General features: G+C 70.8%; 47 protein-coding genes, 1 tRNA gene, 1 pseudogene and 1 riboswitch (2 of these 50 only partly in view). Of the genes and pseudogenes, 14 read left to right on the forward strand and 35 right to left on the reverse strand.

Translation table 11 applies throughout. From position 1 onward, the window contains the following. From ACFPCY_RS29150 to ACFPCY_RS29160, 3 genes are all read right to left on the reverse strand, one after another. Positions 1 to 3,198, reverse strand: partial view of a DNA polymerase III subunit alpha gene (locus ACFPCY_RS29150; protein ID WP_378260279.1) — the 5' portion only. Its footprint begins 147 nt before the window's first position; 3,198 of the gene's 3,345 nt are visible here — the first part of the coding sequence; its start codon is at positions 3,196 to 3,198; its stop codon lies off the left edge, out of view. 9 nt (positions 3,199 to 3,207) lie between these two features. Continuing rightward, positions 3,208 to 3,483 (reverse strand): DUF6504 family protein, encoded by a 276-nt coding sequence (locus ACFPCY_RS29155; protein WP_378260281.1) that lies wholly within the window; start codon positions 3,481 to 3,483, stop codon positions 3,208 to 3,210. Positions 3,484 to 3,709: 226 nt separating this feature from the next. Next, positions 3,710 to 3,982 carry a hypothetical protein gene (locus ACFPCY_RS29160; protein WP_378260283.1) on the reverse strand — a complete coding sequence of 91 codons (273 nt, stop codon included), beginning with the start codon at positions 3,980 to 3,982 and terminating at the stop codon, positions 3,710 to 3,712. Positions 3,983 to 4,367: 385 nt separating this feature from the next. Here ACFPCY_RS29160 and ACFPCY_RS29165 point away from each other — a divergent pair, with 385 nt between their 5' ends. Together ACFPCY_RS29165 and ACFPCY_RS29170 are read left to right on the forward strand one after the other, a co-directional pair. Beyond that, a complete protein-coding gene (locus ACFPCY_RS29165; RefSeq protein WP_378260285.1) occupies positions 4,368 to 5,090 on the forward strand; it encodes a TetR family transcriptional regulator in 723 nt (240 codons plus the stop codon). 186 nt (positions 5,091 to 5,276) lie between these two features. Then, complete coding sequence (locus tag ACFPCY_RS29170) at positions 5,277 to 7,088, forward strand: serine/threonine-protein kinase (protein ID WP_378260287.1); 1,812 nt, start codon at positions 5,277 to 5,279, stop codon at positions 7,086 to 7,088. Here the strand turns inward: ACFPCY_RS29170 and ACFPCY_RS29175 are convergent. After that, the gene (locus ACFPCY_RS29175; protein WP_378260291.1) at positions 7,078 to 8,121 is read right to left on the reverse strand and encodes an alpha/beta hydrolase; all 1,044 of its coding nucleotides are present in this window, start codon (positions 8,119 to 8,121) and stop codon (positions 7,078 to 7,080) included. The two genes, ACFPCY_RS29170 and ACFPCY_RS29175, sit on opposite strands and share 11 nt — an antisense overlap. 59 nt (positions 8,122 to 8,180) lie before the next feature. Between ACFPCY_RS29175 and ACFPCY_RS29180 the strand changes: the two genes are divergently transcribed. Together ACFPCY_RS29180 and ACFPCY_RS29185 are read left to right on the forward strand one after the other, a co-directional pair. Then, positions 8,181 to 10,220 carry a serine/threonine-protein kinase gene (locus ACFPCY_RS29180; RefSeq protein ID WP_378260293.1) on the forward strand — a complete coding sequence of 680 codons (2,040 nt, stop codon included), beginning with the start codon at positions 8,181 to 8,183 and terminating at the stop codon, positions 10,218 to 10,220. 175 nt (positions 10,221 to 10,395) lie between these two features. After that, the gene (locus ACFPCY_RS29185; protein ID WP_378260295.1) at positions 10,396 to 11,796 is read left to right on the forward strand and encodes an amino acid permease; all 1,401 of its coding nucleotides are present in this window, start codon (positions 10,396 to 10,398) and stop codon (positions 11,794 to 11,796) included. Positions 11,797 to 11,846: 50 nt separating this feature from the next. Here ACFPCY_RS29185 and ACFPCY_RS29190 read toward each other — a convergent pair whose 3' ends face one another. After that, positions 11,847 to 12,134, reverse strand: a complete 288-nt coding sequence (locus ACFPCY_RS29190) for a hypothetical protein (protein WP_378260297.1) — start codon at positions 12,132 to 12,134, stop codon at positions 11,847 to 11,849. A 390-nt stretch (positions 12,135 to 12,524) separates the two neighbouring features. Here ACFPCY_RS29190 and ACFPCY_RS29195 point away from each other — a divergent pair, with 390 nt between their 5' ends. Beyond that, on the forward strand, positions 12,525 to 13,415 hold the full coding sequence (locus ACFPCY_RS29195; protein ID WP_378260299.1) for a TIGR03621 family F420-dependent LLM class oxidoreductase: 891 nt from the start codon (positions 12,525 to 12,527) through the stop codon (positions 13,413 to 13,415). A 164-nt stretch (positions 13,416 to 13,579) separates the two neighbouring features. Here the strand turns inward: ACFPCY_RS29195 and cobN are convergent, their stop codons facing one another. Next, positions 13,580 to 17,215, reverse strand: a complete 3,636-nt coding sequence (gene cobN, locus ACFPCY_RS29200) for a cobaltochelatase subunit CobN (protein WP_378260301.1) — start codon at positions 17,213 to 17,215, stop codon at positions 13,580 to 13,582. Positions 17,216 to 17,273: 58 nt separating this feature from the next. Beyond that, positions 17,274 to 17,398: riboswitch (cobalamin riboswitch) on the reverse strand. A 315-nt stretch (positions 17,399 to 17,713) separates the two neighbouring features. On the opposite strand from cobN, the gene ACFPCY_RS29205 reads away from it, so the two are divergent. Further along, complete coding sequence (locus ACFPCY_RS29205; protein ID WP_378260303.1) at positions 17,714 to 18,040, forward strand: YciI family protein; 327 nt, start codon at positions 17,714 to 17,716, stop codon at positions 18,038 to 18,040. Continuing rightward, positions 18,037 to 19,272 (forward strand): RNA polymerase sigma factor, encoded by a 1,236-nt coding sequence (locus ACFPCY_RS29210; protein WP_378260306.1) that lies wholly within the window; start codon positions 18,037 to 18,039, stop codon positions 19,270 to 19,272. Before ACFPCY_RS29205 ends, ACFPCY_RS29210 begins: the two co-directional genes overlap by 4 nt. An 8-nt stretch (positions 19,273 to 19,280) precedes the next feature. Here ACFPCY_RS29210 and ACFPCY_RS29215 read toward each other — a convergent pair whose 3' ends face one another. Continuing rightward, entirely contained in the window at positions 19,281 to 19,538 is a 258-nt protein-coding gene (locus ACFPCY_RS29215; RefSeq protein ID WP_378260308.1) for an ArsR/SmtB family transcription factor, read from the reverse strand. Positions 19,539 to 19,609: 71 nt separating this feature from the next. On the opposite strand from ACFPCY_RS29215, the gene ACFPCY_RS29220 reads away from it, so the two are divergent. Together ACFPCY_RS29220 and ACFPCY_RS29225 are read left to right on the forward strand one after the other, a co-directional pair. After that, positions 19,610 to 19,885 (forward strand): Scr1 family TA system antitoxin-like transcriptional regulator, encoded by a 276-nt coding sequence (locus ACFPCY_RS29220; RefSeq protein ID WP_378260310.1) that lies wholly within the window; start codon positions 19,610 to 19,612, stop codon positions 19,883 to 19,885. Between the two features lie 70 nt (positions 19,886 to 19,955). After that, positions 19,956 to 20,147: a DUF397 domain-containing protein gene (locus ACFPCY_RS29225; RefSeq protein WP_378260312.1), complete on the forward strand. Its 192-nt coding sequence runs from the start codon at positions 19,956 to 19,958 to the stop codon at positions 20,145 to 20,147. A 101-nt stretch (positions 20,148 to 20,248) separates the two neighbouring features. Here the strand turns inward: ACFPCY_RS29225 and ACFPCY_RS29230 are convergent, their stop codons facing one another. The 4 genes from ACFPCY_RS29230 to ACFPCY_RS29245 all read right to left on the reverse strand — a co-directional run bounded on the left by ACFPCY_RS29230 (position 20,249) and on the right by ACFPCY_RS29245 (position 22,397). Next, entirely contained in the window at positions 20,249 to 20,731 is a 483-nt protein-coding gene (locus ACFPCY_RS29230) for a hypothetical protein (protein WP_378260314.1), read from the reverse strand. A gap of 31 nt (positions 20,732 to 20,762) precedes the next feature. Next, complete coding sequence (locus ACFPCY_RS29235; RefSeq protein WP_378260316.1) at positions 20,763 to 21,311, reverse strand: hypothetical protein; 549 nt, start codon at positions 21,309 to 21,311, stop codon at positions 20,763 to 20,765. Positions 21,312 to 21,356: 45 nt separating this feature from the next. Beyond that, on the reverse strand, positions 21,357 to 21,734 hold the full coding sequence (locus ACFPCY_RS29240; RefSeq protein ID WP_378260318.1) for a hypothetical protein: 378 nt from the start codon (positions 21,732 to 21,734) through the stop codon (positions 21,357 to 21,359). Positions 21,735 to 22,070: 336 nt separating this feature from the next. Then, a complete protein-coding gene (locus ACFPCY_RS29245; protein WP_378260320.1) occupies positions 22,071 to 22,397 on the reverse strand; it encodes an ArsR/SmtB family transcription factor in 327 nt (108 codons plus the stop codon). Between the two features lie 90 nt (positions 22,398 to 22,487). Between ACFPCY_RS29245 and ACFPCY_RS29250 the strand changes: the two genes are divergently transcribed. Further along, a complete protein-coding gene (locus ACFPCY_RS29250; protein WP_378260322.1) occupies positions 22,488 to 23,504 on the forward strand; it encodes a zinc-dependent alcohol dehydrogenase family protein in 1,017 nt (338 codons plus the stop codon). On the opposite strand, the gene ACFPCY_RS29255 is transcribed toward ACFPCY_RS29250, so the two are convergent. Further along, a complete protein-coding gene (locus ACFPCY_RS29255; RefSeq protein ID WP_378260324.1) occupies positions 23,476 to 24,429 on the reverse strand; it encodes an Lrp/AsnC family transcriptional regulator in 954 nt (317 codons plus the stop codon). The genes ACFPCY_RS29250 and ACFPCY_RS29255 overlap by 29 nt on opposite strands. Positions 24,430 to 24,541: 112 nt before the next feature. Here ACFPCY_RS29255 and ACFPCY_RS29260 point away from each other — a divergent pair, with 112 nt between their 5' ends. Further along, positions 24,542 to 25,984 carry an MFS transporter gene (locus ACFPCY_RS29260; RefSeq protein WP_378260326.1) on the forward strand — a complete coding sequence of 481 codons (1,443 nt, stop codon included), beginning with the start codon at positions 24,542 to 24,544 and terminating at the stop codon, positions 25,982 to 25,984. Here ACFPCY_RS29260 and ACFPCY_RS29265 read toward each other — a convergent pair. From ACFPCY_RS29265 to ACFPCY_RS29280, 4 genes are all read right to left on the reverse strand, one after another. Beyond that, entirely contained in the window at positions 25,966 to 26,529 is a 564-nt protein-coding gene (locus ACFPCY_RS29265) for a dihydrofolate reductase family protein (RefSeq protein ID WP_378260328.1), read from the reverse strand. The genes ACFPCY_RS29260 and ACFPCY_RS29265 overlap by 19 nt on opposite strands. Positions 26,530 to 26,634: 105 nt before the next feature. Next, complete coding sequence (locus ACFPCY_RS29270; protein ID WP_378260330.1) at positions 26,635 to 27,273, reverse strand: LysE family translocator; 639 nt, start codon at positions 27,271 to 27,273, stop codon at positions 26,635 to 26,637. 151 nt (positions 27,274 to 27,424) lie between these two features. Then, on the reverse strand, positions 27,425 to 28,618 hold the full coding sequence (locus ACFPCY_RS29275) for a polysaccharide deacetylase family protein (RefSeq protein ID WP_378260332.1): 1,194 nt from the start codon (positions 28,616 to 28,618) through the stop codon (positions 27,425 to 27,427). A gap of 123 nt (positions 28,619 to 28,741) precedes the next feature. Further along, positions 28,742 to 29,968 (reverse strand): MFS transporter, encoded by a 1,227-nt coding sequence (locus tag ACFPCY_RS29280; RefSeq protein ID WP_378260334.1) that lies wholly within the window; start codon positions 29,966 to 29,968, stop codon positions 28,742 to 28,744. Between the two features lie 134 nt (positions 29,969 to 30,102). Here ACFPCY_RS29280 and ACFPCY_RS29285 point away from each other — a divergent pair, with 134 nt between their 5' ends. After that, positions 30,103 to 30,543, forward strand: a complete 441-nt coding sequence (locus ACFPCY_RS29285; RefSeq protein ID WP_378260336.1) for a MarR family winged helix-turn-helix transcriptional regulator — start codon at positions 30,103 to 30,105, stop codon at positions 30,541 to 30,543. A gap of 364 nt (positions 30,544 to 30,907) precedes the next feature. Here the strand turns inward: ACFPCY_RS29285 and ACFPCY_RS29290 are convergent, their stop codons facing one another. The 9 genes from ACFPCY_RS29290 to ACFPCY_RS29330 all read right to left on the reverse strand — a co-directional run bounded on the left by ACFPCY_RS29290 (position 30,908) and on the right by ACFPCY_RS29330 (position 42,782). Continuing rightward, complete coding sequence (locus ACFPCY_RS29290; RefSeq protein WP_378260338.1) at positions 30,908 to 32,623, reverse strand: ABC transporter ATP-binding protein; 1,716 nt, start codon at positions 32,621 to 32,623, stop codon at positions 30,908 to 30,910. After that, entirely contained in the window at positions 32,620 to 33,675 is a 1,056-nt protein-coding gene (locus ACFPCY_RS29295) for an ABC transporter permease (protein ID WP_378260340.1), read from the reverse strand. Before ACFPCY_RS29295 ends, ACFPCY_RS29290 begins: the two co-directional genes overlap by 4 nt. Continuing rightward, entirely contained in the window at positions 33,665 to 34,663 is a 999-nt protein-coding gene (locus ACFPCY_RS29300) for an ABC transporter permease (protein ID WP_378260342.1), read from the reverse strand. Before ACFPCY_RS29300 ends, ACFPCY_RS29295 begins: the two co-directional genes overlap by 11 nt. Positions 34,664 to 34,680: 17 nt before the next feature. Then, positions 34,681 to 36,249 carry an ABC transporter substrate-binding protein gene (locus ACFPCY_RS29305; protein ID WP_378260344.1) on the reverse strand — a complete coding sequence of 523 codons (1,569 nt, stop codon included), beginning with the start codon at positions 36,247 to 36,249 and terminating at the stop codon, positions 34,681 to 34,683. 218 nt (positions 36,250 to 36,467) lie between these two features. Further along, complete coding sequence (locus ACFPCY_RS29310; protein ID WP_378260346.1) at positions 36,468 to 37,949, reverse strand: AMP-binding protein; 1,482 nt, start codon at positions 37,947 to 37,949, stop codon at positions 36,468 to 36,470. Between the two features lie 633 nt (positions 37,950 to 38,582). After that, on the reverse strand, positions 38,583 to 39,254 hold the full coding sequence (locus tag ACFPCY_RS29315) for a DUF1444 domain-containing protein (protein WP_378260348.1): 672 nt from the start codon (positions 39,252 to 39,254) through the stop codon (positions 38,583 to 38,585). Between the two features lie 51 nt (positions 39,255 to 39,305). Then, entirely contained in the window at positions 39,306 to 41,066 is a 1,761-nt protein-coding gene (locus tag ACFPCY_RS29320) for a cobyric acid synthase (RefSeq protein WP_378260350.1), read from the reverse strand. Next, complete coding sequence (locus ACFPCY_RS29325; RefSeq protein ID WP_378260352.1) at positions 41,063 to 42,007, reverse strand: cobalamin biosynthesis protein; 945 nt, start codon at positions 42,005 to 42,007, stop codon at positions 41,063 to 41,065. The genes ACFPCY_RS29320 and ACFPCY_RS29325 overlap by 4 nt, the downstream gene beginning before the upstream one ends. After that, positions 41,991 to 42,782, reverse strand: coding sequence for a phosphotransferase (locus ACFPCY_RS29330; protein WP_378260354.1), 792 nt, complete (start codon positions 42,780 to 42,782; stop codon positions 41,991 to 41,993). Before ACFPCY_RS29330 ends, ACFPCY_RS29325 begins: the two co-directional genes overlap by 17 nt. Positions 42,783 to 42,908: 126 nt before the next feature. Here ACFPCY_RS29330 and ACFPCY_RS29335 point away from each other — a divergent pair. Continuing rightward, positions 42,909 to 42,985 (forward strand) — tRNA-Arg (locus tag ACFPCY_RS29335). 293 nt (positions 42,986 to 43,278) lie between these two features. Here ACFPCY_RS29335 and ACFPCY_RS29340 read toward each other — a convergent pair. The 10 genes and pseudogenes from ACFPCY_RS29340 to ACFPCY_RS29385 form a co-directional block, all read right to left on the reverse strand. Continuing rightward, the gene (locus tag ACFPCY_RS29340; RefSeq protein ID WP_378260356.1) at positions 43,279 to 44,328 is read right to left on the reverse strand and encodes a transposase; all 1,050 of its coding nucleotides are present in this window, start codon (positions 44,326 to 44,328) and stop codon (positions 43,279 to 43,281) included. Positions 44,329 to 44,821: 493 nt separating this feature from the next. Continuing rightward, on the reverse strand, positions 44,822 to 44,980 hold the full coding sequence (locus ACFPCY_RS29345; protein ID WP_378260358.1) for a hypothetical protein: 159 nt from the start codon (positions 44,978 to 44,980) through the stop codon (positions 44,822 to 44,824). Between the two features lie 16 nt (positions 44,981 to 44,996). After that, complete coding sequence (locus ACFPCY_RS29350; protein ID WP_378260360.1) at positions 44,997 to 45,194, reverse strand: hypothetical protein; 198 nt, start codon at positions 45,192 to 45,194, stop codon at positions 44,997 to 44,999. 191 nt (positions 45,195 to 45,385) lie between these two features. Further along, on the reverse strand, positions 45,386 to 45,745 hold the full coding sequence (locus ACFPCY_RS29355) for an SCO4225 family membrane protein (RefSeq protein WP_378260362.1): 360 nt from the start codon (positions 45,743 to 45,745) through the stop codon (positions 45,386 to 45,388). A gap of 36 nt (positions 45,746 to 45,781) precedes the next feature. Next, on the reverse strand, positions 45,782 to 48,496 hold the full coding sequence (locus ACFPCY_RS29360; protein ID WP_378260364.1) for a phospholipase A2: 2,715 nt from the start codon (positions 48,494 to 48,496) through the stop codon (positions 45,782 to 45,784). Positions 48,497 to 48,804: 308 nt separating this feature from the next. After that, entirely contained in the window at positions 48,805 to 48,957 is a 153-nt protein-coding gene (locus ACFPCY_RS29365) for a hypothetical protein (protein ID WP_378260366.1), read from the reverse strand. Positions 48,958 to 49,010: 53 nt separating this feature from the next. Next, positions 49,011 to 49,829, reverse strand: a pseudogene (locus ACFPCY_RS29370) (IS3 family transposase); the annotation flags it as partial. A gap of 187 nt (positions 49,830 to 50,016) precedes the next feature. Further along, entirely contained in the window at positions 50,017 to 51,525 is a 1,509-nt protein-coding gene (locus ACFPCY_RS29375; RefSeq protein WP_378260368.1) for a class I SAM-dependent DNA methyltransferase, read from the reverse strand. Continuing rightward, complete coding sequence (locus tag ACFPCY_RS29380) at positions 51,522 to 52,871, reverse strand: restriction endonuclease subunit S (protein ID WP_378260370.1); 1,350 nt, start codon at positions 52,869 to 52,871, stop codon at positions 51,522 to 51,524. The genes ACFPCY_RS29375 and ACFPCY_RS29380 overlap by 4 nt, the downstream gene beginning before the upstream one ends. Then, entirely contained in the window at positions 52,868 to 56,374 is a 3,507-nt protein-coding gene (locus ACFPCY_RS29385; RefSeq protein ID WP_378260372.1) for a DEAD/DEAH box helicase family protein, read from the reverse strand. The genes ACFPCY_RS29380 and ACFPCY_RS29385 overlap by 4 nt, the downstream gene beginning before the upstream one ends. 981 nt (positions 56,375 to 57,355) lie before the next feature. Between ACFPCY_RS29385 and ACFPCY_RS29390 the strand changes: the two genes are divergently transcribed. Then, positions 57,356 to 57,671, forward strand: partial view of an SMI1/KNR4 family protein gene (locus tag ACFPCY_RS29390; protein ID WP_378260374.1) — the 5' portion only. 233 nt of this gene lie beyond the right edge of the window; 316 of the gene's 549 nt are visible here — the first part of the coding sequence; its start codon is at positions 57,356 to 57,358; its stop codon lies beyond the right edge, outside the window.

Here is a 57,671-nt window from a genome sequence, read left to right on the forward strand (position 1 = left end):
ACGGTTCCGGGACGGCCCCGGCGCCGCCATGATCCGCCGGACGGCCCGGAGTCCGCCCTCGCGCCACGCCTCGTCCAGGACGTTGAGGTCCCAGCATTCCGAGGCGGTCAGGGACGCCGCGCGGAACCCCGGCTTGTGGACGCGCCCGCGCGCGAGCAGCAGCCAGGACCCGAACAGCGTGGCGGCGCAGCGGTCCTGGACGGACTCGAAGAAGGTCAGGTCCACCGGGCCGGTCGCGTCGTCCAGGGTCGCGAAGATCACCCGCTGCCCGGACCGGACGGCCGGGGTCTGCGTCGCCACCTTCACGCCCGCGACCAGCACCTCCTCGCCCTTCTCGCGGTCGGGGAGATCGCGCGCCCGGACCGCGCCGAGCGCGCGCAGCAGCTCCCCGTAGAAGCTGATCACGTGCCGGCTGACGTCCATGCCGAGGATGTCGAGCTCGGCCTCCACGATCTCCGACGGCGCCATCGGCGGCAGCTCGCCGAGCGGGACGTCCTCCAGCATCCCCGGCTCGGGCGTCGCGAGGTCGTCGCCGAGCGGGATCTGCCCCGCGACGAGCCCGGCGGACGGCCGCACGGGCGACGCCCGGTCGAGCGCGCCGACGCGGCAGAGCAGGTCGCGGCGCCCGACCGGGGTGTCCCGGTACAGCGCGTCGAACCCGCCCGCCAGGACGAGCCGCTCGACGGTCGGCCGGGACACGTGCGCCCGCCGCCAGAAGTCGCCGAGCGAGGCGTAGGGGCGGCGCTCGGCGATCCGCGCGACCTCGACCTCGCTGATCCCGCGCACCTCGGTGAGCGCGACCCGGATGCCGCCGTCCTCGACGTGCCAGAGCGCCCCCGAGCGGTTCACGTCCAGCGGCAGGATCGGGACGCCGAAATGCCGCGCGTCGTCCAGGATGACCCGCTTCGGGTACATGCCGGGATCGTGGGTGAGGACCCCGGCGAAGAACGCGGCCGTGTGGTGCCGCTTCAGCCAGGCCGACTGGTAGGTCGGCAGCGCGAACGAGGCGGCGTGCGCCTTGCAGAACCCGAACGCGCCGAACGCGGCGAGCGTCCGCCACACGCGCTCCACGGTGGCGTCGTCGTAGCCGCGCGCGGACGCCCGCTCCCGGAACCACGTCCCGACCGCTCGCAGCCCCTCGTCGTCGGACATGCGGCGGCGCATCCCCTCGGCGTCGGAGAGGCCGCAGCCGGTCATGACGTCCAGGACGCGGAGCACCTGCTCGTGCCAGACGACGACGCCCCGGCTCTCGCGCAGCACCGGCTCCAGGTCGGGATGCGGGTAGACGGCCTCGCGCCGCCCGTGCCGCGCGTCCAGGTACGGGCTGACCATGTCCGAGCCGACCGGGCCGGGCCGGAACAGCGAGATGTCCACGACCAGGTCGGCGAGCGTGCGCGGCAGCAGCTTGGCGACCAGCTCGCGCTGGCCGGGCGACTCGATCTGGAAGCAGCCGAGCGTCCGCGCGCCGCGGATCATCTCGAACGTCGGCCCGTCGTCGCGCGGGACGGCCTCCAGATCGACGCGCTCGCCGGTCGTCCGCTCGATCTCGGCGACCGCGTGCGCGAGCGTGGACTGCATCCGGACGCCGATGACGTCCAGCTTCAGCAGCCCCATCGCCTCGACGTCCACCTTGTCGAACTGGCTCATCGGGAACCCGGCGGCGCTCGGCTCCACGGGCGTCCGGTCGCGCAGCGCCGGGTTCGAGAGGATCACTCCGCACGGGTGCAGGGCGATGTGCCGGGGCAGGCCGTCCAGCCGCTCGGCGATCCTGAAGACCACGTTGAGCTGGGCGTTGTTCAGGTTCGACCGGCGCAGCTCCGGCAGGTCGGTCAGCGCCGCCCGGATCTGCCGCGCCCGGATGTGCGGGAACGCCTTCGCGATCGCGTCGACCTCCTGCGGCGGCAGGCCCATCGCGCCGCCCACGTCCCGGATCGCGCTGCGCGCCCGGTAGGTCTCCATCATCGACACGCACGCGGTCGCGTCCGTCCCGAAGCGGCGGAACAGCGCCTCGTACGCCTCCGGCCGCCGCGCCGACTCCACGTCCAGGTCGATGTCGGGCAGGCCGGGACGGCTGTCGGCGAGGAACCGCTCCATCACCAGGTCGTGCCGGAGCGGGTCCAGGTCGCCGATGCCGAGCAGGAAGGTGACCAGGCTGCCCGCGCCGGAGCCGCGGATCGCGCACCGGATGCCGAGGCCGCGGATGAGCGCGGCGGCGTCCGCGACGGTCAGGAAGTACGGCGCGAACCCCCGGCGTCCGATGATCTCCAGCTCGTGCGCGAGGCGGGCCTCGTACTCGCTCCGGTGCTCCAGATCGCGCCCGCGCAGGCCTCGCAGGCAGCGGGCGAGGAGCTGCCCGTGCGGCTCGGGGCCGGTGTCGGGCAGGTGCGCCCGGCCCATGCCGAGATCGCGCGCCGGGTCGAGGACGCACCGCTCGGACAGCCGCTCGGTGGCCCTGACCAGGGCGTCCGCCTCGTCCGGGCCGCAGGCGAGCGCGGCCGTCCGGCGCATCTGCGCGGCCGACTTCAGGTAGGCGTGGCCGGTCCGGTCGTCCAGGTGGCGGCGGTGCAGCGGGACGAGCTTGCGCGCCGCGTCCAGCACCTGCGCCACCGGGTGGTCGGCGGCCTCCAGGTACCGGACGCCGTTCCCGAGGACGGCCGTGACGCCCGCCTCCCGCGCGAGCGCCAGCATCCGTGCGGCGCGCGGTCCGTCGCCCTGGCCGTGCTGGTTGACGATCTCGACCGCGATCTCGGCGCCGGTGCCGCGCCAGGCGTCGAGCAGCGCCGCCGCCCGGACGCGGTCGCGGTCGGCGACGGCCTCCCCGACGTCCGAGGCGGGACCGAGCAGGACGACCAGCCCGGCGGCGTGCTCGGCGACCAGGCCGGGATCGATCCGCGGCTCACCGCGCTTCCCCGCGGCGTGCGCGGCCGTGACCAGGCGGCACAGGGAGGCCCAGCCCGCCTTCCCCTTCGCCAGCACCACGACGCGCCGCCGCCCGCCGGAGAGGGCGAGGTCGGCGCCGACGACGGGCCCGAGGCCCGCCTTCTCGCACGCCCGGACGTGCCGGACGGCCCCGTACAGGCCGTCCCGGTCGGTGAGGGCGAGGGTGCGCAGGCCGAGCTCGGCGGCCCGGTCGGCGAGCGCCTCCGGCGAGGCCGCGCCGTACCGCGTCGAGTAGGCGGACGCGACGTGCAGGTGCATGGCGGCCCGTCAGTCCCACAGCCGCGACAGCGTCCAGCCGCCGGTCGACGTGTCGTGCCGCAGCTCGTAGACTCCGGGCTCGCCGGCCGCCGCGGCCTCGACCCGCCAGTACTCCCGCTCGCCCGGATCCTCGGCGTCCGGCTCCCGCTCGCGCCACCAGTCGCGGGTGGTCACCCAGTGCTCCAGCAGCCGCCGCACCGCGTACCGCCGCCCCCGCCAGGCGAATCCGGCCGGCCGCCCGTCGACCACCTCGACCTCGACCGGATCGCCGAACACGCGTGTCATCCGCCTCCCCCTCACGCTCACCGCACGGGGGAAGGCATGCGGCCTCTGTCTCGAACATACGTTCGGTTAAGAGTCTAGGGAAGAGCCACCGGCCCAGCAAGGCGGGGCCGGCCCGAATCCCGGAAAGGCGCACGTCGGCCGCAGGTCAACGGGCGGACGGCGCGGCGGAACGGCGCGGCGGAACGGCGCGGCTGACGGCAGGGGCCGCGGGGGTCCGGGGCGGCCGTCAGGTCAGCAGGCGGGCGAGCTGGTCGGCCACGCCGGACACGCGGGCCACGTCGGCCATGCCGCCGCCGGACCACAGGTAGGACCAGCCCGACCCCACCGGCGTCGCGACGACCATGATCTGGCGGCGGGTGACGGGGCCGACGACGCCGAGGACCGTCTCGTCCGGCCCGGCGAGGCGGCAGCGCAGGCCGCGCGCCTCCACCTCGTAGGCCAGGGCGGCCAGGTGGTGCCGGCGCACCTCCGCGATTTCCCGCTCCCCGACTACAGACACCGCGATCAGCCGCCTCAATCTGGATGGATCACTGCCGTCCACAGGATGGCCCGCGGCAAATGATCACCGCAGCCGAATCCGGTGGACTGGGTCTACCCATTCGGTTCCCTAGGTACGCCGGGCCGCCTCGGAACGGAGGGTAACGCCATGCTTACGTCGCCGGATCACGGATCGCCCGCGCGGCGCCACCAGGTGACCGGTACGGCACCCCGGATGGCCGGTCACGGCGCCGCCGGGTGGCCGGTCACGGCACCCCGGATGGCCGGGCACGGCGCCGCCGGATGGCCGGTCGCGGCGCCGAAACGGACGGGACGGCGGCGGCCGTGATAAACCGGCTCCTGGAGCATCCGGCCGTGCTCCCCGTCCCCGCCGCCAAGGAGCCCCGATGCCCTCCCCCGCCCCGGAAGCCGCCCCGAACCGCCCGGACGGCGCGCCGCGCGACGACGCGCCGTCCGACGCGCCGTCCGGCGAGCCGTCCTCCGCGGACGCGCGGTCCGGCGGGGGGCTGCGGGAACGCAAGAAGCGGCAGACCCGCACGGCGCTCATCGACGCGGCGCTGGAACTGTTCCTCGCGCAGGGGTACGACGCGACGACGGTGGACGAGATCGTCGCGGCCGTGCACGTGTCGCAGCGGACGTTCTTCCGGTACTTCGCGACCAAGGAGGACGTGGTCACCGGCTTCTTCGGCGACCACGACCGGCGGTTCGCGGCGGCGCTGGCGGCGCGTCCGGCCGGCGAGCGGCCGTTCACCGCGCTGTTCGAGGCGCTCCGGACCGTCCTGAAGGACATCGCCGAGGGCGATCCCGAGGACACCGAGCGCTTCCGCCGCATCCGCCGCGTCCTGGAGGCCGAACCCGCGCTGACCACGGCGCAGATGGCCCGCTACAAGCGCACCGAGGGCCTGCTCGCGCAGATCATCGCCGACCGGGAGGGCGTCGACCCCGGCACCGACCCGCGTCCCGAGATCGTGGTCGCCTTCTACAGCGGCGCGACGCGCGTCGCGTTCGAGCGCTGCGCCCGCGCCGACATCTGGGACCCCCGCGAGATCGCCGCCCGCGTCGAAGCCGTCGTCGCCCTGGCCGGCGAGACCATGGGCGACTGGATCTGACCCCGGCGCGGGGCGGCGCAGCGGGGCACGGCGGGGCGGTCGAATCGGCGGAGGGCGGGGGGACGCCTCGGTAGGGTGGGGCATCCGGTGAAGATCACACCGAATGGTACGGATCACACCGGAACGGTCAGGCGCCTTCGATGCGTCGAACCTCTCCGCAAGGCCACTCCCGACCCCAGGATCGAGATGACCACCGACGCTGCCGCGAACGTCCCGCCCCTCGGCCCGGAAGACCCCCGCCGGCTCGGGCCCTACCGGCTGCTCGGCCGCCTCGGGCGCGGCGGGATGGGCACGGTGTTCCTCGGCGAGGACGCGTCCGGGCGCCGGGTCGCGGTCAAGGTGATCAACCGCGAGCTGGCCAGCGAGGCGCCGTTCCGGGACCGGTTCCGGCGCGAGGTGACCGCGGCGCGGCAGGTCCGCCGGTTCTGCACCGCGCCGGTGCTGGACGCCGAGCTGGAGCACGACCCGCTGTACGTCGTCACCGAGTACATCGAGGGGCCGAGCCTGGAGCGCGCGGTCGCCGAGCGCGGCCCGCTGCCCGGCTCGGACCTGGAGGGGCTCGCGGTCGGCGTGGCCACCGCGCTCGCCGCCGTCCACGGCGCGGGCCTCGTGCACCGCGACCTCAAGCCCGCCAACGTGCTGCTGTCCGGCACCGGCCCGCGCGTGATCGACTTCGGCATCGCGCGGGCGCTGGACGCCGCCGACGGCCCGACCCGCACCGGCCAGTTCGTCGGCACCCCCAACTACCTGCCGCCGGAGCTGCTGCGCGGCGAGCCCGTCACGCCCGCGTCCGACGTGTTCTCGTGGGGCTGCGTCGTCGCCTACGCCGGCACGGGCAGCGCCCCGTTCGCGGGCGGCACCGTCCCGGAGATCTTCTACCGCGTCGCGCACGAGCCCCCGGTGCTGGACGGCCTGGACCCCGACCTCCGCGACGTCGTCACCGCCGCGCTCGACAAGGACCCGCGCAACCGGCCGTCCGTGCAGGAGCTGCTGTCCCGCCTGGTCGGCCACGCGCAGGCGGACCCGGCCCGCATCGCCGAGACCATCCAGTCGTCCTGGACGCCGCCGACCGCGCCGCCGACCACGCCGTCGGCCCCGCAGCCGGCCGCGCAGCCGGCCCCGAACGCGCAGACGGCCCCGACCGTCGCGCAGCACGCTCCGACCGTGGCGCAGCCGGCTCCGACCGTGGCGCAGCCCGCGCCGACCGCGCTGCTCGGACCCGCACCGACCCGCCGCGACCCGCTGACCCCGCCGCCGTCGTCGCCGGCGTCCGGACGCGGTGGCGGCGGCGGCGCGCTGCCGCGCAAGCCGCTGGTGATCGGCGCCGCGGCGGTCGCCGTCCTGCTGGCGGTCGGGCTCGGGGCCTGGGCGCTGCTCTCCCCGGACGGTCCGCCGTCCAACACCGCGAGCGTGTACAGCGACGACTTCTCCAACGACAAGTCGGGCTGGGACAGCGTCAGCGGCTGGTACGGCTACGACAAGGGCCTGTACTGGGTCGGCACGGACAACTCGACCCTGCGCTGGCGCGCCGCGCCCAAGAACGGCGAGATGCCCGAGCGCGCCCTGGTCAGCACGGTGCTGAGCTTCGACGGCGGCCCGGACGACGGGTCCGCCGGGGTGTTCTGCCGCCTGCACGACGACGGCGACGACGCCAAGGACGCCTTCTACGCCTTCCTGCTCCGCAAGGACGGCAAGGGCCTGGTCGTCCGGAAGGTCGGCGGGCAGCTCGGCACCAAGGCGCTCGCCACGACCGGCTCGGTGCCCGGCTACAAGGCCGGGAGGAAGAACCAGGTCAAGGCCGCGTGCGAGCAGCAGGACAAGGGGAAGAAGGTGCGGCTGCGGCTCTGGGTGAACGGCTCGCGGGCCGTGGACACCACCGACGCCGACCATCCGCTGGAGAACGGCGCGGCCGGCGTGCTGGTGTCGGCGGGCGGCAACGAGTCGGTGAAGGTCTTCGGCAACTTCGACGACTTCGACATCTCGGAGATCAAGGGCTGACCTCGGCCCCGTCCCTGCCCTCGGCCTCGTCCTTGGCTTCGGCCTCGGCCCTTCCCTCGGCCCCGGTCTCAACTCCGGCGGGCAGGTAGCCGCGCATCCAGCGGTCCAGCTCGGCGAACACCCGCTCGCGGACCGGCGCGGCCGACAGCACCAGGTCGTGCAGCCCGCCGTCGATCCGGACGAGCGTGACGACCGGCCCGAGCCGCGGCGCGTAGCGGGCCATGTGCTCGACGTCGAGGACGGCGTCCGCGCCGGTCAGGTCGGCGATCACGTGGCTCCGCTTCGGCCGGACGCTGCGCGCCGACGCCATCACCAGCACCGGCGCGTCGATCGCGAGCCCCCGGTGCAGCCGGAGCTGGCCGCGCCGGATCGCGTCCAGCCAGCCCGCCCGCACCGGGAAGCCGAGCAGCGGCTTCCAGGTCAGGTCGAACTCCCACTCGCCCTCGTGGTCGCGGTGCAGGCTGCGCGGATACAGGTCGGACACCCCGGCGGGGAGCTTCGCGGTCGGGAACCGCCCGCCGAGGATCCGCGCCAGGCCCGCGCCCGCCTTGGCCAGCGGCCACGGCTCGGCGATGTCGAACCACGGGCTGTTCAGGAACAGGCCGTCCACGAGGCCGCGCCCGCGCACCCGGTCGGCGTACAGCGCGGCGATCAGCCCGCCGGTGGAGTGCCCGTTGAGCAGCAGCGTGTCGTGGCCGTCCTCCGCCCGGACGATCCGGACCGCCTCGTCGATCTCCGGGAAGTACTCGCTGAGGCTGCGGACGAAGTTCGGCGTCTGGTGCGGACGCAGCGACCGCCCGTACTTGCGCAGGTCGAGCGCGTAGAAGTCGTAGCCGCGCGCCACGTAGAAGTCGGCGAGGTGGCGCTGGAAGAAGTAGTCCACGAACCCGTGCACGTAGAGGACGGCCCGCCGCGACGGCCGCTCCCCGCGCCTTCGCACGAGGGTCGCGACGACCTCGCCTTCGGCGTCCTCCCCGAGCGGCAGCTCGATCGCCTCGTAACCCGGTCCCAGCACGTCTGCGGTCGCGTTCATGGGCCCAGCGTACGACCGACGATCACCGGTGCCGGCGCCATCCGCTAATGTCCGTGGCCATGCCCTCACCCCTGCGTCCCGGCGATCCCGAACGGCTCGGCCCGTACCGGCTGACCGGGCGGCTCGGGCAGGGCGGGATGGGCACGGTCCTGCTCGGCGAGGACGCGTCCGGGCGCCGCGTCGCGGTCAAGGTCGTCAACCCCGAGCTCGCCGGGGACGAGGCGTTCCGGGCCCGGTTCCGGCGCGAGGTGACCGCCGCCCGCCGGGTCAGCCGGTTCAGCACCGCGCCGGTGCTGGACGCCGAGCTGGAGCGCGACCCGATGTACGTGGTCACCGAGTTCGTGGACGGCCCGACGCTGGCGGAGGCCGTCCGGGACGGCGGCCCGCTACGCGGCGGCGACCTGGAGGGGCTCGCGGTCGGCGTGGCCACGGCGCTCTCCGCGATCCACGCGGCCGGGCTCGTCCACCGGGATCTGAAGCCGTCCAACGTGCTGCTCTCCCCCACCGGCCCGCGCGTGATCGACTTCGGCATCGCGCGCGCTCTGGAGGCCGCGGACGGCCCGACCGTCACCGGCCAGTTCCTCGGCACGCCCGCCTACATCGCGCCCGAGCTCATGCGCGACGGGCCGCTCACCCCGGCCGCCGACGTCTTCGCCTGGGGCTGCGTCGTCACGTTCGCCGCGACGGGCCGTCCGCCGTTCGGGGGCCGGCACGTCCACGAGACCCTGTACCGCGTCGCCCACGAGCCCCCCGTCCTGGACGGCCTGGACGACCCGGCCCTGCGTCCGCTGGTCGAAGCCGCCCTCGCCAAGGACCCGGCCGCCCGGCCCGCCGTGCCCGCCCTCCTCGCCAACCTGATCACCGGAGCCGCGCCCGCCCCGTCCGCGCAAAGCCCGAATCGGGCGGAGGCGCCCGCGCACAACAACACGCCCGAAGGCACGGCGGCCGCGGCGAGCACGGCGAGCACGGAGGCCGCGGCGGGCACGGCGACCGCGGCGGACGCGGAGGGCACGGCGACCGCGGCGGACGCGGCGGGCGCGGAGGCCGCGGAAGGCACGGCGACCGCAGCGGGCACGGCGACCGCAGCGGGCGCGGGGAGCGCGGCGGGCCCGGGGAGCACGGGGAGCACGGGGAGCGCGGCGGGCGCGGGCAGCACGGGGAGCGCGGCGGGCGCGGGCAGCACGGGGAGCGCGGCGGGCGCGGGCAGCACGGGGAGCGCCGGGAGCGCCGGGAGCGCCGGGAGCGCCGGGAGCGCCGGGAGCGCGGAAGGCGCGGGGAGCGCGGGGGCTTCGGGGGGTGGGGCGGCTGCTGCGGGGACGCGGGTGTTGGTCTCGTCCGAGGGTGAGGCGTCCGGCGAGCGGAAGTCGCGGGCGGACGGGCGGACTAAGCGAGCGGAGGAGCGGACTAAGCGGCCGGTGGGGCGGCTCGTGGGCCTGGTGGCCGCGGCGGCGGTGCTGTTGGGCGGGGTCGTGGCCTGGCGGGTGCTGGACGCCGCGTCCGATCCGAAGGTCCCGGCGCTCGGCGCGGCGCTTGTGCCGGACGGGACGCTCACCGACCGGACGTCCGGGTGGGACGCCGACGAGTGCGGCTCCTACGCGAACCAGCATTTCGAGATCCAGGGTGATCACGACGGGCCGGGATACTGCGTGGCGCCGAAGGAGCCCGCGGCGTCCCACTTCGTCGCCGGGGCGCGGGTGCGGCTGGCCCGCGCGGCCGGCGGCGGCCTCTGGCAGGCCGGCCTGCTGCTCCTCGGCAACGATGACCGGCACTACGCCGTCATGCTCCGCTCGGACGGCTCGGCGCGGCTGGTCAAGGAGACGCCCGACGGGAACGTGAGCGTCCTCGACACGGTTCCGGCGGGGAGCTACGAGCCGAGGTCCGAGTACGTCCGCGTCCAGGCCGAGGTGCGGGTCACTTCCGACCGGACGAGCGTCCGGGCCTGGCTGGACGGCGACTACGCCCTCGACGCGGACGACGACGACCATCCGTTCACCCGGGGCCGGACCGGTCTGATCGCCGATCCGCTGAAGAGCCTCCCGGGCAAGGAGGACGTCGTCGAGGCCTGGTTCACCGGCTTCACCCTGAACCGCGCCCGCTGACCCGCGCCCGCTGACCCGCGCCCGCTGACCCGCGCTCCCTGACCCGCGCCCGCTGAACCGCGGCCCGCTGAACTGCGCGAGCACGCGCCGGAGGCGCCCCGGAACGCATCGCGTCGCGATGTGACCTAGAGTGATCGGAACCCGTTTTCACCCGTGCGACAGGATCAGTTCGAGCATGTCCGAAAAGAGCCCAGACCGTCCGACCGAGCTGCGCACCGGGCTGCGCCGCAGGCACATGACCATGCTCGCCATCGGCGGCGCGGTCGGCGCGGGCCTGTTCGTGGGCAGCGGCTCGGTGATCAGGACGGCCGGCCCGGCGGCGATCCTGTCGTACGCGGCGGCCGGCGCGCTGGTGCTGTTCGTCCTGCGGGCGCTCGGCGAGATGGTGGTGGCGCGGCCGGTCGCGGGTTCGCTCGCCGAGTACGCCCGGATGGCGCTCGGCCCCTGGGCGGGCTTCACCATCGGCTGGCTCTACTGGTACCTGTACGTGATCCTGGTCGGCGCGGAGGCGGTCGCGGGCGCGGCGATCCTGGCGTCCTGGATCGACCTGCCGCAGTGGCTGCTCGCCGCCGCGCTGCTGGTCCTGATGACCGGCGTGAACCTGGTCTCGGTGCGGTCGTTCGGCGAGTTCGAGTTCTGGTTCGCCTCGATCAAGGTCGCGGCGATCGCGGTGTTCCTCGTCCTCGGCGTCCTGTACGTGCTGGGCCTGTGGCCGGACTCACCCGGCGGCCTGCACACGCTCACCGCGCACGGCGGCCTGGTGCCGAACGGTGTGACCTCGGTGTTCTCCGCGATCGTCGCGGTCATGTTCGCGTTCGGCGGCACCGAGATCGTGACGATCGCCGCGGCCGAGTCCGCGGAGCCGGGCCGCGCGGTCGCGCGGGCGACCGGGAACGTGCTGTGGCGGGTCGGGCTGTTCTACGTGTTCTCGATCTTCCTGGTCGTGTCGATCCTGCCGTGGAACGACGCGAAGGTGCTGACCAGCCCGTTCGTCAGCGCCCTGGACCGGCTCGACGTGCCGGCCGCCGGGACGGTCATGCAGGCGGTGATCCTCACCGCCGTGCTGTCGGTGCTGAACTCGGCGATCTACGTCTCGTCCCGGATGCTCTACGTCCTCACCCGCGACGGCGACGCCCCGGCGGGGCTGACGAAGCTGACGTCCCGGGGCGTCCCGGTCCGCGCGATCCTGCTCGGGACGGTCGCCGCGTGGGGCGCGGTCGTCGCCTCCTACGTCTCGCCGGACCAGGTCTTCAAGTTCCTGATGAACTCGATCGGGACCGTCCTGGCCTTCGTCTACCTGGCCATCCTGCTCTCCGAGCTGCGCCTGCGGCGGCGGCTCGAACGCGACGACCCGTCCAGCCTGACCTACCGCATGTGGCTGTACCCGTACCTGCCGTGGCTGTGCGTCCTCGCGCTGGCCGCCGTCCTCGTGTCGATGGCGTTCATGCGCGAGCAGCGGTCCCAGCTGATCGCCTCGCTGGTCAGCCTCGCCGTGGTCGCCGCGATCTATCCGCTGCGCCGGCGCTTCGGCTCGCGTCCGCCGGTCGCCGCCCCGCCGCTGACCCGGTCCCGCTGACCCGGTCCCGCGACCTGGATCGGCGGGACCGGACGGACGGACGGCCCGGATCAGCCCCCGGACCTGCGGCCCGCGACGGCCGCCTTCATCGCCTGGACGATGAACAGGATCGGGAGGATGAACACGTAGAAGAAGATGTGGTAGGTGCCGCCGGAGAAGATGAAGGTCAGGTAGAAGGCGTAGCCGACCATCGCCAGGGCGATGATGCCGCCGAGGACGCGGTCGCGGGGGCGCGTGCCGCGGACGAACACGGTCGCGAGCAGCGTGCCGATCCCGCTGACGGCCAGCATCACCACGTACCAGGAGAACGTGGGCTCGGCACTGAAGTCGAGGTTCACAGGGGTCTTCCTTGGGGGGTCGTTCCGAAAAGTCGGGCAACAGTACCGGAATGATCCTTAGCGTGACTAGAGGGATTATTCGGGCGCTCCGCAACCCCCTTCCAGGTCGGGACACCCGCGATCGCGGACGGGAGCCGCCGCGCGGGACGGCCCAACGCGCGTGGCGGCGCGAGCGGCCCAGCGGCGCGTGCCGCCGCGCGGACGCTCCGCAGTGGAGCGGCGAAATCCGGACGTCTCGCAGATAAATTCCGGTCAGCGCATCCCTGTTCCCGACTGGCCCGTTTACCTTCGGACGAAGGCGCCGGCTCGATGGAGAATTGAGGCGCCCGACCGGAAAGGAGACGGATACCGGTAACACGCCCGCACTCTCACTTACAGGAGAGAGCCGAAATGCGGAAATTCCGTTTCGGATTCACCATCGACAGTCCCGGCGACCAGGCGGAACTGGGCCGGATCTGCGCCACCGCCGACTCCTACGGGTTCGACGTGGCGCTCGCCGTCGACCATCTCGGACCCGGCCGCTCCTCACCGTTCTCGGTGCTCATGGCGACCGCGTTCGCCTCGCGGCGGCTCCACGTCGGCACGCACGTGCTGAACATCGGCTACTGGAACCCCTCGATCCTGGCGCGCGAGGTCGCGACGCTCGTCCGGCTGACCGAGGGCCGGTTCGAGCTCGGGATCGGGTCGGGCATCGTCAAGGCCCAGTACGACGCCGCCCGGATTCCCTGGCATCCGTTCGAGCGGCGAATGGATCTCGTCGCGGCGACGGTCGGGGAGATGAAGGGTCTGCTCGCGGAGGAGCACGGCCTGGAACCGCCGCCGCTCCTGGTCGGCGGCGCGAGCCGCAGGGCGCTGGGAATCGCCGCGGCGATCGCCGACATCGCCAGTTTCGGAGGCCGTTTCCAGGTGCCGGGAGAGGAACCCGGAACGCTCCGGTTCATCACCTCCGAAGAGGCGGACAAAGGCGTGGAATTCCTCCGCGCCGAGGCCGGTTCGCGCTTCGACGAGATCGAGGTGAACAGTTTCGTCCTGCACGTCGAGGTGACCGGCGACCGCCGCGCGGTCGCCGAACGCATCGCCGCCGCGCGGGAACCGCACTTCCTCGTCGAGGACGCCGAGCACGCGCTCGACACGCCCTTCATGCTCATCGGCACGGAGGAGCAGATCGCGCGCCGACTGCTGGAGAACCGCGAACGGTACGGGTTCTCCTACGTCACGATCCGGCGGCCGCACATGGAGGTCTTCGGGCCGATCATCAAGCGCGTCCGGGAGCTGGAGTAGCCGGGCGTGGACGCGGCCGGGCCGGGTCCAGGTTCAAGCCCCGGACCCCGGGACCGGCCGCGTCCGCCGGGCGACCGCGTTACTCGGGCGACCGCGTTACTCGGGCGACCGCGTTAGTCGGGCTACCGCGCTACTCGGGCGACCGCGTTAGTCGGGCTACCGCGCTACTCGGCGTCCTCCAGGTCGCCTTCCAGGTCGAGGTAGGTCTGGCGGAGCCGGTCGAGGGTCTCGGGGTCGGGCTCGGCCCAGAGGTTCCGGTCGGCCGCTTCGAGGAGGCGTTCGGTGACGCCGCGCAGCGCCCACGGGTTGGACTTCTCCATGAAGGCCCGGTTCTCCGGGTCGAAGACGTACTCCTTGGCGAGCGTCTCGTACATCCAGTCGTCCACGACGCCGGCGGTCGCGTCGTAGCCGAACAGGTAGTCGACGGTGGCGGCGAGCTCGAACGCGCCCTTGTAGCCGTGCCGGCGCATCGCGGCGATCCAGCGCGGGTTGACGACGCGGGCCCGGAAGACGCGGTGCGTCTCCTCGGCGAGCGTCCGCGTCCTGACCTGCTCGGGCAGGGCCGAGTCGCCGACGTACGCGGCCGGGTTCCGGCCGGTCAGGGACCGGACCATCGCGACCATCCCGCCGTGGTACTGGAAGTAGTCGTCGGAGTCGACGATGTCGTGCTCGCGGGTGTCCTGGTTCTTCGCCGCGACCGAGATGCGGCGGAAGGTCGCCTCCATGTCGGTCCGCGCCTCGCGGCCGTCCAGGCCCCGGCCGTAGGCGTAGCCGCCCCAGACGGCGTAGACCTCGGCGAGGTCGGCGTCGTCCCGCCAGTTGCGGGCGTCGATGAGCGGCAGCAGGCCCGCCCCGTACGCGCCGGGCTTGGAACCGAAGATGCGGGTCGTCGCGCGCCGCCAGTCGCCGTGCTCCGCGTGGTCCTCGACGGCGTGGCGGCGCAGGAAGTTGCGGTCGGACGGCTCGTCCAGCGCGGCCACCGCCCCGATCGCGTCGTCGATCAGCGCGATGACGTGCGGGAACGCGTCGCGGAAGAAGCCGGAGATGCGGAGCGTCACGTCGATGCGCGGGCGGCCCAGCTCCTCCAGCGGGACGATCTCGAAGCCGGTCACCCGCCGGGACGCGTCGTCCCAGACCGGACGGCACCCGATCAGCGCGAGCACCTCGGCGATGTCGTCGCCCTGGGTGCGCATCGCGGACGTGCCCCACACGGTCAGGCCCACGCTGGACGGGTACTCTCCCGTGTCGTCCAGGTGACGCTTGACCAGCGAGTCGGCGAGGGCGACGCCGACGTCCCACGAGTTGCGGGACGGGATGGCCTTCGGGTCCACCGAGTAGAAGTTCCGGCCGGTCGGCAGCACGTTGACCAGCCCCCGCGTCGGCGACCCGGACGGCCCGGCGGGCACGTAGCCGCCGTCGAGCGCGTGCAGCACGGCCCCGATCTCGTCGCGCGTGGCGTCCAGCCGCGGGACGACCTCGGACGCGGCGAACTCCAGCAGGCGGACGACGTCCGGCACGTCCCCGTCCAGCACCTCGGCGGCGACCGCGCGGGCCCGCGCCGGGTCCCAGCCGCCGTCCTCCATCGCCTGGACGAGCCGCCGCGCGGTCTCCTCCAGGATGTCGATCACATCGGACGCGGTCCGTCCGCCGAGCGCGTTCACGACCGCGCCCGGCTCGGCGAGCAGCGCCTTCTCGTCCAGCCCGTGCCGCGCCGCGATCGCCGCCCGCAGGCCCGGCATCGCCCCGGCGACGCCGCCCCACACCTGCGAGGCGCGCAGCACGGCGAGGACGAGGTTGACGCGCGCCTCGTCCCGCGGCTCCTGCCCGAGGATGTGCAGGCCGTCCCGGATCTGGACGTCCTTGATCTCGCACAGGTAGCCGTCGATGTGCATGACGAAGTCGTCGAAGTCGTCCGCGTCCGGCATGTCCTCCTGGTGGAGGTCGTGGTGGAGCTGCGCGGCCTGGATCAGCGTCCATATCTGCGCCCGGACGGCCGGGAGCTTCGCCGGGTCCAGATCGTTCACGGTGGCGTACTCGTCCAGTAGCTGTTCGAGTTTGGCCAGGTCACCGTAGGTGTCGGCGCGCGCCATCGGCGGCACGAGATGATCGACGACGGTCGCGTGCCCGCGCCGCTTCGCCTGCGTGCCCTCGCCCGGGTCGTTCACGATGAACGGGTAGACGAGCGGCAGGTCGCCGAGCACGCCGTCCGGGGCGCAGCCGTCCGACAGCCCGAGCCCCTTGCCCGGCAGCCACTCCAGCGTCCCGTGCTTGCCCAGGTGGACGACCGCGTCCGCGCCGAACTCCAGGTCCAGCCACCGGTACGCGGCCAGGTAGTGGTGCGAGGGCGGCAGGTCCGGATCGTGGTAGATCGCGACCGGGTTCTCGCCGAACCCGCGCGGCGGCTGGATCATCAGCACGACGTTCCCGAACCGCAGCGACGCGAGCACGATGTCGTCGCCGTCCACGTACAGCTCGCCGGGCGGCTCGCCCCAGTGCTGCCGGACGCCCTCGCGCAGCGACTCCGGCAGCGCCTCGAACCACGTCCGGTAGGACGCCAGCGACGCCCGCGCCGGAGCCTTCGCCAACTGCTCTTCGGTCAGCCACTCGACGTCGTGCCCACCGGCGGCGATGAGCGAATGAATGAGGTCATCGCCCGTGTCGGGGTTCTTCCAAAGCGAATGGTCCTCACCCAGGTAATACCCGGCCTCGGCCATCTGCCGAAGCATCCGGACGGCGGACGTGGGCGTATCGAGCCCCACTGCGTTTCCGACCCGAGCGTGCTTGGTCGGATACGACGACAGAACCAGCGCCACCCGCTTCTCGCCATTCGGGATGTGCTTGAGCCGCGCATGCCGAACCGCGATCCCGGCGACCCGCGCGGCCCGTTCCTCATCGGCCGCGTACACCGGAATCCCGTCGGGGCCGAGTTCCTTGAACGAGAACGGCACGGAGATGATGCGTCCGTCGAACTCGGGAATGGCGACCTGCATGGCCGCGTCCATCGGGACGAGGGCGGCGTCCGACTCGTCCCATGCCTGGCGCGACGACGTGAGGCAGAGCCCCTGGACGACCGGCACGTCCAGCGTGGCGAGAGCCCCCGCGTCCCACGAGTCCTCGTCACCCCCCGCGCTGGCGTCGGCCGCGACGGCCCCGCCCGCCGCCAGCACGGTGGCGATGACCGCATCGCACTGCCCGAGCAATGCCATCAGCTCCGGATCGGCCCCTCGCAACGACCCGCAGAAGACCGGCAGGGCATTCGCTCCGGCCCGTTCGATCTGCCGGCACAGAACATCGACGAATGCCGTGTTCCCCGAAAGCTCATGCGCCCGGTAGAAAACGACACCGACCGTGGGACGCCCGTCCACCCGCGCGTATTCACCATGCACGCCAAAGGAAGGCATGGCGACGGGAGCGTCGAAGCCTTCCCCCGTCAGCAGCACGGTGTCCGACAGGAAGAAGGCGAGCTGCCGCAGGTTCTCGACGCCCCCCTCGCGCAGATAGGCGAGCGCCTCGGCGGCGACTCCCGGCGGCACCGTGGAAAGGGCCATCAACTCGGCGTCCGGGTCGGCCTCTCCGCCGAGGAACACGACGGGCAACCCGCTCGCGGCCAGGGCGTCCACGCCCGGCGCCCAGGTCTTCCGCCCTCCCAGCAGCCGCACCACGACGACATCGACGCCGTCGGTCAGCGACGCCAGCTCCTCGACGGCGACCCGCGCGGGGTTCGCGGTCGCCCACCCGGCGTCCGCCGCGCGGGCGGCGAGCAGTTCGGTGTCGGCGGTGGACAGCAACAGAGCACGCATCGGCGATGCCTCCAACGGGGTCCGCGCCCCGGCTCGGGTGAAGGGCCGCGACGGCGCGGAGTCTCCTGGCTTCCGGATCACCGCCCCCGCCCCGGCCTTCCAGCGTCGCCGCCGTGACCTTGCGTGAGGGGGGACTCCCCGGTGACAGTTGCGGGACAGCTCCGGACTCGCACCGGATTCCTCGCCCGCCGTCGCCGCGCCAGTCTACGGAACCGCCACGTTGACCTCACCCCCGCGATTCCAGTGGCCCCCGGCCCCGCCAAGGCGTAACCTTCCCTGTGTCGGCGAGTGGGGAAGCTCGACCGGCCGGAACGCCCGACCTCACCTAGCCGAGGCCGGGCGTTCCGCTTGCCCCCGGGAATTCTCCGGCCGGGGTGTCGGGACGGGGCGGTCGTGTTCGTCGGAAGGGTGAGGGCCGCCTGCGAGGGGTGGCGCTGAGGGCGGGAAGCGCGATCATGGAGGCCGCGCTTCCCCCGACACCGCAGGAGATGATCGCCGATGCAGTATCTGCTCTCCGTGATCCACGACCGGCCCGACGTTCTCGCCGTCCCTGAGGAGCAAGCCGCGATCGACGTGTTCAACGACCGGCTCCAGAAGGACGGGCACTGGGTGTTCGCCGGCGGCCTCGCCGTCCCGGACACGGCCACCGTGATCGACAACCGGGGCGAGGAGCCGCTGTTCACCGACGGGCCCTTCGTGGAGTCCAAGGAGTTCCTCGCGGGCTTCTGGATCATCGAGGCGCCCGACCTCGACGTGGCGCTGGAACTCGCCGCGGAGGGGTCGAAACGGTGCAACCGGAAGGTCGAGGTGCGTCCGTTCCTGTGAGCGGGACCGACGAGGCGGTCTCCCGGGCCCACCGCGCGGAGTGGGCCCGGGTGGTCGCCGCCCTGACCAGGCGTTTCGGTGACCTCGACCTCGCCGAGGAGGCCGCCGCGGAGGCGTTCGCGACCGCCGTCCAGAGGTGGCCGGAGGACGGCGTCCCGCCCAACCCCGGCGCCTGGCTGACCACCACCGCCAACCGCAAGGCCATCGACCGGATCCGGCGCGAGAGCAAGCGCGACGACAAGCACAGGGAGGCTCGGATGGTGTACGACCGCGGCGCGCCCGAGCCGCTCGGCGCGATCGACGACGACCGGCTCCGGCTGATCTTCACCTGCTGCCATCCGGCGCTGGCGCCGCAGGCCCGCGTGGCGCTGACGCTGCGCATGGTCGGGGGGCTGACCGTCGCCGAGATCGCCCGCGCCTTCCTGGTGCGCGAGACGACGCTGGAACAGCGGATCACCCGCGCGAAGGCCAAGATCAAGGCGGCCCGCATCCCCTACCGGGTGCCGTCCGCCGGGGACCTCCCGGCCCGCGTCGGCGGCGTGCTCGCCGTCCTGTACCTGGTGTTCAACGAGGGCTACCTGGCGACCGGCCCCGGCACCGACCCCGTCCGCCTCGACCTGACGGCCGAGGCGATCCGGCTCACCCGCCTGATCCGCGTCCTGCTGCCGGACGACGGCGAGGTGGCCGGGCTGCTGGCCCTGATGCTGCTCACCGAGGCCCGGCGCACCGCGCGGGTCTCGTCCGGCGGCGAACTGGTGTCCCTGGCCGAGCAGGACCGCGGATCCTGGGACGCGGCGCTGATCGCCGAGGGGCACCGGCTGGTCCGCGAGCGCCTCGCCGCTGCCGCCGCCGGAACGCCCCCGGGCCGCTACCAGATCCTCGCCGCGATCAACGCCGTCCACACCTCCGCCCGCGACGTCCGCGACACCGACTGGTCGCAGATCCTCGCCCTGTACGACCGGCTCGTCCGCCTCGACCCGTCCCCGATCGTCGTCCTCAACCGGGCCGTCGCACTGGCCGAACTGGACGGCCCGGAAGTGGCCCTGGCGGCCGTCGACCGCCTGGAACCCCGCCTGGACGGCTACCACGCCTACCACGCCACCCGCGCCGACCTGCTCCGCCGTCTGGGCCGCGGCCGGGAGTCCCGCGCGGCCTACGACAAGGCCATCGCCCTGGCAGGCAACACCGCCGAAACCGCCTACCTGACCCGCCGCCGCGACCAGCTGCACTGACGCCGGGGTCAGGCGGGGGCCGTTTCGAGGTCGGCGGTGACGATGGCGGTCAGGAGGCCGGGGAACGCCTCTTCCAGGTCTTCTTTGCGGAGGGCGTTCAGGCGTGAGGTGCCCACGTAGTACTGCCTGATCAGGCCCGCTTCGCGGAGGACGTTGAAGTGGTGCGTGGCCGTGGATTTGCTGACCGGGAGGTCGAAGCCGCCGCAGGGGATGTCGGTCGCGGCGTCCCAGAGCCGGCTGACGATGCTGCGGCGGACCGGGTCCACCAGCGCTTCGAGGATCTGCTGGAGGCGGCCGTCCTCGGCGCCTACGGCCGGCCGTCCTCGGCGCCTACGGCGTGGTGGGCGGTGAGCGCGAGCGGCTGCTCGCCTTCGCCCGGGACGCGGAGATGCCCGGCTGGTGGGAACCCGGCGACAGCATTTGCCCCACACCGCTCAAGGCGCTGATCGGGTTCGAGGCCCAGGCCGTCCGTATCACCAACGTGAAGATGTCTTTCATCCTGGGGTTGTTGCAGGTTCCCGAGTACGCGCGTGCCGTCACGGCGGCGTCCGGGATCCCTCCGTTGGAGATCGAGACCGCGTCGCGACCCGCATGGGACGGCAGGCGGTCCTGAGCCGTCCGCAACCGCCGAAGCTCCTCGCGCTGATCTCGAAGATCATCGCTTTCTACGGGGGTTGACGGGTGTGGAGCACGACCAGGGTCTCAACTGGCGCAAGCCGTCCTACAGCGATGAAGAAGTCAACTGCGTCGAAGTGGCTCGCCTGTCCAGGGCACGGATGGCCATCCGAGGTTCCAAGCCTCCGAGCGAGCCGGTCTTGACCCTCGACCAGAAGGACTGGCTCTCCCGCCGCGCGACGCTGAGCAAGACCCGTTGAAGATGCCTGTCGTTGCTGTGACGTTGAGATGTTGCGCGAACCTGGAAACGTTGCGTTGAGAGTGCAACGTGTCAGTTGTTGAGCGATTGTGCATGTGCAGGTCAGTACCAGCGGGTGAAGGCGGCTGCGCCTGAGAAAGAGCTTGCCGCTTCCCGGAGGATGCGCAGTGGGGCGTCCAGTAGCTCGGCGGCGTCGAAGCCGGGGTCGTCGCCGGTCTCGGTCATCCACGTGGTGATGCGGGTCAGAAGTTCGGCTCGACGGGTGGGTGGGACGTCCAGGACCGCTTCGACTTCGGGTAGAGCGGCCGCGACCTCGTCGGCGGTCAGGATGAAATTGCCGCGCACGCCTGGAAGGGCGCGCATTGCGTCTGTCCCCAGAGCGTTGCAGAGGGCCTCCACTGGGTTGGCCTTGCGGGCGACCGCGACGAACGGGGAGCCTTGGTCGGCCATGAGGTCGGCGGCGGCGTCCTGCAGGTCTTCGATCGCGTCCGTTTCAGCGTCGGTGGCGTCGGCGGCTTGGGACGCAAGACGTCGGGCCGCTTCGTCCGGGATGGCACCGATCACCCAGATGCCGGTGGCGCTCATCGATATGAACCTGCTCGTCGGGGCCGGCTGTTCAGAGGGGGAGGTAGGGGAGGCGGGTTCTTTCCTTGGTCTGGTCGCGGACGGTTTCTACGGCTTCGCGGACGCCGGGGTCGGGGTGGGAGGCGAGGCGCGCCAGGTCGCCCAGTGGGCCCTTGCGGCGTTTCCCCAGCCAGTACAGCACCTCACGCAGGGCGGACGGGGCGCCCGGGTCACCGGCGGCGGCGAGGCGGGCCATGAGTTCGCGGGTGGACGGTCCGGGGCCGTCCAGGGGATGGGGCAAGCGTTCGCGCAGGCGGCGGGCGACGGCTTCGGACGCGGGGACCTCGACCTGCGGACGTCCGTAATGGCCGACGAGCACCGGCTCCGCGTCGTCCAGCCGGACGTGGACCGCGACGTGCCCGCCCTGGCCGCCCCAGCGGGCCAACTCCCGCAGCCATTGGTGCGTCAGGGTGTGGGACGGCAGCACCGGAAAGAGGTAGACACCGCGGTCGCCGTCCTGTCCGTGGCTCACCGCGCGGATGCCCGAGCGGCGGATCCGGGGGACGTTTCCGGCGGGTGTCAGGTGCACGAACGTCGCCATGCGCTAGGCCGGGAGGTAGGGCTCGGGGAAGCTCATCGGGCGAGCCTACTTCGTCCGGACGTGGCGGATGAGAAGGATCACGATGGTGATCGCCAGCGCCAGCGTCACGGTGAACAGGTGCAGGACGGGGATGACGAACGCCAACAGGACGGGATAGACGCAGACGACGCCGAGGACGACCTCGTAGACGATCGCGAAGTACTGGGCGTCACGGCTGCGCGGGAGGGTGACGGTCAGGGCCGTCCCGACGAGGGCTAGGACGGTCAGGACGATGCCCGCGACCAGGAGCAGCTTCAGGATCGCCACCGTTTCGGGGTCAGCGAGGGACGCCCGGGACAGCACGCAGCCGAAGATCAGCAGCAGCACGCCCGGCAGCGCAAGGAAGGCGACCTGGAAGCCCAGCAGCACGCGAAGCGCGGTCACGGCAGGACGAGAAGGTTCCCCAGCCGATGCCGGGTCGAGCGCTTCCGCAATTGAGGCCGGGTCGTGCGGCTGCCCGGCCGTGGCCGGGTGGAGTTGGCCGGTCTTGGTAGTGCCGAACGGTTGTGTGAGGGCGGGCAGGTGGGGCGGTTGCTTGGTCGGGGCGGGCTGGGGCGGGTGAGCGGTCTCAGCCGGGAGCGGTCGCGCGGGCTCAGTCGGGAGCGGTGGGGCGGTCTCGGGTGGGAGCGGTGGGGCGGTCATGGGTTCAGGCTGGCGCGGGGTTGGCCCGCAGGGCGTCCGTCGGAGTACTCAAGCCGGGACGTGGCGGTACCCAGGTGCTCAGGCGGGGGCTGGTTTCAGGTCGGCGGTGACGATGGCCTGGATGAGGCCGGGGAACGCCTCGTCCAGTTCGTCCCGGCGGAGGGTGTTCAGGCGGGACGTGCCGACGTAGTACTGCCTGATCAGGCCGGCTTCGCGGAGGACGTTGAAGTGGTGCGTGGCCGTGGACTTGCTGACCGGGAGGTCGAAGCCGCCGCACTTGACGTCGGTCTCGGCGTCCCAGAGGCGGGTGACGATGCTGCGCCGGACGGGGTCGACCAGCGCCTCCAGGATCTGCTGGAGCCTGACGTCGCGGAGGTCGGGGTGCGGCGGGGTGCGGTCGTCCATGCGGGTCATAGTACGACAGGCATCGAAGTTTGACATTCGTCGAACTTCGGCGTTGAGTGATCATCCGCAGCGGACGGAAGGGTGGTCGCGATGGCCAGGACGGTGTTGTTCGACGAACTCGGCGGACCCGAGGTGATGCGGGTCCGGGACGTCCCGGTCGGCGAGCCGGGGCCCGGCGAGGTGCGGATCCGGGTGGACGCGATCGGGGTGAACCGGGCGGAGGCGCTGTTCCGGAGCGGGGTCTACATCGAGCCGGTGAAGGCGTTCCCGGCGCGCCTCGGGTACGAGGCGGCCGGGGTTGTCGAGGCCGTGGGCGAGGGCGTCGAGGGGCTGGACCTCGGGGACGCGGTGAGCACGATGCCCGCGTTCTCCCAGAACGACTACGGGGTCTACGCGGAGCGGGCGATCGTGCCCGCGCACGCCGTGCTGCGCCGGCCGGAGTATGTGAGCGCTCGCACGGGCGCGGCGGTGTGGATGCCTTACGTGACCGCTTACGGCGCGCTCGTCGAGGTCGGCGGGATGCGGCCCGGGGACACGGTCGTGCTGAACGCGGCGTCCAGCAGCGTCGGGCTCGCGGCGATCCAGGTCGCCGAGCGGACGGGGGCGACGGCGATCGCGCTCACGCGGGGCGAGGGCAAGAAGGACGCGCTGCTCAAGCTGGGCGCCGAGCATGTCGTCGTGACGGAGACCGAGGACGTGGTCGAGCGGGTCCGGGAGCTGACGGACGGCCGGGGCGCGCAGTTCGTGTTCGACGGGGTGGCCGGGCCGGGCGTCCTGGACCTCGCCAAGGTCGTCGCGCCGGACGGGATGCTGCTCGAATACGGGATGCTCAGCGGGCTGCCGACGCCGTATCCGGGATTCGAGCTCGGCATGCCCGCGCTGAACATGCGGACGTACACGATGCACGAGACGTCCCGCGATCCCGAGCGGATGCGGCGGGCGGTGGCGTACGTGAACTCGGGACTGAGGTCGGGGGCGTTCCGTCCGGTGATCGACCGGACGTTCGACCTGGAGGACATCGTCGAGGCGCACCGGTACATGGCGTCCAACGAGCAGATCGGCAAGATCGTCGTGACCGTCAGCGGAGGAGACGGCCGAGGCGCTTGAGGTAGCGGGTGACCGGGGTCGTCTCGACGCGGGCGACGCCGGGCAGGGCGGCGACGCGGTCGGTGAGGTAGCGGTAGGCGTCGTGGGCGTCCCGGCACAGGACGCTCGCGACGAGGTTCACCGGCCCGCTGGTGGCGGCGGCGAAGCCGACCTCGGGGTGGGCGGCGAGGGCGCGTCCGGCGGCGTCCAGCTCGGACGGCGCGACCGACAGCCACAGCCGCGTGCCGTGGTCCAGGCCGGCCAGGCGCAGGTCGAACTCGGCGTAGAAGTGCAGCGCGCCGATCGTCCGGAGGTGGTCCACGCGGCGGCGGACGGTCGAGGCGGACCAGCCGGTCGCGGCGGCGAGCTCGGGGACGCCGGTCCGGCCGTCGCGGGCGAGGACGTCCAGGAGCGGCCGGTCCTCGGGGCCGCATTGCGGGATGTCGGCGGGGTCGAGGGGCGGCACGACGGCCGGGCGGAGCTGCGCGACCTGCGCCGGGGTCAGGGCGTCCAGGCGGCGGACGGGGCTGGGCGAGCCGTAGAAGACGTGCAGCACCGAGTAGGCCGACACGTCCAGAATGCGGCTTGACCTGGGGAGTTGCAGGTCGGCCTCGTCCGGCGTGCGGGCGCGGGTGATGCACTGGACCTCCGTCCCGGCGGACGCGGTCAGGACCCAGGCGGTGTCGGGACGGCGCGCCAGCGCGGCGGCGACGGTGTCGGCCGCGCCGGGCGCGCAGCGGAGCCGCAGCATCCAGCGGCCGTGCGCGAGGTACCCGGCGGGCGGGACGGCGACGACGCGGAGCAGGTCGGCCGAGCGCAGGCGGCGGTAGCGGCGCGCCACGGTCTGGTCGGAGACGCCGAGCACCTCGGCGATCAGGCTGAACGGCGCGCGGCCGTCGAGCTGCAACGCGTGGATGAGCTGCCGGTCGAGATCGTCGATATCCACCAGGACAGCCTATGCAATGTCGAAAGGCGTCCAGTTCCGTGCTTCCGAGTCGCTTTCCGGCAGACGGCGGCCGAGAGTCGTCGGGAGTCAGGCAACTCGGAAGGAGACGGAGATGCGCAGGTGGGGACCGCTGACGGCGGTGTGCCTCGGCGCGTTCATGCTGCTGGTGGACGTGAACATCGTGACGGTGGCGCTGCCCGACATGGCGCGCGGGCTCGACACGACGTTCGGCGCGCTGCAGTGGGTGATGGACGTCTACGCGCTCGCGCTCGCGGCGCTGCTGATGGGCGCGGGAACGCTCGCCGACCGGATCGGACGGCGGCGGCTGTACGTCGGCGGGCTGCTGACGTTCGCGGCGTCCTCGCTGGTGTGCGGGCTGAGCCCGGACGCGGGGACGCTGATCGCGGCCCGGGCGGTGCAGGGCGCGGGCGCGGCGGCGATGTTCGCGACGACGGTCGCGCTGATCGCCGCGTCCTACGAGGGGCGGGACCGCAGCGTGGCGTTCGGCGTGTGGGGCGCGGTGAGCGGCGCGGCGTCCGGTATCGGGCCGATCCTCGGCGGGCTGCTCACCCAGCACCTCGGCTGGCGCTGGATCTTCCTGGTGAACCTGCCGGTCAGCGCGGTCGCGATCGCGGTGACGCTGCGGAGGGTGCGCGAGTCGCGGAACCCGGACGCGCACCGGCTGGACGTTCCGGGCGTGCTGCTCTTCGCGGTCGCGGCGGGCGCGCTCACCTTCGGCCTGACGCGCGGCGGCGGCCTGCTGTGGGCGTCGGTCGGCGTCGCGGTCGCGGCGGCGGCGGGGTTCGTGCTCGTCCAGCGGCGGGCCGCGTACCCGACGCTCGACCTGGCGTTGTTCCGGCGGCCGGGGTTCGTGGGCGTGATGGTCGGCTCGCTCGCGATGTCCGGCGCGGCGTTCGCGACGCTGATCAACACGTCGCTGTGGCTGCGGTCGGTGCTCGGGCTGTCCCCGCTGGAGGCGGGGCTGGTGATCCTGCCGCTGCCCGCGGTGTCGTTCGCGACGTCCCTGCTGGCCGGACGGCTGCTGCACGGCGTCTCCCCGCGCTGGACGGTCGGCGGCGGCCTCGCGCTGATCGGCCTCGGCGGCTTCGCGCAGGCCGTCCTGGACGCCGGGTCGGGATGGACGGCGCTCGTCCCGGGCCTGGTCGTGACCGGGGTCGGGGCCGGGCTGGCGCTGCCGAACGTGACGGCGGCGGCGGTCGCGGCCGTGCCGGCCGAGCGGGGCGGGATGGCGTCCGGCGCGGTCGGGGCGTTCCGGCAGCTCGGGTACGCGCTCGGCGTCGCCCTGCTCGGCGCGGTGTTCCGCTCGGCGATGGACGGCGACCCGGCCGCCTCGCACGACGCGGCCGGGTTCGCCGCCGGGCTGTCCGCCGCGTACGCGACGGCGGGCGCGCTGGCGCTGGTGGCCGCGGCGGCCGTGCTGCTGCTCGTCCGGCGCGACGGCCGTCCGGCCGCTGCCGCGCCCCGGGCCGCGGCGGCTGAGGAGGCGCCGGTGAAGGCGCCGGCGGACGCGCGGCGTCAGCGGATCAGCTCGTAGCGGTGCATGACGACGCCCTCGTCGAAGGTGCGGGTCTCGATCAGGCGCAGGTTCAGCCGCCCGTCCAGGCCGGGGAACAGCGAGGTGCCCCCGCCGAGGACGACCGGATGGACGCAGACCCGCACCTCGTCGAGCAGGCCGTGCCGGGCCAGCGACGCCGCGGCCCGCGCGCCGCCCATCAGGAGCAGCCCCTTGCCGGGCTGCTCCTTCAGCTCGCGGATCTCCGCCTCCAGGTCGTCGCCGACGACCTTCTCGGCCCACTCGCCCGGCTCGGCCGTCCGCGAGATCACCATCTTGCGGGCCGCGCGCCAGACCGGCGCGTACCGCCGGACGTGCGGGTGGTCCGAGTCCTTCTCGGCGTCCGGCCAGAAGGACGCCATCATCTCCCACGTCACGCGGCCGTAGAGGGTGATGTCGTTCTGCTCGTCCAGGTCGAAGGAGTAGTCCGACAGCTCCGGCCCCATGACCGGCCAGTCGAACTCGCCCTCCGGGCCCTGGACGAAGCCGTCGGCGGTGGTGTGGATGAAGTAGGTCAGCTTCCGCATCGTGCGCTCCTCGTCTCGGGTGCCTTCACCCATGAGTCGGAGCCGTCCGGACGTTCTGCACATCCCGCCCGGATTTGTTCGAGTCGGTCCTTCGCCGGTCCTTCGTCAGTCCTTCCGGCCGGTCGCGGCGACGGTGACGCCGAGGCCGATCATCATCAGGCCGCCGGTGCCGCCGACCATCGCCAGGCGGCGCGGCGACCGCGCGAACCACGTCCGCGCGGACGCGGCGAGCATGCCCCACATGCCGTCGAAGAACAGCGCGATCACGCAGAAGACCAGGCCGAACAGCGCCATCTGCAGCGGGATGCGCCCCGCGTCCCGGTCCACGAACTGGGGCAGGACGGCGGCGAAGAACACGCTGGTCTTCGGGTTGGTCAGGCCGACGAGCAGGCCCTGCCAGAAGGCGCGGCGACCGCCGCCGGACGCGTCCGCCTCGCCGAGCGCCTCGGTCAGCTTCCGCCGGTGCCGCAGCGCCTGGACGCCCAGGTAGACGAGGTAGGCCGCGCCGACCAGCTTGACCGCGGTGAACAGCAGCGCGGACTCGGCGACCAGCGAGCCGACGCCGAGCGCGACCGCGGCGGCGAGCAGCAGCGCGCCGGCCTCGTTGCCGAGCACGCTGGTCAGGGCCGTCCGGCGGCCGTGGGCGAGCGCGCGCCCGACGACGAACAGCACGGACGGTCCGGGGACGATGATGATGACGGCGGCCATCGCGCAGAAGGCCAGCAAGCGTTCGGGTGACACCATGACGGGAGGTTACGACTCGCCCGAATCACCTGGCCACCATGTTTCGCCCGCTGAGACTCCCAGCGGGCGAACGCGATCAGCGCCCCAGCGGGCGAACGCGATCAGCGCCCCAGTGGACGAACGTGGTCAGCACCCCAGCGGGCGAACGTGGTCAGGGTGTCGGTCCGGCGAGCGTGGTGCTGCCCGCGCCGGGCCAGCCTCCGGACGGCTGCTCGCCGACGTCGAGCCTGCGGAGCTGGGCGAGGACGCCCGGGTCCTGGGCGTCCAGCCAGTCCACGAGCTCGCGGAACGACACGCAGCGGACCTCGGGCCGGCCGCAGACCGTCCGCATGACCTCCTCGATGGCGCTCATGTAGACGCCGCCGTTCCATTCCTCCAGGTGGTTCCCGATGACGAACGGGGCGCGGTTGCCGTTGTAGGCGCGGTCGAACCCGCGCAGCAGGCCGTCGCGGACCTGCCGCCCCCAGTGCGCGCGCAGCGCCGGGTCACCCTGCTCGCGGCGGGACTGGTTGGCGAGGAAGTTGTAGTCCATCGACAGGACCTCGAAGCCCCGGCCGGGGAACGGGACGGCCTGGAGCGGCAGCTCCCACATGCCGTCGGCCTTGTGCGGCCAGACCTGCGTGCCGGTGTCGCTGGAGTCGTAGCGGAAGCCCATGGTCCGGGCGGCCCTCCGCATCGCGGAACCACCCTCCAGGCACGGCGTCCGGCCGCCGACCAGCTCCTTGCCGTAGTCGAACGGCAGCGGCGGCTCGTCCGTCCAGCCGGTGGTGGTCTGCCATTTCTGCACGAACCACTTCGCCTGCTCGATCTCCGAGCGCCACTGCGCCGGCGTCCACGAACCGCCCCCGCCGGGGCCGCAGAAGTGCCCGTTGAAGTGCGTGCCGATCTCGTCGCCGTCCTGGTAGGCGGCGCGGACCTGGCGCAGCGTGCGCCGGACGCTCTCGTCGCTCAGCCACGGGATCGCGGCCGTGCCGCGCGGGTGGCCCGGTGGACGGTAGAGGCTCGCCTTCGACCTCGGCAGCAGGTAGAGGCCGGTGAGGAAGAACGTCTGGGTGGCCCCGACCTCGCGGCCGACCTGCCTGAAGTGGGAGAACAGCAGGTTGTCGTCCTCGCCCGCGCCGTCCCAGGAGAACACGACGAACTGCGGGGGCCGCTCCCCCGGACGCAGCCGCCGCGCCCGGCCGCCGGGCGATCCGGAGAGCGCGGACGCCTCGTCCCGGGCGTCGGGGCCGGCCGCCGCCAGCTGCCTGGACGAGCGGCCCGCGAGCGATCCGGCCCACCACCAGCCGAGCCCGCTGACCAGCACCGCCGCCGTGGCGGCGGCCAACCCCTTCTTCGTCACCACGCTTCCCAACCTGACGGGAGCGGCCCCGCCGCCGGTGATCCCCGGCCGACGCGGACCGCTTCCGTGCCACGAATTGACCTGGCCTTTTCCAGATTTCGTCGCCTTCGTCCGGCCGCTCGACGATCAGGCCGGCTGGTGCCGCGGCGCCTCGGCGGGGACCGGCTCGGACACCGTGTCCGGCGCCGGAGTCCGGGTCCCGGCCCGCGTCCGGGTCCGGCGCTCCAGCAGGCCGGACGCCACGACGAACCCGAAGCCGCCGACGCCGAGGAGCCCGCCGACCCAGCTCGCCGAGGTGTAGCCGAACCCGGCGTCGATCGTGAGGCCGGCGAGGAACGGCCCGATCGTGTTGCCGAGGTTGAACGCGGCGATGTTGGCGGCGGACGCCAGCGTCGGCGCGTCCTTCGCGACGTCCAGCACGCGGAGCTGGAGCGGCGCGACGGTGGAGAACCCGGCCGCGCCGAGCACCGTGATCCCGATGATCAGCGTCGCCTTCGTGTGCGCGGCGGGGACGAACAGGAAGGTCAGCGCGGCGGTCGCGCCGATCGTCGCGTACAGGGCCGGGACGAGGGCGCGGTCGGCGAGCCGTCCGCCCACCAGGTTGCCCGCGAAGACGCCGACCCCGAACAGGATCATGACGATCGGCACCGCGCCCGCGCCGAACCCGGCGACGTCCGTCATGGTGGACGAGATGTAGGTGTAGACGGTGAACACCGGCGCCCAGCCGAGCACGGCCATGCCGAGCGCGAGCCAGACCTGCGGGTTGCGGAAGGCGGCCAGCTCGCGGCGCAGTCCCGCCTCCGGGCGCGGCGTCCTCGGGACGAGCGCCGCGACCCCGGCGAGGCCGACCACGCCGATCGCCGCGATCGCCCAGAAGGTGACGCGCCAGCCGAACTGCTGGCCGAGCCACGCCCCGGCCGGGACGCCGAGCACGTTGGCGATGGTGAGGCCGCTGAACATGAGCGCGATCGCCCCGGCCCGCTTCTCCGGCTTGACCAGGTCGGCGGCGACGACCGCGCCGACGCCGAAGTAGGCGCCGTGCGAGAAGGCGGCGAGGATCCGTCCGACCATCAGCACGCCGTAGGACGGGGCGAGCGCGGAGAGCAGGTTCCCGGCGATGAACAGGCCCATCAGGACGAGCAGCATCCCCTTGCGCGGGAGCCGCGCGCCGAGCGCGGTGAGCAGCGGCGCGCCGACGACGACGCCGAACGCGTAACCGGAGACCAGCAGGGCGGCCGTGGGGATCGAGGTGTGGAAGTCGCGGGCGAGGTCCGGCAGCAGACCGTTGGGGGCGAACTCGGTGGTGCCGATGCCGAAGGCGCTGATGGCCAGGGCCAGCAGGGCGAGAGGCATGGGGTTCCTTCCGGTTAGGATGGATGGCGTACGCGGGTAACAAGCGGAAGCATTAGTTGCACGCGCTGGTTATTTGCACACGCCGACTATATGCGTATGCAAGTAGCGCGGGTCAACCGCGGAAAGGGTGAGCCATGTCACGCGACGACGAGGCGAGGGCCGGGGGCTGGCGGACGCTGGCCGCGCTGCACGCCCGCATCGAGGACGAGATCGAGCGCGCCCTCCAGCGCGAGCACGGCCTCGCCGTGAACGAGTTCTGCGCCCTGCACCACCTGTCCAAGCCGGACTCGCCGAGCGTCCGCATGCAGCAGCTCGCCGACGTCCTCGTGCTCAGCCAGAGCGCCACGACCCGCCTGGTCGCCCGCCTGGAGGAGCGCGGGCTGGTCCAGCGCGTCCTGTCCCCCGAGGACCGGCGCGGCATCTGCGCCCAGGCCACCGACGAGGGACGCGCGCTCATGCACCGCGCGACCCCGACCCACAACGCGGCCCTCGACGCGGCCCTCGACGACGCGTCCGGCCTCCCCGAACTCAAGCCCCTCGTGGAAGCCATCGCCCAAATCGGCGCCAAAGTCTGACCCCCGCCCCGCCCCGCCCCGGCGCGCGGCACACCCCAGCGCCCGCCGCGCCCGCCGCGAGAGAGCGCCCGCCGCGCGGTCGCGCAGAAGCGCCCGGCCACGCGCAAGCGCCGGAGCGCGGAGCGCGGAAGCGCCGGAGCGCGGAGCGCGGAAGCGCCGGAGCGCGGAGCGCGGAAGCGCCGGAGCGCGGAGCGCGGAAGCGCCGGAGCGCCCGGCGGGCGGCAGCGACCGGCACGCGCGGCAGCGCGGCAGCGCGGCAGCGCGGCAGCGCGGCAGCGCGGCAGCGCGGCAGCGCGGCAGCGCGGCAGCGCGGCAGCGCCCGGCGCGGCGGGCGCGGCGGGCGCGGCGGGCGCGGTGGGCGGGGTCAGTCGTTGGCGGGCTGGTGTAGGAGCGGGGTGGACGTCAGGAGAGCGACCGTCTCCGGTGCCGCGCCGGTGTCGAGGACGGTCGCGGGGAGGTCGTCCACGATGCGGCCTTCGGACAGGACGACGACGCGGTCGGCGATGCGGCGCGCGACGCGCAGGTCGTGCGTGACGAACACGATCGCGAGGCCCTCGTCCCGGCGCAGGCCGTCGAGCAGCGCGAGCACGCGCTCCTGAGTGATCACGTCGAGGCCCGTGGTCGGCTCGTCCGCGAGCAGGACGCGAGGTCGCGACGCCAGCGCCCGCGCGAGCGCGACGCGCTGCCGCTCCCCGCCCGACAGCGTCGCGGGACGCCGCCCGGCCACGTCCGGGTCGAGCCCGACGCGCACCAGCGACGCCGCCACGTCCGCGCGTTCCCGCCTGCCCGCGCCCGCGGCTTCGGAGAGGAGCTGCTCGACGGTGTACCGGGGGTCGAAGGAGGCGAGTGCGTCCTGGAAGACCAGGCCGGTGCGGCGGCGCAGGGCGCGGCGGTCGCGGTCGGGGAGGGACCACACGTCTCGGCCGTCCGCAAGCACCCGGCCGCCTTGTGGACGGTCGAGCGCGGCGAGCGCTCCGACGAGCGTCGACTTGCCCGATCCGCTGCGTCCGACGACCGCGATGGACTCGCCTTCGCGGACGTCCAGGTCCACACCGTCGAGCGCGACGGTCGTCCGGCGGCCATGCCCGCCCAGCACGCGGCGCAGGCCGCGCACGGACAGCGCCACGTTCGCGCCCCGCGCGGGCGCGACACTCGCGGGCCCGGCACTCCCAGGCGCGGCACTCGCGGGCCCGGCACTCCCGAGCGCGACACTCGCGGGCCCGGCACTCGCGGGACCGGCACTCGCGGGACCGGCACTCGCGGGACCGGCACTCGTGGGCCGGGTCAGATGGGCGGCGTTCACCAGGTCACGGGTGAAAGGGTCCTTCGGGGCCGTGAGGACGGTCGCCGGTGTGCCGTGTTCGACCAGGCGCCCGTCGTGGACGACGGCGATCTCGTCGGCCCAGCGGGCGGCCACGGCGAGGTCGTGGGTGATCAGCAGGACGGCGCGGTCCTCGTCCCGGGCCTGGGCGCGGACGGCGTCCAGCACCTCGGCCTGGGTCACGGGGTCGAGCGCCGTGGTGACCTCGTCGGCGATCAGCACATCCGGGCCGAGGACGGTCGCGAGCGCCAGCGCGGCGCGCTGCGCCTGCCCGCCGGACAGCTCGAAGGGACGCGCGTCCCACACCGCGTCCGGGTCGAGGCCGCAGCGGCGCAGCGCGTCCCGCCCGTCGCCGGGCGCGCGGTGCGCGCGCAGGGTCTCGGTGAGATGGCGGCCGATCGTGATCGTCGGGTTCAGGCTGGCCACGGCGTCCTGGAACGCGTACCCGACGCGGCGGCCCCGGACGGACCGCATCTCGCGCTCGGACAGCGTCAGCAGGTCGGTCTCGCCGAGCAGAACCGAGCCGCCGACGCGCACTCCCGCACCGTTCAGCCCGACGACCGACCGCGCCGTCAGCGACTTCCCGCTCCCGGACGGTCCCGCCAGAGCGACCACCGTCCCGCGCGGAACCGTCAGATCCAGGCCGTCCACGACCCGCCGGGAGGGGACGGCTTCTCCGCGCCGTCCGAAACGAGAGCGGCGGGTGCGTTGACCGTTCACGGGGACGTCCACAGTCAGGGCGCGCAACGACAGGGTCACCAGGCGCTCCCCTCGCCGCGGGTGAACGCGGACGCGAGCACGTTCACCGCGAGGATCGTCGCGACGACGCAGGCGGCCGGGAACGCGACGGTGTACCACTCGCCGGTCAGCAGGTGCTGCTGCGCCTCGGTCAGCAGGTTGCCCCAGCTCGGACGGTTCGGCGGGACGCCGAGGCCGAGGAAGCTCAGCGTCGACTCGGTCAGGATCGCGTGCCCGACCTCGAACGCCGCGATCGACACGATCGGCGGCAGCGCCCCCGGCAGCAGGTGGCGGCGCAGCACCTGCGTCCGCGACAGGCCCAGCGCGTACGCGGACCGGACGTACAGCCGCTCGCGCTGGCTGATCAGTTCGGCGCGGGCGGTGAGCGCGACGGGCATCCAGCTCGTCACCGCGATCGCGACGACGACCGTGCCGAGGGACGGTCCGAGCAGCGCCGACAGCGCCAGCGCGACGATCAGCATCGGCACCGAGAGCAGGACGTCGGCGACCCGCGCGACCAGGCCGGACAGCCGGCGCGGGCCGGCGGCGGCGAGCGCGCCGAGCAGCACGCCGGCCGCGACCGTGACGGTTCCGGCGAGAAGCCCGGCGAGCAGGGACGTCCGGGCGCCGTAGAGCAGCCGCGCCCACAGGTCGCGGCCGAGCAGGTCCGTGCCGAGCGGGTGGCCGGGGGAACCGGGCGGGAGCGCCGTGGCGCCGGTGTCCGTCGCGATCGGATCGTGCGAGGTCAGCAGCGGCGCGACGATCGCCGCGACCGCCATCGCCGCCAGCAGCAGCGCCGCCGCCCACACTCCGGGCCGTCCGGCGGGGACGCGGAAGGCCAGCAACCCGCCGCGCACCCCGGCGCGCCGTGACCGTCCCCCCACCGGAGGCCGCTGGACCTGTGCCTGGCCCTGCCACTGTCCCTGAGTCTGGTCTTGGGCCTGGACCTGCGCCTGGCCCTGTTCCTGGTCCTGGTCCTGGGCTTGGGCCTGCGCCTGCGCCTGGGTCTCGGCCTGGACATGGGGCTGCGCCTGGGGCCGGGACGTGCCGCCGGGGCGCGGGTCAGTGGGCATGGGCGCGCTCCAGGTTGACGCGGGGGTCCAGCCAGCCGACGGCGAGGTCGCCGAGCAGGTTGGCCAGGACCACGATCACGCCGGTGACCAGCACGATCGCGGTGAGGACGGGGTAGTCCCCGCCCTGCGCGGCGAGGATCGCCCGCCGCCCGACGCCGGGCCAGGAGAAGATCAGCTCGGTGGCGTAGGCGCCCGCGACCAGGCCGCCGACGCCCACGCCGAGCCGAGCCGCGAACGGCACGAGGCCCGGCCGCAGCAGGTGCCGGGCGACGACGACGCGTCCGGGCAGGCCGCGCGAGCGCGCGTTGTCCACGTGCGGGGCGGTGCGGAGGCGTCCGACGCCGGTCTCGACGAGCCGCGCGTACGCGCCGAAGTGGTGTCCGAACGCCAGGGCGAGCGCGGGCAGGACGAGGTGCGGCAGCAGCACGTCCGGCGTGACCCCCTGGCCGGGCTCGGACAGCCCGCCGGACGGCAGCAGGCCGAGCCACGCCGAGAAGATCCAGAGCAGCAGCAGCGCGACGACGAAACCGGGCATCCCGCCGATGACGAACAGCGCGGTCTCGATGGACCGGCGCAGCCAGGCACGGCGGGTGAGCGCGGCGGCGAGCCCGACCGCGATCGCGCCGAGCACGCTGATCAGGACGGCGGCGCCGGTCAGCAGCAGCGTCCACGGCGCGGTGTCCGCGAGCACCTCCGACACCGGACGGCCCGTCTTGTAGGACGTGCCGAAATCCCCGCGCGCCGCGTCCGCGACCCAGCGTCCGTACCGGACGGGCAGCGGGTCGTCCAGGCCCATCGAGCGGCGCAGGTCGGCGACGGCGGCGGCGCTCGGCGGACGCCCGCCCGACCGCGCCTCCAGGACGTCCGCCGCCGGGTCGCCGGGCGCGGCGTCCAGCAGCGCGAAGCACAGCGCCGACAGGGCGACGACGACCGCGACGGCCGTCACCGCCCTGCGCAGCACGATCCGCCCCGGGCGCGACCTGCGCATCAGCCCGAAATCTCTTTTCAACCCCAGGACCACTTCTCGGCGTTCCAGAAGAAGCCGTAGCCGTGGTGGCCCAGCGTGCGCTGCCGCGGTCCCTTCAGCGTCGTCGGGACGGCGTTGTCGGTCTTGAGGTAGGAGATCCACACGAACGGCGGGTCCTCGGCGAGCGCCTTCTGCAGGTCGGCGTACGCCCGCTTCCGGACGGCCGGATCGTCGGTGTCGCGGCCTTCGGCGAGCGCCTTGTCCACCGCCGGGTTGCTGTAGGAGCCGTAGTTCGAGCCGCCCTTGGCGAGCACCTCGGACGACGAGAGCGGTCCGAAGACCGACGAGTCGGGGTCGTACGGGGTGCCCCAGCCGACGACGAACGCGTCGAGGTCGCCCCAGTGCTTGCGCACCCAGTCGCGCGGGCGCGGGTTCGGCCGGACGTCGAAGCCCGCCTGCCTGAGCTGGGTCGCCGACACGTTGAGGATCGCGACGCGCGAGGAGTCCTCGGCGAACGTGCTCAGCTCGAACCGGACGGTCCTGCCGTCCTTCGCCCACAGGCCCTGCGCGTTCTTCGCGTATCCGGCGGACCTCATCAGCGCGTCCGACCTGGCGACGTCGTAGGAGAACGGCGCGGGTTCGGTCCTGTAGGGCGACTCGTCCAGCGGTCCGGTCGCGGGGCTGCCCTGTCCCTTCAGGACGCCGGCGACGATCGCGTCCCGGTTCACGGCGAAGTTCATCGCCTGCCGCAGCCGCCTGTCCGCGAAGACGGGCTTGCGGAAGTTCAGCATCAGCGCGCGGTAGTCGGCGGTCGGGTAGGTCTCGGTCCGGACCCGCTTGATCTTCGCGACCTGCGCCACCTGCTGCGGCTGGACGTGCGCGGCGTCCACCTCGCCCGTCTTCAGCTGGATGAGCCGCGCGCTGTCGTCCGGGACGTACTTGATGACGATCTTCGGCAGCTTCGGCTTGCCCTCGTAGTAGCCCTCGAACGGCGCGAGCTCGGCGTACTGGCCGGGCTTGTACGTCGTCAGCCGGTACGGCCCGGCGCCGATGGGACGCTGACCGAAATCGGCGTCGGTGAGCTTCTTGCCCTGGAGGACGTGCTGAGGCAGCAGGCCGACCGACATCGCGTCCAGCATCGGCGCGAACGGGCGGCTGAGCTTCAGCGTCGCGGTCGTCGCGTCCGGCGTCTCGACGGACGTGACGGACGCGAAGTTCCGCGACAGCGGCACCTCGGCGCCCGCCTTCTTCATCTCCTCGATGGTGAACTTCACGTCCGCCGAGGTCAGCGGCTTGCCGTCCTGCCAGGTCAGGCCGCTGCGGAGCTTGAAGGTGTAGGCCCGGCGATCGGGCGCCACCTGCCAGGACGCGGCCAGCCCCGGCACCACCCTGTTGTCCGCGTCGTGCCGGGTCAGGCCGCGGAAGACCATCTCGGTGACGGGGTCGATGTGCTCGTCCTGGAGGACGGGGTTGAGCGTGTCCGGCTCGTCCCCGATCGCGTAGGTGAACGTTCCCCCGGACCGGGCCTTGGCGTCGCCGCTGGCGCCCCCGCAACCGGCGACCGCCAGGACCGTCGCCACCCCGATGAACAGCGCGGACTTTCGCATACGACTCCTTGTTGCAACCTATTCGCAACAAGGACCCTAGCAAGCCGCCCGCCGGGACGCCGAGTCGGCGACCGCTTACCCGCCCCGGTGCTCCGCCGCGGTGCTCCGGTGCTCCGGTGCTCCACCCTGGTGCTCCGCCCCGTCCTCCGCCCCGGTGCTCCGCCCGGTCCTCCACCCGCGCCCCTGGCCGCTCACCCGGTCGGCCTCCCCGCCGCGGCTCAGCCGGGATGCAGGGCCGAGCGGCGGATCTTGCCGGTGGACGTGCGGGGCAGCTCGGTGAGGAAGTTCACCGTCGCGGGCACCTTGTGCTCGGGAAGGCGCGTCCGGGCGAGGTCCATCAGCTCGGCGAGCAGGACGGTCTCGTCCGCGCCGGTGATCGCGACCGCGTACGCGTGCAGCACGCCGGGCTCCACGTCGTCCGGCACCACCGCCAGCTCGACCAGGCCGGGATGCTGGCCGAGGATCCGCTCCACCTCCAGCGGCGACACCCGCCGCCCCGACACCGTCACCTGGTCGAGGACGCGGCCGTGATGGTGGACGAACCCCTCGTCGTCCACGTGCACCAGGTCGCCCGTGCGCAGCCAGCCGTCCGGCGACAGCACCTCGGCCGTCTGCTCGGGCTTGCCGAGGTACTCCAGCATCACCGACGGCCCGCGCACGTACAGCACGCCGGGCTCGCCGGGACGGGTCGTCCGGCCGTGCCCCGCCTCGTTCCGGACGGAGATCTCGTACGGGTCGAGCGGCACGCCGAGCGCGCCGCGCCGCCGCCGCGTCACCGTGTTCGACACGAACGTGTGCCCGACCTCGGTGCTGCCCAGGCCGTCCAGCACCGGGCAGCCGAGCACCTGCTCGATCCGGTCGGCGAGGGACGGCAGCAGCGGCTCCCCCGCCGACGCGGCCGCGCGCAGCGAGCCGAACGCGCGGCGCACCCCGGCTTCCCGCTCCGGCGCCGCGACCAGCCGCGCGTACCAGGTCGGGACGGTGAACAGCAGCGTCGGACGGTGCCGCCGCGCCTGCTCGGCCGCGCCGTCCACGCTCGGCTGCGCGGCCCACAGCACCGACGCCGCCCCGCAGTACATCGGGAACAGCACGGTCGCGCCGAGCCCGTACGGGTAGCAGGCCTTGGCCAGCGAGAACACCACGTCCGACTGGCTCATCGCGAGCGCGCCGACGCCCATCGCCATGAAGTACGCCTCGGCGTCGGTGTGCCGGTGCACCGCGCCCTTGGGCTTTCCGGTCGTGCCGGAGGTGTACTGGACGTAGGCCGGATCGGCGGCGTCCACGGCCACCGGGTCAGGCACGGACGCGGGCTCGTCGGCCAGGTCGTCCCCGGTCAGGACCAGCGCGGACGGGAACCGGTGGGCCAGCTCCGGCGCGCAGACCACGGCCTGCGGCGCGGCGTCGGCCACCACGTACGCGTGCTCCCGCTCGCCCTGCTCGGGCCCGGCCAGCACCGCGACCGCGCCGAGCCGGAGCGTTCCGAACAGGGCCGCGACGAGCGGGACGGAGTCGGGCAGCGCGAGCAGCACCCGGTCGCCGCGCCGGATCCCGGCCGCGTGCAGCACCCCCGCCGCGCGGGCCGCCGCGTCATGCACCTCGCCGTGGCTGAAAGTCGTGTCACCGGCGTAGAACAGCGGCCGGTCGCGCCACCCGTAGGTGTCCGCGCGACGCGCCAGGTTGGACGCCAGATTGCCTTCCATGTGGGAGCTCCTTCCGCCTGGGGGCGACAAGCGGAGGCTACGCCGGGTAGGCATACCGACACGGCGAGTTCATGGTATTTCGGTCTAGCTCCGGCGGCAATTAGGCCATACCTACGGAGGTCGCGACGTGACCGCCCTTGGCCGGAATGGCCCGAATCCGAACGTCCACCGACGGACGTCCCCGGCGCGCTTTTCGGCCCCTGCCCCGTCCCTGCGCACACCGGTTTCGGACTACCGCCGTCCCCACCTACCGCCGGATTTCGGTCACCAAAGAAAACCCCATAGGTCACGGCCCCCTGCCCTCCCCGGCGCCCGCCCCACCGAGCGCAGAACACCCAGCCCATGCAGCGCAGGCCGCGCAACGCCGGACATGCAGCCCATGCAGCGCAGCGCCGGACGTGCAGTGCAGGCCGCGCAGCCCAGGCCGCGCAGCGCCGTCGGCGCAGGACGCGCACACAGGCCGTGCAGCGCCGTAGGCGCAGGACCGCACAGCGCCGGATGTGCAGCGCCGGATGTGCAGCGCCGGATGTGCAGCGCTGCCGGACGCAGGAGGTGCAGTGCAGGCCGTGCAGCGCAGGGCGCGGAGCGTCGGCGGCGCAGGAGGTGCAGCGCCGGCCGCGCGAGGGGGGCGGGTCAGGCGGGGAGGGGTTCCCAGCCGGTGGGACGGCGGACGAGCAGGTCGCGGGTGAGCAGGCAGCCCGCCGGGACGTCCCAGCTCGCGGGCACTTCCGCCTCGGCGGCGCGCTCGGCCGCCCACACCTGCGCGACGGCCCAGCGCAGCTTCGCCAGCCCGTCCGGATGCCCGGTGCCGGACGCCACGAACACGTCCCGCGCGGGCGCGGCCACGACCAGGTCGCCGTCCACGTCCTGGGCGAGCTTGTCGCAGAAGCCCTCGTCGAGCAGCAGGCTGGCCTCCAGGCCGCCGCGTCCGGACGGGTCCTTCGCCTCGGCCGAGCCGAGCGTCACGGTCACCGCGCGGGCGTCCGGATACCAGCTCAGGCCCAGCTCGGGCCGCAGGTCGCGCAGGTTGATCGACGCCTGCCGGGCCAGGTCGCGCGGGTCGAGGCCGAGCTCGGCGCAGTGCCGCCGCGCCACGTGCTCGTAGCGGCGGCCCGCGCCCGCGCCCGGCAGCGTCACCGTGCCGGGTTCGGCGGGGAGCTCCAGCGCGTAGGTGACGTAGAGGTCCGCCGCGAACGGCTCGCGGATCGGCTCCTCGCCCGGCGGCAGCGGGAACTCCAGCTGCACGTCGCAGGGGACCTTCGCCCTCATGAGCGGCACGACGAGTCTGCTCCGCGGCTCGGTCACCGGCGAACCTCCTTGCACGGCGTGGTTGGCGAGGTACGTAAGTCGATCACCTTACTCCGCCCCCGCCGCCGAGGGCGGCCCGCCGGCCGGCCGCTCCCCCGACCCGCCGGACGCGTCGCCGGACGGCCCGTCCGACACGACAGACGGGCCGACGGACGGCGCGACAGACGGGGTGGCCGACGGCGCGGCCGAGGGCGCAGCGGGCGGGGCGACGGACAGCGCGGCGGGCGGGGCGACAGACGACGCGGCGGACGGGGTGGCCAACGGCGCGACCGACGGCGCAGCGGGCGAGGCAACGGACGGGGTGGCGGAGGGATGGGGCGGGGGGCCGGCGGGCGGGACGATCGGGAGGCCGGACGGCGCGCCGTGTTCCAGCAGGGCCAGGATCGCGGTCGTGTCCAGGTGCTCTTCCACCAGGTCGGCGACGACGTCGAGGGCGGTCTCGCGGAGCGCGGCGAAGGAGACGTCGGGCGCGGGCGTGAAGGCGCGGCCGGCCCGTCCGGCGACGTCCGCGAGGAACGCCCGCCTGAAGCCGTCGTTCTCCATCGCGCCGTGCCAGGTCGTCCCGTAGGTGGCGCCGACGCGGCAGCCGTCGAGGAAGGGTTCGCCGCCGTCCGGCTCGACGATCCCGTGGTGGATCTCGTAGGCCGAAACGGGATGTCCGTAAGCCATACCGGACGGCCGTCCGAGCGTCTTGTCAGGCCCGAAACGGACCCGCGTCGGCAGCAGCCCGAGCCCCTCGACCTCGCCCGCGCCGGACTCGTACTCGTCCTCGATCGTGCGCGCGAGCATCTGGTGTCCGCCGCAGATGCCCAGTACCGGCCTGCCGTCGTGCGCGCGCGCCGCGACGGCGTCCGCGAGCCCGGTCTCGCGCAGCCACGCCAGGTCGGCGACCGTGGCCCGCGAACCGGGCAGGATCACCAGGTCGGCGTCCGCCAGCTCGCCGGGCGTCGTCGCATACCGGACGACCACGCCCGGCTCGCAGGCCAGGGCGTCCACGTCCGTGAAGTTCGAGATGCGCGGCAGCCGGACGACCGCCACGCGCAGCGTCTCCCGCCCGACCGGCGGCGCGGCCTGCACGCGGGGACCGTCCAGGGCGAGCGAGTCCTCGGCGTCCAGGTTCAGGCCCGGCCGCCACGGCAGCACGCCGAGCGTCGGACGCCCCGTCAGCCCCTCCAGCTGGACGAGCCCGGGCGCGAGCAGCTCCGCCGCGCCCCGGAACTTGTTGATCACGAATCCGGCGACCAGCGCCTGGTCGGCGGGTTCCAGCAGCGCCAGCGTGCCGAACAGCGACGCGAAGACGCCGCCCCGGTCGATGTCCCCGACCACGATCACCGGCAGGTCCGCCGCGCGCGCGAGCCCCATGTTCGCCAGGTCGCCGCGCCGCAGGTTGATCTCCGTCGGGCTGCCCGCGCCCTCGCAGATCACCACGTCGTGGGCCGCCCGCAGCTCCGCCAGGCTGTCGAGGACGACCTCGCGCAGCCGGTCCTTGTGCGCGCCGTACTCCATCGCGTCCACCTCGGCGACCGGACGCCCGAGCAGCACGATCTGGCTCCGCCGGTCGCTGCCCGGCTTCAGCAGCACCGGGTTCATCAGCGCGGACGCCTCGACCCCCGCCGCGACCGCCTGCGTGTACTGCGCCCGCCCGATCTCCGCGCCGTCCGCCGTGACCATCGAGTTCAGCGACATGTTCTGCGCCTTGAACGGCGCGACCCGCACCCCGCGCCGCGCCAGCCACCGGCACAGCCCCGCCGTCAGGACGCTCTTGCCCGCGTCCGACGTCGTCCCCGCGACCAGCAACGCCCCGCTCACCACGCCCGCCTCTCCCGTGCCGTGCCCGCGACGACCGCGCAGAGCAGCGCCGACACCACGGTCACCCGCCTCGACAACCGCACCGCGCGCCGGATGTCGGCGACCTCCGGCGCCCGTCCGTCGCCCAGCTCGGGCCGCTTCTCCACCTGCCCGCCGTACGCGTTGGCCCCGCCGAGCCGCACTCCGAGCGCACCCGCGAACGCGGCCTCGCAGCGTCCGGCGTTGGGACTCGGGTGGGACGCGCCGTCCCGACGCAAGATCCGCCACGCCTCGGACCGCCGTCCGCGCGGTGCGCAAGCCACCGCGACGATCCCGGTCAGCCGAGCCGGAACCCAGTTCGCGACGTCGTCCAGCCGCGCCGAAGCCCACCCAAAACGCTCGTACCGAGCATTCCGGTATCCGACCATCGCGTCGAGCGTGTTGACGGCCCGGTACGCCAGCAGCCCCGGCACTCCCGCGACGGCCCCCCACACCAGCGGCGCGATCGAGGCATCGGACGTGTTCTCCGCAACGGACTCGACGGTCGCGCGCGCCAACTCGTCCGCCCCGAGCCCGGCCGGATCGCGCGCGCACAGATGACCGAGCCGTCCCCGCGCCGCCGCGAGATCGCCGTCCTCAAGGAAACCGCTCATGACGCGTCCCTCGCGTCCGAGAGACGTCCCGCCCAGGACGGCCCACGTCGCCAGCGCCGTCACCCCCGCGCGCACGAGAGGCCGCCCCCGGACGCCCCGCTCGACGGCCACTCCCCCAACGAGCACCCCGCCCACCAGGACGCCCGTATAAACCGCCCCCCGCACCCGAGAGTCGCCGTACAGAACCTTCTCCACCCGACCCGCCGCCCTACCGAACGCCGCGACCGGATGCCCCCGCCTGGGATCGCCCAGCAGAACATCGAGCGCCACCCCGGCGAGCAGCCCCGCAGCCCTAGACGAGATGCGCATCGAGCTCGTCCCAATGCACTTCCAGCCAGTCCTGAGCCCGCCGGATCCGCGGCCCGACACCCCCGCGCCACAGCCGAGCCCAAGCGCCCCCGCCCTCGGCCCGCGTCCTCATCGCCCGGTACGACCGCTCGAACCGCACCCGCGCCGCCGGCAGCAACTCCCGCCGCTCGTCCGCCGAAAGCCCGTACGCGTCGGCGAACAACCGCATCCGCCGCCCCGCGTCCACCCCGTGGAGCAGCACGTCCCGATCCGCCGGATCGGCGATCGGAGCCCAGTGCCGCAGCGCCGTCACCACGTCGTACATCCGCGTCGTCGGCCGCGCGAGATCGAAATCGATCAACCCCACCGGCACGCCGTCCCGGAAGACCACGTTCTCCGGCGTCACGTCGCAGTGCCCGATCAGCTCGGCCGGCCCGTCCAGGTTCGACGCGGCCGTGTCCCACGGGTCGTCCGGACGCGTCCCATACCCAAGGACGGCCTCGTGGTACCGCCGCAGCAACTTCGCGACCCCTTCGAGCGCCTCATCGCTCACCGCCCACGCCGCCAGCGGCCGCCGCGGGCACTCCCCGTCCACCCAGCTGAGGATCTCGCGCCCGCGCTCGTCCACCCCGAGCATCCGCGGCGCCCCGTCGAACCCGACCGCCTCCAGATACCGCAGCAACCCGTGCACCGCCGGGCTGTGCGCCCCCATGACCCGCCGCACGGTGTCCCCGACGCGCACCACACCCTCGGTGACGTCCCCACCCGCCAGCGGCACCTCGATCTCCAGCACCACGCCAGAACGATATGACCTGTTCGCACGTCCCCACGCCACCCCCGCCCAGAACCCCCCAAGGTGACCATCCCGCCTGGCCCACCCGTGCGAACACCCCCCACCTCGCTCTAGACTCCTCTTTCACCAGCGCCCATAGCTCAGCCGGATAGAGCAGCAGACTTCTAATCTGCCGGTCGGGGGTTCGAATCCCTCTGGGCGCGCCATCCTGACCTGCGAAAGTCTGGACTTACCTCAGGCGCAACGCCGCCCGTTTCATGTCGATTTGCCGCCGTGTCTGCTCCGTGGTCGCTCCGTGATCGCCCCGACGATCCGCGATCCCCGCGCCACCCCACGTCAGGCCCACTACGCATGTCAGCCCCGTGGGCCGTTGATTCGGCCGTGTGGCCATTGCGCGACGGCCGGACCGGTTCCAGATGCCGGGTCGACGCCCGAACGCCCGTCGCGCCGTCAGGGACGCCCGATGCGGCCACGGCGTTCGGGGCCGGTGGGAATCGGCCTATGGCGGCGGTGAGGCTGATCTGGCTGTCCCCGCCCATTCTCTTCGCCTTTGCTTACGTTCAGGATGTGGGTGTCGGGTCGGTGGAGGGCATGGAAATATCCTTGGTGCCGTGGACGACGTTTGCGGCCACGACGGTGAGAAGACGGTCGGTGCTGCGGGCGTGCTGCCGTGGGGCGATGAAGGCTGTTGAGGGCGGCCTGGAGTTGTTCGGTGATGACTTCTTGGCGGGCCAGGGCGCGTTGGTGGATCAAGCCGATGGTGGCAGTGTCGGCGAAAGCCTGGCCGATCGCCATGGTGCCCGGAGGCCGAGGACCGGGGACGCTGCTGAACAGTTGACCGCGCCGAGGCCGCTCCTTGCCGTTGATCGGAGCACCTCCGCTCGCGGAGAGAACACTGGCGGACCATGTACGCCTCCGGGACGGCGCGGAGCACCTCCGCTCGAGCGGAGGTGGTCCGGCGTCCTTGCGGGGGCGGATGCCCAGGGGGCCGTTCTCTCCGCGCGAGCGGAGGTGGTCCGCGTGAGATGTCTCTCTGGGCCTCCTGCACGCGGTTCTCTCCGCGCGAGCGGAGGTGGTCCGCGGTACTGCTCGACCTGCCTGCTCCGCTACGGGTTCTCTCCGCGCGAGCGGAGGTGGTCCAGCAGTCGGCCACCAGCGCCCGGATCGGTATGCCCGCCTGCCGGGCCCGCTCGGCCAGGGCGGCGGCCAACTGGCCCTTGGTGCGAAGGCCCGGATCGGTTCGGCTGCCGGTCAGGGTGGGGGCGGGCCGGTACGGCTCGGTGTGCAGCCGATAGTGGAACCACTGGTCGGCCCAGGCGGTGTTGACCGCCACGATCCCGCCGGTCACGGTCGCGCGGGAGCCGATGTACTGGCGGGAGGTGAACGCGGTCGCGTGCCCGGCCTTGCGGTCACCCGAATCATCCAACAGCAGTGCCCCGCCGCCGTGCGGGGCGGTCGCCGGGTGCTCGGTCAACAACGCGATCCGCCGGTCGGTGATCGGCTCGTGCTCCCACGGCGACTGCGACAAGAACCACTGCAACCGCTGCACTTCCCGATGCTGGGCTTGGCGGGTCGGCTCGGCCCCACCAGACAGGTCAGCGTCTTGTTGCGGTCGCGGGGCAGCAGCAGCGCGGCCACGTAGTCACGGACCGCGCGACGCTGCGCCCGCGAGACAACAGGTCATCGAAACCGGGCCAGGTACTCCTCCAACCCCAAGACCGTCTCGCTCGGGGGAGTCGTCTGCGGAAAGATCACCACGGTCGGTCCCACCGACTACCCACGCCATCGGCACGGGCAAGAGCAGCTGCGCCGTCACCTTCGAGAGCCCAACCGGATACACCGGCGATTCGGGTGACTCGGGTGCACCGGTCTACAAGCAGAACGTCGACGGAACCATCACCGCCGGGGGCATCTACGGCGGCACCATCTACTCCGGTCACGTGTTCGAGCCGATCTACGCGGCCACCCAGCTCTTCGGCGGTCATCCGCTCACCGCGTCGAAATCCTGACCGGCGCCGGCCCGGGGCATCACCGGACGGGCATCACCGGGGTCGGTTCGCCCGTTCCAGGCCGCTGAACATGTGCTCGAAGACCGCGGCGGCGCGGGTGTCGAGGTCGCCGGGAGTGATGCCCAGGTCCCGGGCCATCGCCTCGCGGAAGATGCCGTTGCCCAGGTAGGTCGCGGCGGTGAGCGCGTGCATGACCTCGCCGTCGGAGTCAGGGGGGGAGCGCTCCGGTCCGCCTGTCCCGGTCGAGTGCGGCGCGGGTGTGCTCGATGGCGGGGAACATCGCGAAGTCGGGGTCCTCGTCCAGGGCCAGGAGCGCCTGGAGCCGAACGACGTCCGGTTGGTGCAGCGCCCATCGCCACATGGCCCGCTGCCGCTTGCCGCTCGCCGCTGCCGCAGCGAGCGGCAAGGGGCGGCGATGCACAGGACGGCGGCGGTACGCGCATGAATGGACCCCCATCACCGGGAGTGGGGTCGTGCGAGTGCCGAGCGTATTCACCGCTGCTCAGCCTGACTCAGCCTGACTCAGCCTGGGCGCGCCAGCCTCACCACTCCAGAAGGATAGGGATAGATTTGCCGAGAAAGGAGATCAACTTCCGATCAAGGCCCCTCACTCCCCTTCCTCCCCCTGAGTATAATCCAAATAATGAACGCCTGTAGGACACCCGTGAAAAGCAATGAAAAGAACACGGGAGCACCGTGCGGGATGGGAGTTGAGGCGACGATGATCGAGAGCGGCATAGTTACAAGAAGCAGCCAAATTCCAGCCATCGATGCGTCGTAATGCGTCACCGAATATCCGACTGCCCCAGCGACCATCAATACGATCGCGAGATAGGACAGGCTCACCGCGAGCGCGATACGCGACCTTCGCTGATTCATTTCTTCCCCACCGTCAACTCTACGCTCCATTGCGCCATCGATGAAATAACGCGCAGATTCGGTGGCCAGCAGAACCACTGACCACCGAACCCAGCCTGGCTACATTAGCTCCAATTAGCCGAGATTTTTCACGCCCCAGTAGTACATTCGCGCATATCGGTGACAGCGCGAACTGTGAGCCGAGCACACGTGATCGTACATGGTGTGGAAGAACACGGAGTCCACCGCACTCTTCTTGCCAAGAAGATAGCCATTCGTGCGATGGGTTAGCGCCCTGCCATAGTCATGCATATAGCAAGACGTTCGGAAGTCATACCCCTCTGGCTTATCCGGCACTCCCGTGCATCCATCGTAGACGATTCCTACAACTGGCCACCCCTTCGGGGTGTGGTACCAGCTTACGTGTCGCCACCTGTTCTCGTAGTACACAAAGCTGTTTCGAGCCCAGCAATAGTCTCGACCCCACATGTACTGAGAGGCATACTGGCATTTCCCTTCGCCGACGATATCGTCGGCATTTCTGGTCTGACTCGCCAGCTTGCTCGACGCATCGTAGGTGAAGGTCCACTTTCCTCTCTCCGAGGAGCCGATCTTCACGAGTGCATTATTGGATCCATACTCGTATTGCTCGTTGTGCACCTCAGGATTTCCTGACGCGAAACTGTTAGCCTCTCGGAGGCGACCAGATGTGTCATAAGCGTATGATTCCAGATCGAAGCTACTTGCCCCGCCGCCCGGGTTCGCCGAGATCTTCTGAAGCTGCCCAGCATAGTCACCAAATGAAGTTGCGGTTGCCGTGGTGGCTGTTGAGTATTGCATGGTGTCCGTTGCGCAGCTTTGTGAATTATCCACAGAGCAATCGACACCGGCCGGAGCTCCATCCATAGGACTGGAAATTCTTGCAATTCGCCCCTGAGAGTCGTGATCGATCCTCGTGATGCCATTAGGCGTTGTGGCCACCGTGACTAGCCATTTGCCAGCGACCTTGGCCCAGTGGTACGACACTCCCTGGCCCTGATCCTCCAGGTACCCGCTGGCACCCTGCGGAGTGATCAGAGCACCATCGTCAGCCTTGAATGTTCCATCCGTCTGACGCGCATAGCGAGTGGTTGAGGAATCGCTGAGGTCGAGCTCGTCGAGGTAGCTGGCCGCACTGGAGTCATCGAGTTGCAGGCTAGTTACCCCGCCAAGTGAATCGAGGGCCCACCCGAAACCGAGAACCTTACGATCCGGCCTATCGGACCCGGAACGCAAGTGATCGAAGGTGCGACCGACAAGGGAACCTCCACCGGATGCGGAGCTCGCGGACACGACAAAATGTCCGTTGTCCTCGTCCAGCTTTCCGGGACTGGAAACTTCCAGATCCGTTGTGATGCTCGAGGCACCAAGGACAGCGGTGACCTTGTAGAGACCCGGCAGTTTGCCCTGTAGGACCGTGGCCTTGCCTTCGAGGTCGCCGGATGCGTTGCGCTGCAGAGATATTTTTCCGCCCTGGAACGCGTCCGACGTAATCTCAAGGGAGGTTGTAGTGGAAGGGACGTCGTTGGCTATAATATTTGTCTCGCCTCCAGGATCGACCTTTGGAGTTTCAAGACGAATACTTGGATTCGACGGCGTCAAATAGTAGCCACGGATCGAGATTTGAACGTGAACGTCCGCAGTACCATGGTTGGTGATGCTGATCAGGCCATCACTATCTGGTCGGATGATATCGAACCCGTTGGTGGTGTCGCCGCCCGCACCGTAGCTCACGGAGGAGATCTGCGGATCGGTGGCGTCACCCGAGTAAACGGACAGCCATCCGTCAGCGGTCGGCCGTCTAGCATTAATGTTAAAAGCTGCAGCTTGGACTCGTTCATATGGCACACCGGCCGCCTGCGCAGCATCAAAGACGACTGTCTTACCCGGACCAACGGGGCTCGTGGATTCGTCAAGAACTCCAGTCCCGTCCAAGGTCTGGAAGATCGTCTTGGCTGCTACAGGCTTATAGAGCGCTCCTCCAACATTCGCAGACGACTGGAAGTAGCCACGAATACTCAGAGAAATATCAACGGCGCTGGCCCCATGATTCGCGATGGTGAGCTTGCCCGTTGACGTAAGCCTGATAACGTCGAAGTTGCTGTTACTCACGTCGTTAGGCGTGAAAGCAACTGTCGAGACACCCGGATCTGGAGCCCCTGAAGGGTAGATCGATAGCCACCCTTGTCCCTTGTGGTTCGTTGCAACCAGGTTGATCGCCACTGCATTTGAACCAGTCGCAGGAACTCCGGCCTTACCCGCAACGTCGACAGTTACGGTTCCGTTGATAGGCAGAGGCGTCTTCGGCAATTCACTGCCGTGATTAGGGCGGCTATCGTATAGAAGTGCAGATGGAACAGGATAGAACTTGTTTCCTCCTTGCACTGCATCTGCTTCTAGGAAATAACCGCGGACGTCCACCAGTATATGGACGTCTCCCTCACTGTTGTTGGTAACCGTGACTTTTCCTGTGCCAGTGAGCCGGGTGAAGTCAGATCCCGCCGTATTCTCTCCGGCGGAGAAAGTCACAGTCGAGTTAACGGTCGGCGAATCGGAGGGATAGAGCGTAAACCACCCGAACTGTGTCGGACTAACCGCTTCGATCTTCAGAGCTACCGCTGAAGCCCCACTACTTGGGACACCTGCCTTACCTGCAACTTGGAAGGTCACCGAGCCATGTGCGGGAACTTTGCCGGCCGCGCCGACACCCGTGCCAGACCTCGTGTCGACAAGCGGCGTCGGCTGTAGCGGGAAGAACTGACTCTCCTCGCCCGGGGCAGCATGCGCAGGCTTTTGGGCGATAGTCAGCATCGTCAAGCTTGATAGCAGCATGACGAGGGTAGCCAGTACCGCTTGATATCGACGAGCGGGGGGAATTGAATTGCGGATCAAGCAAGTTCCTTTCGAGGGAGTTGGGACATTGCTTGTTTCGCGTCACCTAAGCGAGGTAAGCGCCTCGTTAACTTAACTATTACTCGAGACTTGATCAAGGGCGATTGACGAGGCGCGAATCACACTTTTCCCGCTTCTGTCGAGTCAACCGCAGCGCGCCTTCGGGCGTCATTGGAATCAGCCGAAGCCTCAATGAATCTACCGGGGACGACGGACCGCCGCGGAGGTCAGGCGCCCGCGCTCCTCGGGCGGGCCGGCGAGTCGGTCGCCTTCACGACCGAGGCCGGGGCCCGGGCCGGGGCCGGACGCGTCTGCCGGGCTTCGACCAACCGGGCCAGCCACCTGGCCATCTTGTTGTCCTCGACGATGCCGTTTCCCATGAACCGGTGTCCCTTCCTCTGCGCGGGGCTTCCACCCGAGGACTGGACACGGCTTATACGGCTGGTGCCAGCGTAGTTGATGTTGTGTGAACGGCCGCTTCGTAGGCCTGTGGGCTGCGTTGCCCGAGGCTGGAGTGGCGGCGTCGGGTGTTGTAGCGGCTGGCCCAGCGGAACACCTCGCGGCGGGCGTGGCGGGCGTGGCGGGCGGTCGGCCAGCTCGTGCGGCCTTGGAGCGTCTCCCGCTTCAGCGTCGCGTTGAAGCTTTCGGCCGCCGCGTTGTCGGCGCTGGACCCGACCGTGCCCATGGACTGGACGACACCGAGTTCGGCGCAGAGCGCCGCGAACTGTCTGGAGGTGTACTGGGCCCCGTGGTCGGCGTGGAAGATCACCCCGTCCAGCCCGCCGCGGTCACCGGCGGCGGCCCGCAGCGCGTCGGCCACCAGCTCGGTGCGCATGTGATCGGCGATCGACCAGCCCGCCAGCTTCCGCGAGCACAGATCGATCACCGTCGCCATGTACAGGTGCGTGCCGTCGGCGACCGGCAGATAGGTGATGTCGCCCACGTACCGCTGGTTCGGCTCGGTGCCGGTGAAGTCCCGCCGCAGCAGGTCCGGGATCTTGTGGCCGGACGGCTCGGGCACCGTGGTGCGAACCTTGCGGCGCAGGTGGACGCCCACGATGCCGAACGTGCGCATCACACGCTCGACCCGCTTGCGGTTCACGGCCTGGCCGCGGTCCCGCAGCTCGACGGTGACCCGCGGCGAGCCGTAGGTGCCGTCGTGCTCGGCGTGGATGGCCCGGATTTCGGCCGCCAGGGCCTGGTCTCGGCGCTGCCGCTCGGCCCGCGCCGGCGCCGCCGACCGCCAGTGGTATCCGCAACGCCTCAGGCGACCCCTTCTCACGCCAAGAGCTGCGCCGCCGCATGAACTCGCTGCTCAACAGCACGAATGACCGCTGGTACATGCACGCCTAGGGGTGGGCGGCCCGGATCTCACTGATCGCGCTCTGTCTGAGCAGATCAGGCGCAACCTTTAGCCGATCAAGGCTCGGCGGCGTAGATCACTTGGAGGAAGATGCCTCCTCCCTGGCCTGTTCGAGAGCTTCCGCGATGCCGCTGAACTCGGCAAGCGCGGCCGTGAGGTCCTCTACGATCTCGCGGGCGATGACCTCTGGCGACAGCAGGCTGTCGGCATCCTCCAGGCTCGGATCCTTCAGCCACGTGATGTCGAGGTTGACCTTGTCGCGCGCAACCAGCTCGTCATAGGTGAACGCTTTGAACCGCTCGCTCTCGATACGGTTCTCGCGGGGCTCACCGGGCCGGTAGCACCTAACGAAGTCGTCCAAGTGCTGTCGGGTAAGACGATTCTGCTTGAGGGTGAAGTGTTGACCGGTACGGAAGTCGTACACCCACAGCTTGGACGTCCAGGGGACATCAGGTCGGGCAGGCTTCTTGTCGAAGAACAGCACGTTGGCCTTAACGCCGCCTGCATAGAAGATGCCGGTCGGCAGCCGCAGCAGAGTGTGCACGTCGAACTGCTTGAGCAGCCGTCGCCGGATCGTCTCTCCGGCCCCGCCTTCGAACAGCACGTTGTCAGGCAGGACTACGGCCGCGCGCCCGGGAATGCCGAGCATAGAGGCGATGTGTTGGACGAAGTTCAGCTGCTTGTTCTTGGTGGTGACCCAGAAGTCCTGCCGGCTGTATTCGATGTCCTCCCGGCCGACCCGCCCGTCCTCACCAACGATGGTGATGGAGGACTTTCGCCCGAAAGGCGGGTTGGCCAAGACCACGCTGGGATAGATATGGGACGGCTCGGCCAGCGCGTCTTTAACTTCGATCAGCGAGCGACCAGTAGGTTTGCCGATTCCGTGAAGCAGCATATTCATTGCCGCCAGTCGGGCCGTGCCGTCTACCAGCTCGACGCCACGGATGCCTTCCCCGGCGAGCCTGTCGCGCTGCTCAGGCGTCAATCTTTCGCCGTAGTGACGCTGGATATAGTCGTGCGCTGCCAGCAAGAAGCCGCCGGTACCGCAGGCCGGGTCGCAGATGACGTCGTCCGGGCCAGGCTGGATGCAGTCCACCATGACGGAGATCAGTTCACGAGGGGTGAAGTACTGCCCGGCCCCGGACTTGATGTCCTCGGCCCCCTTGGCTAGCAGCTCCTCGTAGGCGTCGCCCTTCACATCGACGCCCTGACTGGACCACTTCTCCTTGTCGATCAGGTCAATAATCAGCTTCTTAAGCTTCGCCGGGTCTTGAATCCTGTTCTGTGCCTTGCGGAAGATAACCCCGAGCGTGTCCTTGCGCCGCCCAAACTCCCATAGGACATCGTTATAGGTCTGTTCCAGCTCTTTACCCTCGGCATCCAGCAGTGACTGCCAAGCATCTCCTACTGACTTGAGGGCATGATCAGAGAACTTTCCGCGATTGGCACGCTCATGCCCCATCTTCAGGAACAGCAGAAACGTGAGCTGCTCGACATAGTCAATCGTGGAAACCCCGTCGTCCCGCAGAACATCGCAGTAGTTCCACAGCTTTGCGACCAGCCGCCGTGTCTCCGGAGTACTCACACCAACGTCTCTTTCTGAGGTGTCTTCCCGTCCTTACCTCGCCGCGCTCGCCGGATAGGCCGCTGCGTCGCCCACTCCGACCGAATTCGATCCAGCAGGATCGAGGCAGGTTCATCCGACGGATTCTGGCCGACCAATCGCCCAGCAAAAGCTTCTGCCAACAGCGACCGCCGCAGCGAACCGGCCTTCCTGTATCCACCTTCAAGCGACCGTTCAGCATCGTCTAGACATGCCCACCAGCGCTGCACTTCGGCCACGAGCAGTTCTTGCACCGACCTTGGCGGCACAGGAATGCTAATCGACTTCACCTTTGCTGCACTAAGAGTGAAAAGCCCACTGGTCGAACTAGCAACCGAACGAACCTCACGTGCCGTTTTCGGAGTATTCCATACAAATTCCAGATAACTTGGATCAAGCTCCAAGCCAGGCCGGACGCGAATTAGATGATTCTGATGAACGCAGTTCGGTATATCATCTCGCCATATAGCAGCACGACCAATCTGCGTCGGACTCCCGTTCCCTTCGACGACCAGAAGATCTCCTGCTCGCAGCCGGTATCGGTCTATCTCACCCTCAAAAAGCTCCACCTGATGCACGTCGGAAAGATCGAGTTCACCCCGATATACGTTAGCTACCCGCAAGAAGGGGTACGAGTTATCGACCGGCCGACGCCTCGGCTGTTTCTGAATGCCGCTTTGAACTTCAGCAACATGCCCCAGAGCGACTCGCTTCCACTTCTTTTCTATGTCCGTCACGTAGTCGTCCAGGAGCCGAAGCTTCAGATTTTTCGCCCGCTTCATAGATTCACGAATAGTCACGGTGGACGCGGCAAGACGCGAAAGATGGTCTTCGAGGACGGCGACGATGCGGCGTTGCTCAGCAGTTGGAGGTAGCTTTATGGGCAGTCGACGAAGTTGCTGCTGAGGAAGATGCTTGATGGTACTCCCCGTAGTGTATGGGGCGAACATCTTAGAAATGCTCATATATTCCAGCAGATAACAAAGGTACTTAGCTTCAACGCCAGCATGCGGCCGAATTCGGTGGAGCGCCTTCTGGTAAGCCATATATTCGCCGGTCCCCGGCCAGATTGCACAGCGGCCTACCTCGCCTCCCTCGCATACCAAAAGGTCACCCGGCTCCAGCCGGAAGAAGGCCAGCTCATCCCCAGGAATCTCCATGGTCCGGACATCATCGAGATCGATGCGCCCCCACTGTACATTCACGTTCCGCAGGTAGGGAACGACCTGCCCTCCGTTGCCTTTACCCCGGTCGAGCATCTTCCCCAGGGAGGTCTCAGCGATATCTCCCAGGGTTGTCTCCACCCAGCCGCTCGGAAGATCGGTCATGCGGTGAGGTTCCGGTTCAGGTCGGTAAGGATTGCTTCGGCCTGGGTGTCGCCGAAGGTGTGCAGGAAGCCGTCGATGCCGCCGCGGTCGGTGAAGGGGGACTTGTCGAGCTCGGTGTGGTCGATGCCAGCGTGGGTGATGACCACGTCACGGATGCGGTCCAGCCACCACTGCTGGTCGGCAGTGAACTCGGCTCCGGCCTGCTGTTGCTTCACAAGCCAGGCAGCGTACCGCTCCTCTACGACACTACGGTGCGGTTTGGGTTCAGCGTCGAGACCGAGCTCGTAGCGAATCAGCCCAATGAGGTCAATCGGGCCGTGCCTGGTGCCCGGCTTGTCTGCAGCGAGGTCGAGGCGCTCGTAGGCGTTCCACAGATCTTCGGGAGTCCACTCGTGCGGGGGCCGGGCAATGCGGGCAGCCAGCTCCTTGAGCTTGGCGTAGGCGGCGCGCCCCGGCTGGCCGCTGCGGTAGGCAGCTTCGATGGCGGTGATCTCGTCGCGGTGTTCCTCCAGGTAAGCGCGCCAGGAGGTGACGACCTCCTGGGCGCGCAGCTTGGGGTCCTGGGCGGCGGCTTCGAGGAGGGTGTCACGGTTGACCTCGTCCCAGTAGACATCGTGGGCGCGGCGGATCTCCAGCAGGCGCCGGCGCAGCTCGGCGTTCTCGGCCAGCGGTCGGACGGCCTGGACGACCAGGGCGTGAACGGCGGCCTTGCCTCCGGTGTCGTGCGCGTTCTGCAGCGCATCGGGATCGGCGCAACTGGCCACGGAGGAGATCACTTCGTGAAGGGGACGGCCGGCCAGTTCCTCCAGTTCGTTGCGCTCGTCTGGGGTGATCTGGTTGTTGAGGCGGGCGAGTCGCCCGGCCAGGGTGGATGCCTCGTCGGGGCTGATGGTCAGGTTGCCGACCTTCTTGAGCAGCTTGTCCAGGCTGATCTGCTTCTCGCTGTGCTGGACCAGCGGAGTCGCGTCCACGCGAGGGGAGTCGGTGACGCCGACCGCGTCGACGATGACGAACCGGCTCTTCTCCTCGGTGTCCGGGGTGACACGCTTGAGCTCCGCAGGGTCGACGGTGCGAGCGCCACGGCCCTTCATCTGCTCGAAGAGCGCCCAGCTCTTGACCTCGTTGAGGAAGAACACACACTCCAGGGGGCGAATGTCGGTGCCCGTGGCGATCATGTTGACCGTAACCGCGATCCGCAGGTCTGGCGAGTTGCGGAACTCCGCAATCAGCGCGTCGGTGTCGGTGGCCTTGTAAGTGATCTTCTTGCAGAAGTCGTTGCCCTTGCCGAACACCGTGCGGGCCATCTGCACGATCTCTTCGGCGTGGTTGTCGTCCACGGCGAAGATCAGCGTCTTGGGCACGTAGGTACGGCCTGGGAAGATCTCGGTGAACAGGCGGTCTCGGAAGGTCTCCAGGACCAGCCGAAGCTGCCCGGTACTGATGACCTTGCGACCGAGTTGTCCGCCGGTCCAGACGAGGTCGTCCTCCAGCTCCTCGTACCTCTTGCGGCGGGTGGGGCGGCTCATGATGGGGACCACGATGCCCCGGTCGATGGTCGCGCCCTGCTCAGCTTGTTCGGTGCGGATCCGGTAGACGTCGAAGTCGACGTTGACCTTGTCGGCCACCGACTCGCGGTAGGTGTATTCGCTGACCAGGTTCTGGCCGAAAAAGCCGAACGTCTGCTTGACCGGGGTGGCGGTCAAGCCCACCAGGTAGGCATCGAAGTACTCCAGCACCTGCCGCCACACGCCATAGATTGAGCGGTGACACTCATCCACGATGATCAGGTCGAAGCTTTCCGGGGGCAGCTCGGCGTTGTAGTCGACCTCCACCACGCCGTCCACGTCGTAGGAGTCGTATGCCTCGTCTTCGACGTCCGGGTCTACGGGCTCGCCGCGCAGCCGGGCGTACAACCGCTGCACGGTGGAGATCACGACCTTGGTCGAGTCCTTCATAGCCGCGCCGCCGAGCCGCTCCACGTTGTACAGCTCGGTGAACTTGCGGCCGTCGTCAGGGGTGACGAAGTTGTCGAACTCGGTGTATGCCTGCTTCCCCAGGTTGTTGCGGTCGACGAGGAACAGCACACGTCGCGCCTTGGCGTACGTCAGCAGCCGATAGGTCTGGGTGACCGCCGTAAAGGTCTTGCCCGCCCCGGTGGCCATCTGGATCAGAGCACGCGGCTCATCGCGAGCAAGCGATTGCTCCAGCCCGGCAATCGCGCGCACCTGAGCAGCTCGCAGCCCGCCGGTATCCAGTTCAGGCAACCTTTGAAGCCGTGCCCGCAGCGTCGGCGCTATGGACTCGTCGTCGGCCTCACGCATCCAGCGGGCCAGGGTTTCCGGCTGGTGGAAGGAGAACACCCGGCGGGCACGGGGGGACGGATCGAGTGTGTTGGTGAAGTGAGTTTCGACGGCCGTGGTCTCGTAGCGGAACGGCAGTGGCATGCGCCAGGCCGCGAACTGCTGGGAGGCGGTCAGAGTGTCTGCGTATCGAGCGGACTGGGCTTCGACCGGCGTCAGGATCGTGCCCTCGCGCTTTGCTTCGATCACTCCGACGAGCTTCTGATCGACCCACAGCAGGTAGTCGGCTACGCCCTTAGCGGTTGGCACCTCGCGTACGGCTACACCCCGCTTGGCGAAGAGATTGGCCCTGTCTGCGTCCTGAACGTCCCAGCCGGCCAAGCGCAGCATCGCGTCCACCCGCTGGCGGACCTCCGCCTCGGTCAGCGGTTCACCGCTGGCCTGCTGGGCCCGAGCAATGAAGGCGTCGCGCTGGTCGGCGCGTACCTTCGGCGCCTTGGCCATTTGCTCCGCGAACCGCGCTTCGACCGCAGCGAGCTGCTGCTGCGTTGCCTCCACCAGGGAATGCAGTTCCTCGCGGTCGGCCAGCACCCGAGCCAGTTCTTCCTCGGCTTGGCGGCGCGCCCTGCTCTCGGACTCCAGCTTGGAAAGCTGTCCGTCCCTGTGCACCTTCACCGCGGCCAAGCGCTCGCGGTAGCTCTCCAGCTCCCGACGCAGCTCGGCCAGTTCGGCCTTCTCACCTGCATCAGTCGGCGGCAGGGTATTGGGATCGGGCGGCGGTACGAACCCTTGCGGAGCGTCCTTCCCACCGACCGCCAGATGGAACCAGACGCCGAGTTCGAAGCAGGTCCGGACGCACGTCAGCGCGGCGCGGACGTCGCCCCAGTGCGTGTGAACGGCTCGATTGCCGGAAACGCGGACATCGTCGAACGCCTGCCGGACCTTGGGAACCAATACCCCAGCCCGGGCCAAAGCGTTGATCCGATCGCTATGGGTCCTCCCGCGCACCGGGGTCTGGGTGAGCGCGACCAGCAGCTTCACCATGGTCTCGGTGAACCGGCGGGCCTTGGCCATGGCCGCGTCAGGATCGCTGTAGACGTAGGACTCGCTGGCAGCACCGTCCACCACGAGCAGCGGCTCATGCTGCAGCAAGAACCCGAAGTTCCGCGATCGCCGCGCCAGCTCATCAAAGGGTTCAGTCATGTTCCCTCACGCCGTCCAGATCCGCACAGAACATTGCAGAATAACCGAACCTCCTGACCCTTTCTAGGGGTTTCCCATACTCAAGATCACAGCACTGCCGCCGACCGACCGCGGCGATCAGCTCATCTCGTAGGACTCTCGTAGGAGCGCTGGATGAGAGCCTCGGCCTTGGAGGTCGCTGCGAGTGCGGATGCGTACCTCCAGGTCACCGGTTCCATAGATGAACCAGTCCAGGTACGTACGACAGTGTGATCTACTTCGAAGCACTTGGTGGCGTCCCGGTTACATCCCTGTAGACCGTGCCTCCCATCTGACGCGTGCCCCTTATGCAACTCGAACCGGACAGCGGCATGTCCCCTCAAGAGGTCGGTCCCTTCGAGGCAGCCTCGAAGGGACCGGGGCGGTAGCGCTACGCGTCCACAGCAATCCGATAGGGCTCACCGATCGCGCCCAATGGGAGCCATGTGCTGGGGGCGCAAGCCCCCCACCGACACGCGCCCCCATGCAGGGCGGACGACGGTCCCGGACGGCCCCAATGGTCGCTCCGTGGTCGCTCGGTGGTCGTGGTAGCCCACGGCAGGGGGCGGCATCGGGCGGTGCGCGAAACGGGCGAGCCCGGACGCGACGGCACGTTCCGACACCCCGACGGCACGGGTGGAACGGGTGGCGACGACTTCTAATCTGCCGGTCGGGGGTTCGAATCCCTCTGGGCGCGCCCGTCCTGACCTGCACAAACACCAGCGCGGCCATAGAACACCCGCCACCGCGCCCCGCTGTGACGCGCGCCCGCCCCCGTGACAGCCCGCCCGGCACGTATGGTGCGACCCCTCGCTGATGCCCCCGTGCTCGTGGCAACCGGCACGCCCCCTGACGTGCTTCATGCGGAGCGGATGGAGCACTAGTTAGCCGACCGCCGACGCCGCCCAGGCAGCTCTCACCGGAAGGCTATGAATCACAGTATTCGATTCGGATTCCGAAGTCTTGGACAAGAACATGATGACTGACTGGCCGGTCCTGCTGGGACAGATGATCCAAGCGAAAAATGCCATGGTCGACGTGGACCCGGAGTACTACGACGATTACACGCTGCCCAGCGAGCATGCTGAAGTCGCCGACATCGAGGCCTTCGAACGCCGCCTCCGGGAGTCACTTCCCTCCGAATACCGGAACTTCCTCACACATGCGAACGGCTGGGAAAAGTTCTACTGGGATGCCGACCTGTTCGGTCTCCGCGAACTCGCCCACGCAGAGGGCTTTTTCGAGCACGCTCGGCGCCTCGTCGGCGAATACGAGTCCG

The organism is Actinomadura gamaensis, from assembly GCF_042652125.1.
Lineage (GTDB): Bacteria > Actinomycetota > Actinomycetes > Streptosporangiales > Streptosporangiaceae > Spirillospora > Spirillospora gamaensis.

Excerpts from the sequence above, each read along its gene's own strand:
- ACFPCY_RS29185 (WP_378260295.1), top strand. The coding sequence starts at position 10,396 with ATGTCCGAAAAGAGCCCAGACCGTCCGACCGAGCTGCGCACCGGGCTG.
- ACFPCY_RS29175 (WP_378260291.1), bottom strand. The coding sequence starts at position 8,121 with ATGAACGCGACCGCAGACGTGCTGGGACCGGGTTACGAGGCGATCGAG.
- ACFPCY_RS29265 (WP_378260328.1), bottom strand. The coding sequence starts at position 26,529 with ATGCGGAAGCTGACCTACTTCATCCACACCACCGCCGACGGCTTCGTC.
- ACFPCY_RS29245 (WP_378260320.1), bottom strand. The coding sequence starts at position 22,397 with ATGGACGACCGCACCCCGCCGCACCCCGACCTCCGCGACGTCAGGCTC.
- ACFPCY_RS29310 (WP_378260346.1), bottom strand. The coding sequence starts at position 37,949 with ATGGAAGGCAATCTGGCGTCCAACCTGGCGCGTCGCGCGGACACCTAC.
- ACFPCY_RS29165 (WP_378260285.1), top strand. The coding sequence starts at position 4,368 with ATGCCCTCCCCCGCCCCGGAAGCCGCCCCGAACCGCCCGGACGGCGCG.
- ACFPCY_RS29180 (WP_378260293.1), top strand. The coding sequence starts at position 8,181 with ATGCCCTCACCCCTGCGTCCCGGCGATCCCGAACGGCTCGGCCCGTAC.
- ACFPCY_RS29360 (WP_378260364.1), bottom strand. The coding sequence starts at position 48,496 with ATGCTGACTATCGCCCAAAAGCCTGCGCATGCTGCCCCGGGCGAGGAG.
- ACFPCY_RS29325 (WP_378260352.1), bottom strand. The coding sequence starts at position 42,007 with ATGCGCATCTCGTCTAGGGCTGCGGGGCTGCTCGCCGGGGTGGCGCTC.
- ACFPCY_RS29205 (WP_378260303.1), top strand. The coding sequence starts at position 17,714 with ATGCAGTATCTGCTCTCCGTGATCCACGACCGGCCCGACGTTCTCGCC.
- ACFPCY_RS29250 (WP_378260322.1), top strand. The coding sequence starts at position 22,488 with ATGGCCAGGACGGTGTTGTTCGACGAACTCGGCGGACCCGAGGTGATG.
- ACFPCY_RS29295 (WP_378260340.1), bottom strand. The coding sequence starts at position 33,675 with ATGCCCACTGACCCGCGCCCCGGCGGCACGTCCCGGCCCCAGGCGCAG.
- ACFPCY_RS29195 (WP_378260299.1), top strand. The coding sequence starts at position 12,525 with ATGCGGAAATTCCGTTTCGGATTCACCATCGACAGTCCCGGCGACCAG.
- ACFPCY_RS29365 (WP_378260366.1), bottom strand. The coding sequence starts at position 48,957 with ATGGGAAACGGCATCGTCGAGGACAACAAGATGGCCAGGTGGCTGGCC.
- ACFPCY_RS29385 (WP_378260372.1), bottom strand. The coding sequence starts at position 56,374 with ATGACTGAACCCTTTGATGAGCTGGCGCGGCGATCGCGGAACTTCGGG.
- ACFPCY_RS29170 (WP_378260287.1), top strand. The coding sequence starts at position 5,277 with ATGACCACCGACGCTGCCGCGAACGTCCCGCCCCTCGGCCCGGAAGAC.
- ACFPCY_RS29280 (WP_378260334.1), bottom strand. The coding sequence starts at position 29,968 with ATGCCTCTCGCCCTGCTGGCCCTGGCCATCAGCGCCTTCGGCATCGGC.
- ACFPCY_RS29230 (WP_378260314.1), bottom strand. The coding sequence starts at position 20,731 with ATGAGCGCCACCGGCATCTGGGTGATCGGTGCCATCCCGGACGAAGCG.
- ACFPCY_RS29285 (WP_378260336.1), top strand. The coding sequence starts at position 30,103 with ATGTCACGCGACGACGAGGCGAGGGCCGGGGGCTGGCGGACGCTGGCC.
- ACFPCY_RS29270 (WP_378260330.1), bottom strand. The coding sequence starts at position 27,273 with ATGGTGTCACCCGAACGCTTGCTGGCCTTCTGCGCGATGGCCGCCGTC.
- ACFPCY_RS29305 (WP_378260344.1), bottom strand. The coding sequence starts at position 36,249 with ATGCGAAAGTCCGCGCTGTTCATCGGGGTGGCGACGGTCCTGGCGGTC.
- ACFPCY_RS29260 (WP_378260326.1), top strand. The coding sequence starts at position 24,542 with ATGCGCAGGTGGGGACCGCTGACGGCGGTGTGCCTCGGCGCGTTCATG.
- cobN (WP_378260301.1), bottom strand. The coding sequence starts at position 17,215 with ATGCGTGCTCTGTTGCTGTCCACCGCCGACACCGAACTGCTCGCCGCC.
- ACFPCY_RS29155 (WP_378260281.1), bottom strand. The coding sequence starts at position 3,483 with ATGACACGCGTGTTCGGCGATCCGGTCGAGGTCGAGGTGGTCGACGGG.
- ACFPCY_RS29345 (WP_378260358.1), bottom strand. The coding sequence starts at position 44,980 with ATGCACGCGCTCACCGCCGCGACCTACCTGGGCAACGGCATCTTCCGC.
- ACFPCY_RS29300 (WP_378260342.1), bottom strand. The coding sequence starts at position 34,663 with ATGCGCAGGTCGCGCCCGGGGCGGATCGTGCTGCGCAGGGCGGTGACG.
- ACFPCY_RS29235 (WP_378260316.1), bottom strand. The coding sequence starts at position 21,311 with ATGGCGACGTTCGTGCACCTGACACCCGCCGGAAACGTCCCCCGGATC.
- ACFPCY_RS29380 (WP_378260370.1), bottom strand. The coding sequence starts at position 52,871 with ATGACCGATCTTCCGAGCGGCTGGGTGGAGACAACCCTGGGAGATATC.